This is a genomic window from Prevotella sp. P5-108 (genome assembly GCF_002251385.1).
In the GTDB taxonomy this organism is placed as follows: Bacteria; Bacteroidota; Bacteroidia; order Bacteroidales; family Bacteroidaceae; genus Prevotella.
This window is the reverse complement of sequence record NZ_NPJJ01000025.1, coordinates 1-57,671: the sequence shown is the minus strand read 5'-3', so window position 1 is coordinate 57,671 and position 57,671 is coordinate 1. Positions and strand designations below refer to the sequence as shown.

Sequence of the window (57,671 nt, the reverse complement as noted above, 5' to 3'; positions counted from 1 at the left end):
GATAGAGGTCCTTCTCGTTGCGAATTGCGGACTGGTCGTCGAGAGCTCCGAAGGGCTTCTGGTCCATGCTACATGAAGTAACGAACAATGTCGCAAGCAACATCAGTGAAAAATATATTTTTTTCATATTCTTTTCCATTTATCGTGTTATATTGTTAGAATGTAACTTCGGCACCGAGCACGAACTGGCGGGTGTTAGGATAGTTGAACTTAACCAGGTTGATATCGGGCTCTGGGTCATAACCAGAGAACGAAGTAATGGTGAAGAGGTTACGAGCGATACCAAATACCTTGAAGCCCTTGACATAGCGCAGAGGAGCAAGCCACTTCTTGGGCAGGTCGTACTGGAGGCTCAGGGTCTTCATACGCAGGAATGAAGCGTTGTCGAGCAGATTGTCGTCGAGCATGGTCACGTTGTATCCAGCAGCAGGGATGTCGGTAATCTGACCGGGCTTGGTCCAGATGTTCAGCATCTTGGTCTGCTGGTTCCATGAAGTAGCGTTGGCGGGGTTGGCGGTGAAGACTTCCTCGTTCATCAGCAGGTACTTGCCGTTCTGCCAAGCGAAGTCAGCGATGATGGCAAAGCCCTTCCAGGTGAAGTTGGTACCGAAACCACCAATCCAGGGGGCATAACGGTTCTTGCCAGTCCATACTGTACAGTTCTCCTCGCTGAAGGTCTTGGTGATGTTGCCATCCTTGTCGTACCACATGGGGGCACCGTCGCGTGGGTCAACGCCTGCACGGCGGGGCAGATAGAACTCACCATAGCTGCGGCCTACCTCATAGCGTACACCGGTATTGGCGATGGTATAGTTGTCACGACCGGCAAAGAGCTCGGTGATTTCGTTCTTGTTGTAACCTACGTTGGCCTTGAAGGTCCAGCGCATGTCGCGAGTCTTGATGATGTCTACATCGACGTCGGCTTCAAATCCCTTGTTGACCATCGAACCTACGTTACCCACACCAGCAGAGAAACCAGTGGTGAAAGAGTAAGGAACGTCCATAATCATATCGGTACTCTTGTTCTTGTAGAGGTTGATGTTGACACCCAGACGGTCGAAGACGCGGGCATTGATACCGAAGTTGAGCTTGTCCACCTTCTCCCAAGTCAGCATATAGTTGGCAGCCTGTGCGATACCCAGAGTGGTCTGGCCGTTGTAGAGCGAACCCTGGCCATAGAGACCGAAGTACTCGTAGGCACCAGGACCTGCGTCACTACCGGTAGTACCATAGTTGAGACTCAGTGAGGCATCGTTGAGCCAACTTACGTCCTTGAGGAAGCTCTCCTTCTTGGCATCCCACTTCACACCGAGTGACCAGAAGGTACCCCAGCGGTGGTCGGGAGCAAACTTAGAGCTACCGTCGCGACGGATAGAGCTGTAGAAATAATACTTCTCCTTGAAGTTGTACTCCAGAGTGGCGAAGAGTGAGTTGGCAACAACCTTGGTCTGAGCGTCCTCGAGGTCAGAGAGGGCAACGTTAGTACCGCTGGTGATGTTCATCAGACGGGCATCGGCATGACCTGTTGCGAAGGCACCAAACTGCCAGTCCTTGGTGATGCGGGTTTCCTCACCAACCAGCACGTCGATGTTGTGGTCGCCAAAGCCCTTGCGGTATTCAGCAGTGTGGATGAGGTTGTACTGATAAGAAGAGGTATAACGGTTCTGTACGGCACCGGTATTCATCGAGCCTACAGCGCCATCACCTACAATGTCGCCCATAGGAGTCCGGAAAGTCTCCCAAGGCAGGTTGCGGTTGTCGAGGGTCTGGTTGACCAGCTCGAGCGACTGCTGGGCGGTCAGGGTAAGACCGTCGATAGGAGTAAGCACCTCATTGAGTGAAGTGTTGAGGGTGATACGCTTGCGGAAAGAGCGACGGTATCTGCTGTCCTGTTCCATGGTCTTCATACCAGAGTAGTGCAGATAGTCGGCCTTGGCGCCCTTGATGAGCTTGCCGCTGTCGTCGAAGCTATAATAATAAGGTACGTCGAAGGGCAGAGCCTTACGGGCAAATACCAGAGGGTTGTTAGTATAAATGCTGCTGGCACTCTGCATGGCGCTCCATACGGCGTTCTGCTCGAAGTCCTGTACACCGATGTTGGCGCTGTAGCCCACCTTGAAGAACTTGTTCAGACGAGCGTTGATACGGGCATTGAGGACAGAGCGCTGCATAGCAGACTTCTCTACCAGACCCTGCTGCTTGTGGTGGTTGTAAGACATATAGTAGTTGACTGTCTGGCTACCGCCCTGCATGGTGGCATTGATATCATAAGTAGGAGCCGAACTGCTCAGCACCTCGTCATACCAGTTGGTATTGAGGCCGTAGTTCTTGACCAGATTGCGGATTTCGTCGCTCACGGGCTGACCGATAATATCGCGGAACTGTACGTACTGCTCAGAGTTCATCATCTCTGCACCGTCGGAAGTAGGAGAAGAAACACCCCACTGGGCCTTGACGCTAACCTGGGCGCTCTCGTTGTAACGACCCTGCTTAGAGGTGATAAGGATCACACCGTTGGCAGCACGCGCACCGTAGATAGAAGTAGAAGCAGCATCCTTGAGCACGGTGATATTGGCAATGTCCTCAGGGTTGAGGGTGCTGAAGAATGAAGAGCTGATAGGTGCACCATCCAGAATGAAGAGGGGCTGGTTGCTGGTCTGCAGGAAGTTGACACCACGCAGACGGATTGTAGCTGTGGTCGAAGGGTCACCGGCTGAGCTGAGCACAGACAGACCAGAAACCTGACCGGCAAGAGCGTCGGTGAAGTTAGGGGTAACAATCTTGCCGAGCTTTTCAGAGCCTACAGTACCGATGGCACCTACAACGGCACCCACCTTCTTGGCCTGGCCGTAACCGGTAACCACTACTTGCTCCAATACATGACTGTCGGGGTCGAGCACGACCATCATGTTGGCAGAGGCTTTAAGACGCTTGGTAACCATACCGATGGATGAAAACTCGAGTTCAGCGTTCTTGCTGTTTACCACGAGCGAGAATTTTCCATCAATGTCTGTGGCGACACCAGTCTTGGTGCCTACGACTTTAACAGACGCACCAATTACAGGCTCGTTGTCTTCGCTGCTGACTACGGTACCTGTAACTTTTGTTTGTGCCAGCGCCATTCCTATGCTCAGGAAGAGGCAGGCAAAAAACATCGATAGTCTTTTTTCCATAAAATCTCTCTCTTTTAAATTAAAAACTATATTAACTATTATTATTATTTCATCCTCAATGACAAGTTTTCGGGGTCTTACCACCGTCTCCGGCAGCATTATGCTGACATTTTGGAAACCAAAAGCGCAAAAAACAATCCTTTAAGCACAACCTTAGAGCCGTTTTTAAGTCGTTTTGCAACTATATGTACGTGCAAAATTAATAGTATTAATGATAAATAGCAAAAATTATACAAAATATTATTACGGGGTTAACGTTTATTAACTATTAAAGGAGCTTTCAGATGATTTATATCAAGGATTGCGACTGTAGAAGATAACAAATTATAATTAGAAAGCCACAATATTTAACGGATTGTTATCGATAGGGGTATATTTAATCATTATTTATTCATCCGAGGTAATGTTAAAAACCTCAAACTGCCAAATCAGCGTTTTCGAGTTGGCTTATAGCATAGTAGGAGGGCTACCCCGCGTCCGTTTCCCACCACGTCCACCCCTTTTCCTCCCGCATTTGCAAGCAGCGGGATGATTGTTGTGATGGCGGAGGTTGGCGACACCCACACCGAGACCTATGCAAAAAGTCCCGAGCACAGCCTAATGACGCCCGAGCACATCGAAAACCCGATTTCGTGGTGTGAAATGGTGATTGCAAGCCAGGATATCCATTATGCAAGCTACGAAATGACGATTTCACACCGTGAGCGTCGTTTTACGATGTACATTGACGGGATGGGGCAAGACAATAAAAGATACAAAAAGCCGATGGCGTCTTCTGAAGGCTCCGCCTTAGTGGCGCTGACGGCATCGGCAGGAGGAGAGGCCCCTCCCTTAACCTTCCCCAAGGGGCGGGAGTTCATACTTGGTGTGTTTAAGGCGTTTAGATAAAACTCCTTCCCCTTGGGAAATACTGGGATGGCCCCAAGCGGCATCTCCTACATCCATGGACACGAACAACATATCCCTCATGACGAACACCACGTAAGCAGCGGCAACTCCTACATCCATGCACACGAACATTATACCCACCATGACGAAACCGTCGTAAGCAGCGGCAACTCATACATCCATGCACACGAACATTATACCCTCCATGACAAAACACACATAAGCAGCGGCAACTCTGTAGGAGTTGCGTTTCCCCAGCCCAGGGTTGCGGGCGAAGCACGCTACCCTGGGTAAGCGCCCCCACTAACCTTGCTACTCTGTAAGAGTTGCGATTAGCCGTAGGCGTTATTCTCAATCTTATGGTTTCCGCCTGCCCAGTGCTTGCAGATAGCCTGCTGCGGGTAACGCCTTCGGCTAAACGCAACTCCTACAGAGTTGCTTCATCTTATTATTCATGTACCCAGGGTAGAGGCGCTGCGCACCTCAACCCTGGGCTATGAAATCGCAACTCCTACAGAGTTGCCAAGGGTGCGCACCATCCACAATGGACCACTTATATCATTGTCATCCCCTTGCAGCATCAACGAATGGAGGACGACAACCACAGCGTTACCCCCAACCGCCCCACTCCACCTTATTATATATATAGGGCGCACCTCTCTGCCCACATCTGGGCACTAAAAAAACCCAGACCGGGTGGGGCTGGGGCTCTTGATGAAATATGAGAGACTTAATTCAACAGTCTGAACTTCTGGGCTACATTCCACTTCACGACGAGGGGCTTTGCCTCCTTGCCGTTGACCACGGGGATGACGTGGATGCGGCGGGTGGCGTAGTGGCGACGGAAATAGAGGTAGCTCACGTGTATCGACTTGCGCTCGTGGGGCTGGAGACGCACCATAGAGGGCATCTTGAGCACCGTATTGTTGGGCACACGCTTGAACTGGATGGTCATCGGCTTATCGGTGTCGTTGGCGAGCTTCAGCTCGAAGGTGTGGGTCTGCCCCACGGTCAACTCGGGAAACGGCAGCAGCTGCTGGTTCATGAAGAGGCCGTGTCCGTAGTCGAAGGGATGGTCTTCACGCACGGGGTGGACCATAGGCACGATGTTGGCCTTGACCCAGAGACGCACGTAAGCCGAACCGTCGTTGACGAGCACCACCACCTGCTTGACAAAGTTGCCCTGCTTGTGGTCGGGGTCGAGCGACACGGTGACCCGGGCTGTCTCGCCCGGACGCACGGCACGCTTGGTATAGTCGGCGACCATGCAGCCACACCACGTGTTGACTGCCGAGATGGCCACGGGACTCTTGCCGTTGTTGCGCAGACGGAAGACATGGACCACCTTACCGTCTTTCTCGTAGATGGTACCGAAGTCGTGGGTGCGCTCTACGGGCTTGAACGTCTCAAGAAACTGTGGTTCGCCCTGTGCCTGTGCCGTGAGTGCCGTGAAGAGTGAAAGTATGAGGAATAGCAATGATTTCATCATGTCATTATCCTTGGATTGTTAGGGAAGTATAGGGTGCCCACGCCCCAATCATGAGGAGGGGCACCCCTGTCAACGCTATCGATTGAACTGAATCAATCTTCTATGCATGTTCAGTCTACGAAGGTGAGTCCCCAAGTTGTGGAGACATAGCTTGCGCCCCATCCATAGTTGCCGTAGCTCCAACCCCAGTGGTTGGGATCGAGCGTCTGCTCTACCTTGACATAACGGGCATTGACAGCACCATAGAGTACATACCACTGGCTGCTCCAGCTCTCACGATAGGTGCCCTTGCCATTGACATCGCCCAGGTCTACCCAGTTGGCATTGTCCTCGCTCAGATAGAAGCGGAACGACTTGCCGGGAGAACAAGAGAGCTTGAAGGCACCCACCTTGTGTACGGCTCCGAAGTCTACGACAAACGAGGCATTGTCGATATTGAACTGAGAGAACTTCCATGTCGACAGTTTGAGTTCATCCTTATTGTAGTTGACGGCAGAGATACACTTCCAGGCGCTGATGTCGCTCACGGCTGTACCCAGCAGTGCTGTAGGATTGTCCTGGATGAGGCTCTCCTCGGTGGTCACCACGAGATAAGCCACCTGGCTGTCGAGGGTCACCTTGGTGCCGTTGGCATACTCAGCTACGAGTCGCAGCGGAGCCACATAGCCTGCCTCGGTCAGCGTCTGACCCAGCTCGGTGGGCAGCTCCACATGGAGTTGGGCGCCTTGACTTCCAGCAGCCACCGTGGCAGCTGTCACCTCGAGGGCACCAGCCACATTGGCGGGCAGTGACTTGTAGTTCTTGCCGTTCTCGGTGTTGTAGGCATCCACGAGGCTGTTGTCTACGGTAGCCGACACCTTCACATCACTGTCGAGCGCGAAGTGCAGGCTCACGTTATAGTCGGCCTTGACCTCGCCAAAGACTCCCACGGGAGTGCGCACGATGCTGCTCTTGGCTGAGTTTGAGCCTGCGAGATAGACCATATCGTTGGTGGTATGGATGGCTACATAGTAGACGCCCATCTCCTCGCTTGCCACCACGGGACGGTCGGTATCGAGGGACCCCTCCTTGACGGCGGTGAGTCTGAGGGGCACCACATACTCGGGCTCGGTCAGACGGGCACAAGCCTCGGCGGGGATGGTCACCTTGAGAGGTTCGGAGGCCACGTTGGCTCCGGCGCTGATGCCCGTCTTCTCCAGCTGGATGGCAGCGAGCACATCGGCAGGCACGGTGGTGGCCACGCCGTTATATTCCTTGTTATATTCAGATACCATTGTGGTGTCGGGGGCGGCACTAATGGTGATGCTGTCTGCCGAAGCATACTGCAGACGCGCCTTGACGTTGGCGGTGATGTCGCCGAAAGAGCCTACCGGTGTGTGGTAGACGGTACACTCGGTCACTTTGGCTACCGACTGGTCTACGTAGATGAGGTTGTTGTTGGAACCGTCTACATCGTAGGCCTCGTCGTCGCTACAGCCGCTGAGAGTGGCTGTTCCAAGGAACAGCACTCCACAGGCGATATATAATTTGTTCAGTTTCATTGATTGTAAGTTTTATCGGTTAGACGACACTGTATTAGTAGGGGCACTTATGATTGGGCACCCATGATGGTGAGCCACTCTTGGCCACGGCGTTGTATCCATGACCGGTCTGGTCGAGGATCGAACCGTCTTCCTGCTGGTCTGTACCGCAGAAGCGCCAGTATGCGATGAGTCCCGGTGTGTGGGGGTCTACATAGCAGATGTTGTTGAGCAGGTCGGCAGGAGTGCGGGCAACGTTCCATACGCGGAATTCACTTACGCGGCCGTTGAGATAGCGGCCTCCGGCAGAGTAGCCGATGGCGAAGGGACCGTTGTTGTCGCCGTATGAGGTTCCGTAATCATAGCTCCACACGAGCGAGATGTCGCCAGTAGCCTTGACAGGGTCACCCATAGGTTCGCCGTCGAGATACATGGTAATCTGAGAGCCGTCATAGACACAGGCAAAGTGGCACCATTTCTTGGTGGGGAAGTGGGTGGGGAATGTGGTGGGGTGAGCCGTTCCCTTGTCGGGCTTGTCCCAAGAGGGCGCACCGGTCTTGCCACCGGCGAGCTGCAGCTGGTCGGGGTCGCACGATACGTCGCCGAAGCGCAGCAGGAAGTTCTCCTCGCATCCCATCAGTGAAGAGATGTAGGGATTGGTGTGGCAGAAGTCGTTGACATATACTTTGCACTCCATAGTGAGCTGGGAGAGATGACCCAGGGCCTCGTTGTTGCGGAAGCCGGGAACCAGGAATGGCCTGCCGTTGATGTCGGCCACGTCGGTAGTGATGATGGGCACGAAGACGATGTATGCCACCGAGCCAGCCTCGAGCAGATTGCCATCGCTCTTGACGCGCACGGGCAGACAATAGTTCTTGCCTTCCTCAAACTGTGATGGATCGCCTATCATCAACTTGGCCTGAGATGACACAAAGTTACCCGGGGTGATGGTAACGTTGGCATCCTCGATGCTGTAAGCCGATGTGGGAGGCACGATGTAGCTCGAGTTGTTGGCCTTGTTGTAGGCGTCGAGCAGCTCGGGGGCAGCCTCAAAGGTGGCCGTGACGGGGGCGCTCACCTTGCCGGTGCAGGTGACAGAGAGGTCTACCTGGTCGGCGCCCTCAAAGCCCTTGCGTATGGTATTCTTCTGCATGGTGCCCGTGATGTAAACCACATCGCGGTAGTCGCCATTGCTCTCCTGACAGGCGGCGAAGACCAGGGCTACCATAGCCATCATAAATAATCTTATCTTATTCATAATCGTTGTTCTAAATCTTTATACTGTTACTAATCACGGTTTTAGTGGATAGCAGGGTTCTGGATTTGGATGCCGTGGCGCATATTGGCGTAGTTGCTGCATCCATAGCCAGTGTTGATATAGTCGCGGTGCATGAAGAAGGCACCAAAACCACCCTTGCGGCCAGTGCTGGGCTGATAGCGGGCATAATTGAGCAGCTGTCCGCACTCAGCAGCCTTCCAGTTGTCACCCACGTTCTCGGTATAGACCACCTTCTCGGTAGGACAGCCACTGAAGGGCACGCGACCGGGGCTTCCGCCATAGGTCTGGTTGACATACCAGTTGGTAAACTTATTGGTATTGCCGCTGGGGGCACTTCCGTAGTAGTCAATGCAGAGTAGCATGTTGGGGTTGCCCTTGATGGTAAATCCGTCGGGATAGGTAAAGGTGCTGTCGGGCGATGCCATGGGGCCGACGAACTGGCCTACATACTCCACGAAGTAGTCGAGGTTGCCACCGGAGAGCGGGTCGCCCTCAGGCTCATAGTCCATGTCGATACCGTCGAGTCCATTCTCAAAGATGGGACGCAGCAGGTCCTGGGCGTAGGCACGCATGGCTGCCTGGGGGTCGTTCTGCTTTACCCAGATAGAGTCGTAGAACTCTGGACGGGTGCGGATGCGGATGATGGTAGGTACCACGAGCCGGGTACCCTTGACTTCCTGCACATACTTCATCTCACGATATACCTCGGGCAGATAGTGAGTATCTACGTGGGTAGAGTCGTCAGAGGGGATGCCACCCCAGAGTGAGCAGATATCGAGCGAGTCGGGCAGACCGAGGAAGCGGGTAGCCAGCGAGGTGCTCTGGGTGTAGTCGGCGAACCATCCCCAAGCGATGGAATGGTCACTCTTCTTGTAGTCGCGCAAGTTCTTGTAATACTGCGGGCCGTAGGTGGTGGGGGCAACCACCGTGGCGTTCTCTACATCGGTATCGCATGAAGCAAACATGCAGGCGATGAGCAGCAGCGGCATAATATATTTCATTATTTTCATAGATGCTGTCATTTAGGTGATTAATGTTTAGGGTTCTTGTCCCACCAGAGTTTGGTACCGCCATTGTCGGGACCACCGAGCAGACCTACGGCAGCCTGTACATTAGCATTGTTGTTGGAATACTCAGAAGCGGGGAAGCGCAGACGACGAATCTGCAGATTGGTATTTACTGCGCCGTTGCTGGCGTTATGGTCTACGGTGAAGAGCTTGGGATAACCCGTACGGCGATACTCACTCCAAGCCTCCTGACCATCGGGGAAGATGGCGAGATACTTCTGGGTGATGATGCGCTCGAGCTTCTGCTCGGTCTGGGCGTTGTTGTCCCACTTGGGGGTGATGGTGCTCAGCGCCGAGGCGTCGCGACCGTTGCCGCTGTTGTCGGTGAAGGTGGCGGGCACGTTGTTGCTCTCCAGATAGGCATCGGCACCGCTCACGCCACGCTCCTGGAACGAAGCGCGTACACCAGCCTTATAGAGTTCTTCGACCGAGCTTGCGCCCATATCCCATCTGAGCTTGGCCTCAGCTCTGAGGAAGAAGCTCTCGGCTGCCGACATCCACTGTATGGCTGCATTTGACTCCACATTCGCTACCGATGTCTTGGCTGTATAGTCGCTCTGGTTGCGTATCTGCAGACCGGGATAGACGCCGTGGATGCCACCACCGTTGGCGGCTTCGGCGAAGTAGACCTTGGCACGAGGGTCGGCGTAGCCGTTGAGATAGCTGTCGATAGAGGCACCCATGCGCATATCGCCGAAGCTCTGGGTAACCTCCCAGATGGGGTTCAGGTAAGAGTACTTGGCATTGTTGGCATGAAGTGCAGTCTTCTCAAGGAAGCCCTGGCTGTTATCGATAGACTTCTGAGCCTCCTGCTTGGCGAGGGCCTCGTTGGCATAAGCCACGCGGAGAGCCAGACGCAGACGCAGGGTATTGGCAAACTTGACCCAGCTCTCTACATCGCCGCCGAAGACAAAGTCGAAGTTGGCGAGGAGCTTGGCAGAAGCCGATGCCTCATGATAGGAAGTGAGCACGTCGATGGCGTCGTCGAGCTCGGCAAAGAAGGCTTTGTACACATCCTCCTGGCTGTCGTAAGCCACATTGATGCCGGTACCGAAGCGGGTGTAGGGCAGCGGGCCATACATGTCTGCCAGACGGCTCATGCCGAATACCTTGACCACATTGCCCAGAGCTGTCACGGCAGCCGTACCGTTCTTGTCAGAGTTGGTCTTCAGCGAGAGCCAGGGCTGCATCAGATTGGTATAGGTGTCGTTGAAGGGCAGGTTTACCCACTTGTCGGGCATCAGATAATGGGCATTGTGCAGCGAGCCCACATCGTAAGAAGCCTTGATATTGGAGAAATAGCCAGAGAAGAGGCCGCCGGTGAGCATATCCTCTACCTGGTAATCGGCGCCCTTGTCCAGACCTACGATGAATACGTTGTGCTGCATCTGGGAGAAGAAGGCACCGGTATTCATATTGTCGTGGGTCATATCTTCTTCAGTAGCCGAGTTATGGTCAGTGTTCCACTTGTCAAACTCAGACGTACATGAAGAGAGCACTACGGCAGATGCCATGACGGCGAGACTGCCTGTGATGAATTTATTGAGTTTCATAATCGTTATAGGGTCTTTAGAAGTCAACTTTTACAGAGAAACCAAGATTGCGCAGGCTCGGCATCATGAAGTTGTCGATACCGGTGAAGTAGGTACCCGTACTGGCGGTGAGTTCGGGGTCGAACGGAGCCTTGCAGTAGAACATGAGCAGGTTGCGGCCGGTGAAGGCGAGGCGCAGGTTCTCTATCCAGGGCACCCACTTGCTGATGGGCAGACTGTAGCCCACAGAGAGTTCAGACAGACGCACGTTGGTAGCGCTGTAGATGTAGTATGCACCCACGCTGGGACCTATCTTGCTGTAGTAGTCCTGGGCAGGGATGCGGTAGCCGTTGACGAGTGCGCCACCCAGGTCGCGGGCCTCGGCTGTAGTCTTGCTGGCACCGAAGTAGTCCATGTAGCCCTGGGTAATGGATGATACCCGACCACCCACACGGGCACTGATGAGGAAGCCCAGGTCTATGCCCTTCCAGGAGAAGCTGTTGCGCCAGCCCATGTTGTACTTGGGATTGACGTTGCCGGCATATACATACTTGCCTTCATCCACACCGGCGATGTTGCGCGAGGTGTAGTCGACGATGAGGTAGCCGTGCTCGTCCATCTTGGGGATGGTGACATAGAGGTCGCCCATAGAGCCGCCCTCGGTGAGGCGCACCTTGACAGAACCCAGATTGAGCATGTCCATGCCGTCGAGCGACACGTTTACCTTGTTGCCGTTGGCAAGGGTGAGCTCGGTAGGAGCGAGGAGTTGCTTGATTTTGTTCTTGTTGAGGGTGTAGGTGAAGGTGCTTGACCACTTCACGGGACCCAGAGGTTGGTTCAGCGTGAGCGAAGCCTCAATACCCTTGTTGTCGATACGACCACCGTTGATAGGCAGCTTGCTGTAACCCGACGAGGCAGACAGTTCGGGAAGGAAGAACTGGTCGGTGGTGCGGGTAGAGTAAAGGCTGACGTTAAGGTTTACCTTGTCCTGCCACAGGTTGGCCTGCAGACCCAGCTCCCATGCCTTGGTGCGCTCGGGCTTCAGGTTGTTGTTGGGATAGTAAGAGGTAGTAGAGGGCGCGGCGTTGGAGTAAGTGTAGCGGGTGAGCGCATAGAACTTCTCGGGTGTGTTACCCACCTCACTGTAGCTGCCACGGAGCTTGAGGAAGGAGAGCACCTTGCTCTTCAGACCAGGTATCATCTCGGTCAGGATGGCGCTCACACCGGCAGAGGGATAGAAGAATCCCTTGTTGCGATACTGGGTGTTGCCGAGGAAAGAGTCCCAGTCGTTGCGGGCGGTGAGGTCGAGATAGACCATACTCTTATAGCCCACCTGGGCGGTGGCAAAGACACTCTGTACCTGGTGGTGGTAGTTGAGTGCGGGGTCGGCGTCCATGTGTGAGTTGGCGCGGTTTACGGCATTGAGGGTGAAGTTGTTGGCGACATTGAGGAAACCGCCGACATAGGTGTAGCTGGTCTCCACATCCTTGATAGAGGTACCGAGGTTGGCGGTGAGCGAGAAGTCACCGAAATACTTGTCGATATTCAGGATGGCGTCGCCGTAGATTTGACGGGTGTTGTCGTTGGTGCGGTAATAGGCACCATACTCACCGGCGAAGAGGGGGTCGGTAGAGGCGGCATAGCGCTTCTCATAGATGCCAGAGGTCTTGTCCATCTTGGCACGGCCAGAGAGGGTGATGCCCTTGGCGATATCGAAGGTCAGACCAGCACTGAGGATAAAGCGGTCCTTGTGGTTTTCGGCGATGTCGCGGTTGATTTCCCAGTAGGGGTTCATCATGGAGAGTCCCTGGTTGCCGAAAGGCCAGTACTGGGTCTTGAAGTTGCGTTCGGGGTCGTACTGCTCAAAGGGAGTGTACTTGCGGATATCGTCGCCGGCGGGGAAGAGGTAGACGGGGACGATGGGGTTGAAGTAGAAACCCTGGGATATCATGTTCTGTTCCTTCACACTCATGTACATGGCGCTGAGGTCAAGGTGCAGACGGTCTTTGAGGAAGTCAGTGGTGTTGCGGATGGTGAAGTTGTAGCGCGACATCTCGTTGTTCTCCACGATGCCCTCGGCATTGGTGGTAGAGGCAGAGACAAAGGTCTGGCTGTGCTCCGAACCTACAGAGAAGGTCACAGAGTTGCCCACGTTGTAACCTGTCTGGAAGAAGTCGAGCGGGTCGTAGCTTGATGGAGTAGCCAGCTTGGAGCCCCAACTTGAGAAGGTGCCGGTACCGGTCTGTCCGTAAGTGTTCTGGAACTCGGGAGTCACAAAGGGTGAGAAGAAGGAGGTGTTGTTGCTGTAGCTCACGCGCACCTTGCCCACAGTACCCTTCTTGGTGGTAATCATGACCACACCGTTGGCAGCGTCGCTACCATAGAGGGCAGAGGCGGCAGCACCGCTCAGCACCGAGATGCTCTCGATATCATCGGGGTTCACCATAGAGGCGGCGTCGCCGGTCTGGGCGTCACCGTGGTAGGCGTCGGTAGGTTGGTTGGCCTGGAGCGAAGGCATGGGAATACCGTCAATCACGTAGAGGGCGTTGTTGTTGCCGTTGATAGACTTGTTACCACGCATCACCACCTTGACGCCGCCACCGATACCGGCAGCACTGGCGTTGATTTCGACACCTGCCACCTTGCCGGCGAGGGCGTTCATGAAGTTGGCGTCCTTGACACCGGTGATATCCGAGTTCTTGAGTTGCTGCACATTATAGGTCAGCGCCTTCGACTCTTTCTTGATACCCAGGGCGGTAACGACCACCTCGTTCAGGGTCTTCTCGTCCTGAGAGATATTCACGGTCAGGTTGTTGCCTTTGGCGGTAACTGACTTGGGCTGGTAGCCGAGATACGACACCTCTATCTTGCTGCCTTCTTCGGCAGAGATGGTGAAGTTGCCGTCCAGGTCGGTCACCACGGCAGCGCCAGTGGCCTTACTGCGTACGGTAGCGCCTATCACGGGCTCACCGTTCTCGTCGAGCACCTGGCCCTTGACGGTCTTCTTGGGAGCCTGGGAGTCCTTGGCAGCGGGTTTGGCTTCACGCTTGAAGATGGTAATCATCTTGTGGTCTATCTTGAAGCCAAGATGAGAGCCCAAGACCTTAGTCAACACGTCGCGGACGGGTGTGGCATGGAAGGTGGCTGTCACCTTCTGGCTGGCGTTCACTTCGTCCACTTTGTAGATTACAGACATCTTGGTTTGGCGTTCCACTTCTTTCAATACGTTGCGGAGGCTCTCGTTACTGAACGTCTTGGTAACGGTCTGAGCACTCATGCTGAGCGCACTGAACATCAGTGTGACCAACAGGCAGATGCCGAGCAATTTGCTTTGCTTACTGTTCATAGCAGTTGGTTGTTTTTAGTTAGACAATTTAATATATAGGTTTTATTTTCAGTAGAGGTAGTAGGGGTGTTATGGTATTGGCGGGGCGGGGGGCAGTCACCGATGGGAATCTCCTTACCATCGCGACATACCTGCATGCTTGTGATGCTCTGGAGAGCGTCGAGCACATCGTCTATGGTCTCCTTGTTGCGCAGCGAGATGGCAAACTCCATCTTGCGCAGACGCTCAGAGGTGATAGTGATGTTTACAGCGTAGCGGCGGGAGAGCAGCTTGGCGAGGTCTTCGAGGCTAATCTCAGAGAATTCGGTCATGCCCTGTACCCACGCATGGTGGTCGGTGGTATAGCGGCTCTTGGAGAATTTACCGGTAATCACATTGAGGCTTACCATATCGCCGGGCTCCATCGTGAGGCGGTCGGCGCCGCGGTCTATCACCACCTTACCCTGCAAGAGGGTCGTGGTGATGTTTTTGTCATCATTGTAGGCAGAGATGTCAAAGCGGGTACCCTTAACCACCACGTCGTAGCCGCGGGTGTTTACCACAAACTCGGCGCCATCGCGCTTGGCGACCTCGAAATAGCCTTGTCCTTCGAGGACTACACGGCGGTTATTGTCACCGAAGCGGTTGGAATAGCGCAGCGAAGAGCCTGCGTTGAGCCATACCAGCGAGCCGTCGGGCAGGGAGAGGCGGGTCTTGCTGCCCATAGGTGCGGTGAGGGTGTAGTAGTGTTCGGGCTGAAGGCTGGTGGCATACCACCCGACAAAAGCCGAGCACAACATAAGCAGCACCACGGCAGCCGCTGCTGCCACACGCCACATTGGCCGGCGCTGCCGACGAGCCTCGGCACCACACATCCAGTCACAGAAGCGTGTCCATGCGCTTTCGGTGACCATATCGAAGTGTGGGCGCGACGCCCATTCGGCTTCCCAGCTGCGGAAAGTGGCAAGGGCCTCACTGTCCTGTGCGAGGTAATCGAACAGAGCTTTCTCATCTTCGGGGGAAATCTTTCCCTCGAAATACTTGTTGGCCAATGCCTTCATTTCACTTCCCATCAACATTTCTTAATATAACGTTAGTATTGGTTTCACTATTAGGATGGCGCCGGCGGTCTTTCCGAAGACGCCCGAGCACGTCATTACTGACATACTGTCACTATTAAAACAACCCGTAGACACTTTACCCGCCCTCGGAGATAACTTTTTTTCAAAAATATTTGCACTTTTCTGCTTAAATTCATACTTTTGCACCGTCAATCGTGATGCAAGCGGTCGCCGGAGCCATCTATATAATATATAATAAGGTGTAACACGCCCGTGGTGACCGAATAAAAAAAGTGTAAAAACCATGCGTTTCTATAAGGAACAAAGCGAACTCTTTGAGGGAATACAGAACGGCGACGCCGATGCTTTCGAGTATGTCTTCAAGACGTACTACCCTCGTCTGCGCAATTATGCCAACCGCTTTGTGAGCGATAGCGACGACTTGGAAGACATCCTGCAGAACTGTTTCATCCACCTGTGGGAACGCCGAGACAGCATCACGTTCATCTCCATTTCATCTCTGCTCTTCACCATGGTGCGCAACGGCTGTCTGAACTACCTCAAGCACCAGACGATGGTCAACGGCTACGAGGCAGGCTCGCTCAGCAAGATACCCGGGGCAGAAGAGCTCTACAGCACCGACATGAAGGGCACCACCGACAGCGACACGCTCTACAACGAACTGACCCGACAGATAGAGCAGGTCATGGAAGAGCTGTCGCCGCGCTGCCGCGAGATTTTCACCATGAGCCGCTTTGAAGGACTCAAGAACCGCGAGATAGCCGACCAGCTGGGCATCTCGGTCAAGGTGGTCGAGAAGCACATCACCAAGGCGCTTGCCGTTTTCCGCACCCATTTCAAGACGGGCAGAGCCTCCGCGCTGCTCCTGCTATGGCTCATCGCCATGGCATAATCGCCTACCCCTCTCTTATTCCATCTCTGCCACGCGCCCCTCGACCTCGGGCGCAGCACTGCGCGTATTCAACTCGCTGCCAATGGCTTCGGCAAGCGCAGAGACCGTCATCACGACTGCCGTGACCACCACTGGCGGCTCGTAACATAAGGTACGGACGCTCGTGACATAAGGCACGAAGCCGCGTAACATAAGGCACGAGCCCACGTGACTTATGTTACGAGCCCGCCATGATAGCCACCACGCCGGCGGCGGCACGCTCCACGACTGGCAACCCGCTTTCTGCCGGAGCCAACCGCCCCTCCACGACCGCCTACCGCCCCTCCACGACCGCCAGGCAAGCCCTCCACGGGAGCCGACAGAACGGGCTGGTTGGGGGCAATGACCAAAAAAAATGCAATTTAGTTTTGTATTTCACTCGCTTTGCACTACCTTTGGAGTGGAAAAAGTAAACAAGACTGAAATGAAGATATCCAAAATCATGTCTTTCATGGCCGTGGGCGTGGCTGTGCTCGCGCTGTCGGCCTGTGGCAACAAGAAGTTTGAGGTCAATGGCAACATCAAGGACGCCAAGGACTCCACGCTCTATTTTGAGAACCTCAGCCTCAACGGACCTGTAGTCCTCGACTCTGTCAAGTTAGGCGAAGACGGTGCCTTCGACTTCAAGGCCGACGCCACCGACGCCCCCGAGTTCTACCGTCTGCGTATAGCCGGCCAGATTATCAATGTCGCCATCGACTCTACCGAGACCGTCAAGTTCAACGCCTCCTACCCCACCATGTCGGCCGAATACGAGGTCGAAGGTTCGGAGAACTGCGTGAAGATACGTGAACTTGCCCAGAAGCAGCTGCAGCTGCAGCGCACCATCAATGCCCTCGTCGCCAACCCCGCCTTGGGCGTAGACAGCGTGGAAGTGGCTGTGGCCAGAGTGCTCGCCGCTTACAAGGAAGATGTGAAGCTCAACTATATCTACAAGGAGCCGATGAAGAGCTATGCCTACTTCGCGCTCTTCCAGACCTATGTGTTGGGCAACCGTCAGGCGCTCATCTTCAACCCTCGTCTCTACAGCGACGACATCAAGGTCTATGCTGCCGTAGCCACCAGCTGGGACACCTTCCACCCCAATGCTGAGCGCGGCACCAACCTCCACAATATTGCCATCGAGAGTATGAAGGACCAGCGCATCGTGCGCAACGAGCAGGTTGCCAGCCAGATTGACGCCAGCAAGGTGCAGGTGGCCGGACTCATAGACCTCGCCCTCACCGACAACAAGGGTGTGACCCGCCGTCTCACCGACCTCAAGGGCAAGGTGGTGCTGCTCGACTTCCATGTCTTCGCCAGCGAGCAGAGCACCAAGCGCATCATGATGATGCGTGACCTCTACAACAAGTATCATGGCCAGGGTCTGGAAATCTACCAGATTTCGCTCGACCCCAATGAGCACTTCTGGAAGACACAGACTGCAGCGCTGCCCTGGATAAGCGTGCGCGACGAAGCCGGCACCTCTGCCCGCACCTACAACATCATGGGCATTCCGTCGTTCTTCCTGATAGACCGCAACAACAATCTCTACAAGCGTGGAGAGCAGGTAAGCGACATCGACGCCGAAATCAAGAAACTGTTATAAGACCACGGGCTGCCGGGACATAACCTCCAGCCTGCGCTCTATGATATAACGAGAACTTTAAGCATTCATAAAAACATCATCAACCGATGAGCGACCTCTGGTGTGAACCACGGGTCGCTTTTTTTTGATTTACAACTATGTTTTATGATAAAAGAGCGGCGTCATCGGCGTTTTTTTCGTAATATTGCATATTAACTTGTCAACTGCGATGGATATACTTACACGATTCAAGCATTGCCCCGTGTGTGGAGGCAGTCTCCAACCCGACTCAGCGAAGAGTATGCGCTGCTACGACTGTGGCTTCGAATACTTTGTCAATGCCAGCGCAGCCTATGTGGCGCTCATCTACGACGAGCGTGGCAGGCTGCTCGTGGTGCGCCGCCGCTGCGAGCCCGCCAAAGGCACGCTCGACCTGCCGGGAGGCTTTGCCGACATGGGCGAGACGGTAGAAACTGGCGTGGCGCGCGAGGTAAAGGAGGAAACGGGGCTCACCGTGACCGCTATGGACTACCTCTTCAGCCAGCCCAACCGCTATCTCTACAGCGGCATCGACATCCCCACGCTCGACCTCTTCTTCCGCTGTCGCGTAGACGACATCTCTACGCTCGCTGCCGGCGACGACGCCGCCGAGACCCTGTGGCTCGCCCCCGACGAGATACACCCCGACGACTTCGGGCTCACCTCCATCCGCGAGGGAGTGAAACGCATAATCAACAACAATCAGATATAAACATGAAAAATATCAGAACCATCTTACTCGCCATGGCCCTGACCACAGCTACAGGCAGCATGGCACAGAGCGACCTGCAACAGCAGTTTGCCAACCCGCCCCAAGAGGCGAGACCTCGTGTGTGGTGGCACTGGATGAACGGCAATATCTCCAAGTATGGCATCAAGAAAGACCTGGAGTGGATGCACCGCGCCGGAATAGCCGGTATCCATGTCTTCGATGCCGGTCTGAACACGCCGCAGATAGTGCCCCACCGCATCACGTACATGACGCCCGAGTGGAAAGACTGCTTCCGCTACGCCGTGCACATCGCCGACTCGCTGGGCATGACGATGGCCATCCCCAGCTCGCCAGGCTGGAGCAACACGGGCGGTCCCTGGGTCACTCCCCACGATGCCATGAAGAAAATCACGTGGCGCGCGGTAAGGGTAAAGGGTGGCAAGAAACTCACCGTCAATCTCCCCGGTATCTACACCACCACCGGACACTTCCAGAACGTAGAAAACACCAACAGCCCTGAAACCTTCAGTCAGCAGATAGGCATCGTGGCAGTGCGTATGCCCGATACCGACATCGAGATAGCCTCTCTCAACCCCACCATCACGGTGAGCAAGGGTGAGCCCACGGTGGCACAACTCACCGACGGCGACTACAGCAAGGGTACCCGCGTGGAACCCGACGCCGAGGGCAACATCTGGGCACAGTACACCTTTGAGAAGCCCGTAACCATCAAGGCGCTGTCGCTCTCGGACGGCAACAACCGCAGTACCTGGAACAGCTGGTCGGCACCGCTGTACTACCGCTTGGAGACGAGCAACGACGGCAAGACATTCACCAAGGTATGCGACATCCCGCAGAGCGGTACGTTCCAGCAGACCATCGACCTGCCTCCCACCACGGCACGCTGCTTCCGCGTGGTATGCCAGCTGCCGCAGAAAGACAAGCAGGGCGAGTATGTCAACCTGATGGAGTATAACCTCTACACCACCAGCCGCATCAACTTTGCCGAGGAGAAGGCTGGATTTACCTCCTTCGGCGACCTCGACCAGTACCCCTCACGCCTCGACAGCGACGTGTCGGCTGCAGGCGATGTGGTGGTGCTCACCGACAAGGTCGACGCCGACGGACGCCTCACCTGGAACGCCCCACGTGGCAACTGGGTCATCTACCGCTTCGGTACGTCGCTCTTCGGTTCGCGCAACGGCCCTGCCTCGCCCGAAGCCACGGGCCTGGAGGTCGACAAGATGGACCGCGAGGCTGTGCACAAGTATATCGAGCACTATATAGACCTCTATCGCGACGCCTCTGGCGGCAACATCGGCAAGCGCGGCATCCAGTATCTGCTCATCGACAGCTACGAGCCCGGCAAAGCCACATGGACCCTGCAGATGCCAGCACAGTTTGAGCGTCGGCGCGGCTATAGCATCTATCCCTGGCTGCCCGTGCTTACCGGCGTCATCGTGGGAAGCGTGGAGCAGAGCGAGCAGTTCCTCTACGACTATCGCCAGACCATCGGCGAGCTCATGGACGAGTCGCTCTACGCCGAGGTGGCTGATGCCGCCCACCGTCATGGCATGAAAATCTATATCGAGTCGCACGAGAACGGACGCCAGATGCTCGCCGACGGTATCAGCGTCAAGTCGAAAGGCGACATCCCTATGGGCGCCATGTGGGCAGAGAAGCGCGCCGACCTGAGCATGTATGAGTGCGACCTGCGCGAGACCTCCTCTACCGCCCACATCTATGGCAAGAAGTATGTGGCTGGCGAGTCGTTCACCGCCGACGGCCGCCACGAGATGTGCTATACCTTCTATCCCGGCAACCTCAAGCCCATCGCCGACTACATGATGTCGTGCGGTCTGAACCGCTTCATCATCCACGAGAGCGCCCATCAGCCCGTCGACGACCGCAAGCCCGGACTCGCTTTAGCCATCTACGGCCAGTGGTTCAACCGCCACGAGACCTGGGCAGAGCAAGCCCGCCCATGGACCGACTATCTCGGCCGCTCCAGCTACATGATGCAGCAGGGCAAATACGTGGCAGACATCGCCTACTACTATGGCGGCGACAACAGCGTCACCGGCCGCTTCGCCCACAACCATCCCGCCATTCCCCGTGGCTATAACTTCGACTACGTGAACCCCGGCGCGCTCATGGACGTGTTCGGCTACGATGGACAGAAGCTCACTACCAAGGCAGGAATGAGCTATCGACTGCTGGTAATAGACCGACAGGTGACACGGATGACCGTCGACGAGCTCAAGGCGATAGCCCGCCTCGCCAAGGCTGGCGCCCCCATCTGCGGCAAGCGCCCAACCATACAGCCCAACCTCAAGGGCAACGACGCCGAGTGGCACCGCCTGGTGGCAGAGATATGGGACGGCAACCGCGCCAACGTGATGGAAAACCTGTCGATGGAAGAGGCACTCGCCAAGACGGGCGTGGCTCCAGACTTCAGCTTCGTGGCAGCCGACAAGGACAAGGCTACGCCCGACAGCATACGCTGGATGCACCGCCGCACGGCTGACTCGGAAATCTACTGGGTGGCCAACGCGATAGACCAGCCCAAGCGTATCACAGCCTCATTCAACGTGACCGGCAAGAAGCCCATGCTCTGGAACGCAGAGAACGCCTCCATCAAGCCCGTGGGCTATACTATGGCTGACGGCCGTACCAGCATCGACCTCGGCCTCGACCCCTACGGTGCGCTGTTCATCGTCTTCACCGAACCTACCGACGAGAAGCATCTGGCCATCTCCCACGCCGAGGAACAGGAAGTGATGACGCTCGACAACGACTGGCACGTCTACTTCGGTGGTGTGCAGGACACTCCCGAGAGCATCGAGATGCCCACCCTGCGCTCGCTCACCGAGAGCGATGATGCCCAGATACGCTACTTCTCAGGCACGGCTGTCTATACCCGTGACTTTGACGTCAAGGGATATAACAAGCGCGCCACCTACCGCCTCGACCTGGGCGGAGTGGGCTGCATGGCAGAGGTTTACCTCAACGACCAGATGCTGGGAACACTCTGGAAGGCGCCCTACGCCATCGACATCACGCCCGCACTCAAGAAGAAGGGCAACAAGCTCGAGGTGCGCGTCACCAACCTGTGGGCCAACCGCGTCATAGGCGACAAGCAGCCCGACAAGAAGAAACGCTACGCATGGGCATCCTACAACAATGCCTTCAGAGCTTCGTCGAAGCCTCTCCCCGCAGGTCTGCTGGGCGGCGTACGCCTGCTCTGCACCCCTGCCGGCAAGTAGCACCCCCACCCTCCGGCCCACCGCCGGAGGGCAACACATAGACACGATGCCGCCGAAGCGCCGCACCCGACCAGACATGGCACAGAGCCACGCAGCATGGTCGGCGGCGGGCTTCGGCGGCATTGTCGTATGGATGCAGACCCGCCCCACGCGAAAAATCTTTTGCCCGCAGCCAACAATTCTCATGAATTTATAAGCAGAGTCTGAAGAAAATGGCGTATATTTGCACTTGATGCCCGCCACAATCTACGGCAAGGGCACATCATCGACCTCAAACCTAAAAACAGAGAACCCAATCATCATGGCGACAGCTATCATACTCCTACAGTTTGCCATCGTACTGGCACTGATATTCAAGGGCGCCCGCACGGGCGGCATAGGACTCGGCATCTATGGCATGGTAGGTGTGTTCATCCTCGTCTTCATCTTCGGACTCAAGCCCGGCCATCTGCCCATCGACGTGATGCTCATCATCGTGTCGGTAATCACGGCGGCAGCCACCCTGCAAGCCGCCGGAGGTCTGGACTATCTCGTAGGACTCGCCGCCAGGTTTCTGCGCCGCCACCCCACCCACATCACCTACCTCGGCCCACTCACCACGTGGCTCTTCTGCCTCGTGGCAGGCACCGCCCACACCTGCTACTCCCTCCTGCCCATCATCTCTGAGATTGCCACCAACTCCAAGATACGCCCCGAGCGGCCGCTGAGCGTCGCCACCATAGCCGCCTCGCTCGGCATCACCGGCAGCCCCGTCTCGGCAGCCACCGCAGCCGTCATCAGCACCGACCTGTTGGGCGGCGCGGGCATCGAGTTGAAGCACATCCTCATGGTCTGCATCCCCGCCTCGCTGGTGGCCATCATCGTGGCTGCCTGGGTACAGAACCGCATAGGCAAAGAGCTGCACGAAGACGAAATCTACTGCGAGCGCGTGCGCCAGGGGCTGATACGGCCCGAGCAGGACCTCCGTCTGATAGACGAGATGAACAAGAACCCCGACCCCAAGGCCAAGTATGCCGTGCTGGCGTTTCTCACGGGCGTAGTGCTGGTGGTGCTCTTTGGCAGCATCCCCACCATGCGGCCCGCGTTCATGATAGATGGCGAGCTGCACCGCGTCACCATGCCCGAGACCATCGAGATCGTGATGATGTCGACCGCCGCGCTCATCCTCACCGTGAGCAGAGCCAGCGTGCAGACCGCCGTCAAGGGCAATGTCTTCGACGCGGGCATGTGTGCCCTGGTCGCCATCTTCGGCATAGCCTGGATGGGTGACACCTTCTTCAACGGCAACCTCGCCTTCTTCAAAGACCACATTGCCGACATCGTCACCCACTATCCCTTCCTCTTCGCCATAGCCCTCTTCATCATGTCCATCATGCTCTTCTCCCAGGCTGCCACCGTGCGCACCCTCTACCCCTTGGGCATAGGACTCGGCATCCCGCCACTGGCGCTCATCGCGATGTTTCCGGCGGTCAACGGCTACTTCTTCCTGCCCAACTACCCCACCACCGTCGCTGCCATCAACTTCGACCGTACCGGCTCGACGCGTATAGGGCGATTTGTGATTAACCACTCTTTCCAGCTGCCCGGCATCATCACCACCGTGGTCTCCATCGGCGTGGGCTATCTCATCATCCAGTTCATGTAGCACCGTGGCGGGCACTGCCAAACTGCCTGAAACCAAAGAAAAACCGGCAAGGGATAGGTTTTTACAAATAAAGGTTCGTTTTTTATAAAAGGAATATGAACAAATAGGCGTAACTTTGCCCCTGTAAATACCAAGATGATGGTTATACCCATCACAGACACGAATACAAACAATATAACCATTTATATTATGACAGACGAAAAGAAATTCAGAGTAGAGGCCGACCTCTTGGGCGAACTCAACGTTCCCGCCGACGCCCTCTATGGCGTGCAGACACAGCGCGGTATCAACAATTACCACATCTCGCGCAAGACTATGTGTGACTATCCAGACTTTATCATCGCCATCGCGTACGTCAAGCTGGCTGCCGCACAGACCAACCACTCGCTCGGAGTCATCAACGACGAAATCTCGGGCGCCATGGCCGAAGCCTGCCGTGAGATTATCGACGGCAAGTGGCATGAGAACTTCCCCATCGACATGGTGCAAGGCGGTGCCGGTACATCGGTCAACATGAATGCCAACGAGGTGATAGCCAACCGTGCACTCGAAATTCTTGGCCGTCAGAAAGGCGACTACCAGTATGTATCTCCCAACGACCACTGCAACTGTGGCCAGAGTACCAATGACGTCTACCCCACCAGTATACGCCTTGCGCTTATCCGCATGAACCTCCATCTGGTCAAGGCATTGACCGGACTCATCAGCGCCTTCCGCTACAAGGGCGAAGAGTACACCGACACCATCAAGATGGGTCGCACACAGCTGCAGGACGCCGTGCCTATGACTGTGGGTCAGGAGTTCAAGGCCTACGCCAACAACCTGGAAGAGGAAATCCTCAACCTGGAGCGCAACGTGAAGCTGCTGCACGAAATCAACATGGGCGGTACTGCCATCGGTACCGGTCTCAACGCCGTGCCTGGCTTTGCCAAGCTCTGCGCAGCCAATCTGAGCAAGCTCACCGGTGAGAATTTCATCTCGGCCAGTGACCTCGTAGAGGCTACGCCCGATACCGGCGCCTATGTGAGCTATTCGTCAGCGCTGAAGCGTCTTGCCATCAAGCTCTCTAAAATCTGCAACGACCTGCGACTCATGGCTTCAGGTCCCCGCTGCGGTCTCAACGAAATCAACCTGCCTCCCAAGGCTCCCGGTTCATCCATCATGCCCGGCAAGGTGAACCCCGTCATCCCCGAGGTAACCAACCAGGTTTGCTTCAAGGTCATCGGCAACGACACCACCGTGAGCTTCGCCGCCGAAGCCGGCCAGCTGGAGCTCAACGTGATGGAGCCTATCATCACAGAGAGCCTCTTCGAGAGCCTCACTTGGCTGAGGAATGTCATCGAGACCCTTACCGAAGAGTGCATCCTCGGTATCACCGTCAACAAGGAACACTGCTACGAGATGGTCAAGAACAGCATTGGCATCGTGACCGCCCTGAACCCCATCATCGGCTACAAGAAGAGCTCGATGGTAGCCAAGGAAGCCCACGATACCGGCCGCTCGGTCTATGACATCGTTATCGAGAAGGGACTTATGACCAAGGAAGAGCTGGACAAAGCCCTCGACCCCAAGGAGATGCTCCAGTCGCACAAGTTTACGCTGAAGTAATGTAATCCCAATATATATGTATGTAAAGAGCCTGTAGGCCGACACCCCTCATTCTCTCGGGGGTTAGGCTTGCAGGCTTGTTTTGTTTCAGAATGGCTGCGGCGGGCACAGCGATGACTCGCAGGGAGCCATCGAGGGTCTATCGGTTGCGATAGGCTATGGGCGTCATGCCCGAGCGCTGCTTGAAGAAGTTGGTGAGGGCACTCTGGTCGCTGAAGTTCAAGTGGTCGGCTATCTCGCCCATAGTCATGTCGGTCTGGGTAAGCATATTGCAGATTTCCTTGTAGAGCAGCGAGGTGACATGGTCATTGATGGTAGAGCCGCTTATCTCCTTGACCAGCCGGGAGAGATAAGGGGCAGACAGATTGAGCTTGTCGGCATAGAAACGTATCTGGCGTTCCTTGCGGAAGTTGCGATAAAGATGGTGGAGGAACACTTCGTAGACCGCCTTCTTATGACCCAAGTCGTGGGAGATAGAGCGCTGCGTGTAGGGCAGCTCGTCGATGATGAGGCGCAGCACGTTGACCATGCTCTGTATCATCTCTATCTTGTTGATGTGCTGGTGGCGCACGATATCGCGCATGAAGTGGAAGATATCCTGCATGCTCTTGTATTTCTCGTCGGTGAGGCGGTAGTGTGAGGCATGCAGCGCAAACGACTCGTCGACCAGCACGCACTCGGCCTCGAAGTCGGGCGACACATCGTGCAGCTGCGCCGTGTCGCGGACCGACACCACCAGGAGCGAAGCCCGAGAGAGTACCGCATCGGGGCCCTCGCCGTCGGCGTCGACGAGCCGGCAGCTGCCCCGCTCCACCAGCAGCAGCTTGGTAAAGAGCGTGCGCTCGGCCATCATGTCGACGAGCGTCGCGCCCTCCCCGGCTGTGACAGCCAAGTGGGCGGCATAGGCACCAAATATATCGCTGAGATGATATTGGGTGGCAAAATCCTCCAGGTTGTATATCTTCTGGTTCATGCCATTAGAGTCTTCATGGTCAGAGGCGCTTGCTGCATGGCTGCACGGCAATGCCGCAACGGAGAGCGGGCCTGCGCCCCCGACATTTGGGGCAAAAGTAACAATAAAATCGCAGAAACAGGCGGCTTTGGCGCCTATTTTTACGTTATCCCCCTCAATTCTTACTTCCGAAGTCATGGCGGCTGTCGCCGAGGGCATCTCGGCGACCCTCGTGACCATCCCGACGACCGCCGAGATGCCCTCGGCGGCAGCACCGACAATCATAAAGACGGCAAAAGCGAACACGAAGCTAACAAAAATCACCGAAAATCATGACAAATGTCAGAAAAACAGGCAGTAAAGTGATATTTCTGGAGTAAATACATGGTTATTTTGTAATATTTTGTTACCTGTGCGCCACCAAAAATGATAATTCCTGCCATCTTCGGCATCACCACAGTGAAAAGAGACTGCCCGGAGAGGGCAAACTTACGGATAATGAGGAAAGAAACAAATCTAAAACAGAACGATATGACAAAAAAACTACTCATGATGGCAATGCTCCTTTCAGCATTTGCCTTTGCAGTTCCGGCATCGGGCCAGGACGACAATGTGACCGTGGTAATCGACGAGAACTTCGACTCCTTCACCGAGGGTAGCGAAGACGCTCCCGCCACTACCGACATCGGCGGCTACAGCGGCAAACTCAAGAAACTGGGCTGGAGCAGCAGCTGCACCAAGGTCTATGATGCCGGCGGCAAACTCAAGGTTGCCGGTTCGGGAGCTCTCGAGACTGGCAATCTGAAGAAAGCAGTATCTACCCAGGTGCTTAAGATTACAGCCCATGTGCGTGCCGCAGCCGACTACGGAGAAGCCATTACCTTCGCTTTGGGCTACTCTATCAAAAAGCAGGTGGTCTTCAACGACAACAAGTGGCATAACGTGACATTATATGTAGGCTCTGTGTCATCCAGCTCGAGATTAAAGATTACCCCGCTGTTTGAAGGCTTCTTCATCGATGAAATCAAGGCTGTCACCAGCCCCACTATCGTGGCTGTACCCGTGCCCGAGCTGCCCTCACAGGCCGACGGCGTGTCCTTCACCGCCAAGTGGGCCCACGACCGTACCAATAAAGACTATCTGCTCGATGTCTACTCCAAGGCCGACAATGGTTCCAAGAAGTATGTGCTCAAGGACGAGGTGGTAAAGGTAGTGTCTGCTTACGCCAGCACCGTAGAGAAGAAGGTGGAAGGACTGGACGCCAGCAAGACCTACTACTACACCGTGCGCGGCCGCAACAAGAATGGCAACGTATCGGACTACTCTGACGAAATCGAGGTCATCCGCGTGCTCAAGAGCATCGACGCCCCCAAAGCCATCGCTGCCACAGGCGTGACAGCCACCTCCTTCAGAGCCAACTGGGAGGCTGTGGCTGAGGCGAAGAGATATGCCGTGAACCTGACCAAGACCAAGACGCTGCAGGCAGCCACCACGGTCAAGGTGCTGGACGATGACTTTGCCAAGGTGACCATGGGCTCGCTGGAGAAAGTGGAGTTCGGACTGCTGAGCGAGTTTGACAGCTATACCAAGACCCCCGGATGGAGTGCAGTAGACTTTGCTCTGGCTTCGGGATACATGGTACTGTCGCCCTATAGCAAGACCAGTTCGCTGACCACACCCAAACTGGACCTCACAGCCGACAACGGCGCTTGCACCGTGAACTTCAACATGGCAGAGGGCGCCTATGGCCAATACACCTCAGGCAGCAAGGTCACCGTGAGCCTCTATGACACCGACCCCAACGTCGACGGATTTGAGGGCACACCTCTGGAGAGCAAGACCGTGACCACCCACAAGGGATTTGCCGACTACAAGGTAGAGTTTACCAAGGGCGCAGCCACATCGTACATCATGTTCTCGTACGAGAACGGTGGCACCACCAACAAGATATTCTTCGACGCCATCAACGTGGAGCAGAAGATGCCTGCCGGCGCTAAGGTGACCACTGCGATAAGCGTCAACGAGACCGAAGATACCTACTACGACTTCACCATCGACTCGCCCGAGGACAACACCGTATACAACTATACCGTGAACGCCATCGGTCTGACCGTAGTAGACGGCGAGCTGGCCGACCTGTACTCTGACGAGTCCAACAAGATAGAGGTGAGTCTGAGTGGTTCGGTAGGCATCGACAACGTGGACAACCAGGGCGACGTAGTGGTCAAGGCCGACAACGGCACCATCAGCGTAAGCCTCGCCACAGCCGGCCGCATAGCCGTGTACGACCTCACCGGCCGTCTGATTGCCCAGACCTATGGCAAGGCTGGCGCCAACACTCTGAGCGTGGCCCAGCGCCAGGTGGTAGTGGTTCGCGCCGCCAACAAGTCATTCAAACTGGCACTTTAATCACCCCCTATAAATAATAAAGGTAGTCCGCACGCCCATAGAGGCACGGACTGCCTTTTTCAAATTTAATCCCAATGATACGCAGATTATCCATTCTTTTCCTGCTCATAGCAGTGACCGTGGGCCACATGATGGCCAATCCCGTCACCCAAGCCCAGGCAGAGCAGATGGCACGCAGCTTCATCACACAGCGCCCCAACGCCTCTGCCAAGACTGTGCTGCGCCACATGGCTGTGGCAAAGTCGGGTGCCAAGGAGATACAACCCTACTACGTGTTCAATGCCGGCGATGACGAGGGCTTTGTCATCGTCTCGGGCGAGGACCGCTTTGCCAATGTCATAGCCTATGCCGACCGCGGCCGCTTCACCCTCGACGGCGCACCTGCAAGCCTGCGCTCGTGGATGGAACTCTACGCCCGCTACGTGGAAGCCTACTGGCACAACGACTCGCTGGCTGCCGATACCCCGGCACGCGCCGGCGCCAAAGTGGTGGTGGCTCCGCTACTCGACAACATACGCTGGGGTCAGGACGCACCCTTCAACGACATGTGTCCCACCTATAGCGACGGAGGCAAGACCGTGCACTACTACACAGGCTGTGTGGCTACGGCAGCTACGCAGATTATGCGCTACTACAAATATCCCACCCGCGGAACAGGCGAGAAGACCTGCACCGTTAAGGGTATAGAACTCTCTGCCAACTTCGGCGAGACCACCTATGACTGGGACAACATGCTGGCTTACTACAAGCGCAACGGCATATTCTCCATCGCCCAGCGCGACGCTGTGGCTAAGCTGGCAGCCCACTTCGGCGTGGCTGTAGAGATGGAATACGAGAAGGCTGGCAGCGGCGCCTCGCCCATGATGGTGCCCGGCGCGCTGAAGAACTATTTCGGCTACGACAAGCACGTCACCCTGCGCAAGCGCAGCTACTACGGCACTACCGAGTGGATGAATATCATCAAGGCTGAGCTGGACGCCGGACGCCCCGTCTACTACGGCGGTGCGAGCGATGCCGGACAGGGTGGCCACGCCTTTGTCTGCGACGGATATGATGACAACGGCTATGTGCACATCAACTGGGGATGGTATGGCGACAGCAACGGATACTTCCTCGTAAACCGTCTGAACCCCTCGGACTTGGGTGAAGGCGGCGGAAGCGGTGGCTACAACCGCGACCAGGAGATGGTGACGGGCATACGGCCTGCCACCGAGAGCGAAGGCGATGTGGAACTGCCTCTCTATGGCAGCGTGAGACTCTCTATCACTCCCTATGGCGGCAACTCGTTCAGCCTGATGACCATCCTCGAAAACCTCGATACCGACGACTTCGACGGTGCTCTGGCAGCTGTCATCACCCAGAACGGCGTCATCAAGAAGGTGCTCAAGGAGGAAAGCCTCAACGTGAAAGGCTATGCTGGCAGCAAGTCGGGAACAGCCTATGTGACCATGCGCGACATCACCGCTACAGCCGACGGACTGGCTGACGGCGCATACGAAATCCGCTTTGCCTACAAGGCCAAAGGCGCCAAGACATGGCAGGTGGTGCGCCACTATACGGGATTCCCCAGATATGTAGACATGACCGTAGAGGGCGGCAAGGTGGTGCTGGGAGAAGTTCACGCCGTGACACCACGCGTAAAACTGCTCGCCCCAATCACATGCAACAACGAGATACACGCCGGCGGAGCTGCGCTCTTCAGAGTGAAGCTGCACAACGGCGGCGATGATATGCAACTGAAATCGGTGGTGGTGGCGATGACCTCGAAAGCCAACCCCGAGGAGGTAATCACCGGCAAGATTTCGGCAAGCGTATACGAGGAGAGCGACTATAACGCCTCGGTGCTCGTGGCTCTGCCAGAGACTGCCACACCGGGCAGCTACACCGTCACAGCCTATGCCGAGGGCTACGAGGCATATCCCTTTGACGACAGCGCCGTAGGCCGCACCGAGGTAGAGGTGCTCGACAAGACCTCAGAGCCCATCCTGGGCGTCACCCAGCGCATGGAATGGACCACAAACGACGCTGCCCAAACCCTGAAGCAGGGCGATATGCTCATGCTGGGCTTTGCGGTGCGCAACTTCGGCGCTGCGGGCAAGGCTGGCGTGGTAACCCGTCTGCAGGATGTCAATGACCCCGAGCATAGCTACGTGCTGCGTCAGACCGACTATACCTTCAAACAGGGCGAAGAGAAGACCTTCACACTGGGACGCTATCTCAACATCGACGCCGGCACCTATACACTCGCTGTGACAGCCGTCGGCGAGAACGGCAAGGCGCTCACCATCGCCCAGCCCGAAGTGAAGACCACTGTCACCATCGCCCCCAACAGCGAACTGGCGATTAAGGTGAAGAGCATGAAGCTCGACAACGTGCTCTCGCCCGGCAAGAAATCTGCCGGCCAACTGGTGGTACACCTTAATAAAGACTATTCCAACTATGTCTATCTGCGTCTGCGCCAGTTTACCAATACCGGCGGCGAACTCGTATTGATGAAGCGCATCAGCAACGGAAAAGCCGGTGATGACGTGACCTTCAACTTCAACTACACCCCCACCGTGGCTGTAGGCACCTATATGCCTATGGTGGAGTATAAGTCGGAGAGCGGCTCGTATGTGGGTGCCGACGGACTGGCCAACTACTACCGCGAAATAAGCGTGGTGGATGCCACAGGAGTGGATGAAATCACAACGGAGGCATCGGCTGCGGGAGCAACCATAAGCTGCCGCGAGGGCGTGGTAAGCGTAAGCACCGCCGAGGGCGTCAGCGTGGTAAGGCTGAGCGTAGCCTCGACCACCGGAGCCACCGTATGGAGCGGAAAGGCAAACCAGGCCGACCTGAACAGCCTGCCCCATGGAATATATGTCGTGAGCGTTTATACCAACAGAGGTACCGTAACCCGCAAGGTGTGTCTGTAAAGGCCCACCCTGCGAGTAACCCAAATAAACAAGGGATGCCACTCAGTGAGCGGCATCCCTTTTCTACGTTAGTATGTTATGAAAAATTTGAGAGAAAATAGAAACTTCACAGTTTCATTCTTTTGTTTTACTAAACATGATTTTATAGAGAAAGCATAGAAATTATCTTTTCATAATCGGCGTTGTACAGACCTCGGAAGGCTGCACGTTGGACTGCGGCATAGTGTCGAGCACAGCCGAGTCGGCTCTTGCCACCGAGTGCATCTGCTGGATGCGGTTGTAGTTGGTGGCTCCGCTGCCGATAACAGGACCATTGTTGTCAAACGACATCTGGAAGGCGTTGCTCAACGTGAGGATGATGGCCACCACGGCAGCTGCCTTGAAGAGAGGTCTCAACCGCTGGGTCATGGTAATGACGCGGGCCTTGACCTGCTTGGGCTCTTCGGTCATGGCGAGCATACGGGCGTCGAAGTCGTCGCCCAGCACGTCGGTCTTGGGCTCGGTGGCCTCGTAGACGAAGAGTGCCTGGTACTTGGCCAGCTCGGCAGGTACAGACTTCTGACTGAAGAAAGCCTTGAGAATGCTTTCTTCTTCGACCGTAGTCTCACACGCCCAGTAGCGCTCCAGCAATTGTTTGATATAGTTATAGTCCATAATTGTCAAAATCATTAAATTTCTGCTTGATGGTCTGGCGGGCTCGGAAGATATTCACCTTGACCTGTTCCTCGCTTATCTCCATCATGCGAGCAATTTCCTTGTACGTTTTCCCTTCAAAATCGCGCAGCTGCATACACATACGCTGCTTGTCGGGAAGAGCATTGACCAAGCGATGAACCAGCTCGACTCTGTCGCTTTGCGCCGCTCTCTCATCGGGAGTCGACGCGCTGTCGGCCTTGTCTTCCGGCAAATCGGGGGTGGAATCGCTGAGGTGGGAGCTCTTTCGTATGTAATCCAACGCAAGGTTCTTGCAGATGGTAGTACAGAAAGCCTCTATAGACTCTATCTCGCTCCACGTGTCGCGTCTGTTCCACACCTTAATCATCGTTTCCTGCACGATATCCTCCGCTTCGGCCTTGTCAAGCGTAATGCGGAGCGCCACTCTGAAAAGCATATTCTTCAGGGGGAGTATATCGTCGCGAAAACTGATAATCTTCATCGTTGCTCTATTAATAAGACGTTTGTTGGAAACTAAAGTTACAGTTATGGGGATATTTTTTCGATTTTAACACTTAACGGATAATTGTTCCCTGTTGGCCGTCGATGGCATCGGCTTGGGTGATGACCACCCTGGCGACGCCCTCGTCGATGGCTGCGAGCGCATTCTCTACCTTGGGAATCATGCCGCCGGCTATCACGCCATCGGCCACGTATCTATCGAAGTCGGCGCGGGTGATGGTGGGTATCACGCTATTGTCGTCGGCGGGGTTGCTCAGCACGCCGCGCTTCTCGAAGGCGTAGACGAGCGTGACCTCGTAGTCGCGGGCCACCGCGCAAGCCACCGTCTTGGCGATGGTGTCGGCATTGGTATTGAGGATATGGCCTTGTCCGTCATGGGTGAGTGGCGCCACCACTGGGGTGACTCCCGACTCGACCAGCCGGGCTATCATCTGACCGTCGGCAGCATCGACATCGCCTACGAAGCCATAGTCGACGCCGTCCTTGACCGGACGCTTATGGGCACGGATGATATTGGCATCGGCGCCGGTGAGGCCACTGGCATTGACGCCTACGGCTTGCAGTCCAGCCACGATATTCTTGTTGACCAGTCCGCCATAGACCATCGTGACCACTTCGAGCATGGCTGCGTCGGTGATGCGTCGGCCGCCCACCATAGTCGTCTTGATGCCCAGCGCCTCGGCTACCTTGGTAGCGCGACGCCCGCCGCCATGCACCAGAATCTTGCGGCCCGGGATGGCGGCAAAGTCGGTGAGCAGACGGCTGAGCGCCGTGGCGTCTTCGACCACGGCACCGCCGACCTTGACCACCGTTATTGCTGTTTTGTTGTCTTTCATCATTTATTCCAGATAGGTATATCCATAAAGTCCAGAGCGATAGTTGGACAGGAACTCCTTGCCCTCCTCGAGCGAGATTTTACCGTTCTTGACGCTCTTGGTCACCCAAATCTCGAGCTGGCGCACCAGCTTCTTCGGGTTGTACTGCACGTAGTCGAGCACCTCCTCGACGGTCTCGCCATCGATAATCTGGTCGATGTGGTAGTGACCGTCCTTGACGCTGACGTGCACGGCGTTGGTGTCGCCAAAGAGGTTGTGCATGTCGCCGAGTATCTCCTGATAGGCACCCACAAGGAAGACGCCGAGGTAGTAAGGCTCGTTGCGGCGCAAGGCATGGAGGGGCAGCACATGAGAGAGGTGCCCCTCCTTGACGAAGTTGGCTATCTTGCCATCCGAGTCGCAGGTGATATCCTGCAGGGTTGCGTTGCGCGTAGGCCGTTCGGTAAGACGCTGAATGGGCATTATGGGGAACAGCTGGTCGATGGCCCACGAGTCGGGGAGGCTCTGGAACAGCGAGAAGTTGCAGAAATACTTGTCGGCGAGCAGCTTGTCGATATTGCGCAGCTCTTCGGGCACGTGCTTCATCTGCTTGGAGAGCGTATTGATTTCATGGCATACGCTCCAGTACATGCTCTCAATCTCGGCACGGGTCTTGAGGTCTACGATGCCATGAGAGAAGAGCTCGAGGGCCTCGTCGCGTATCTGCTCGGCATCGTGCCAGTCTTCGAGCATATTCTTGGAGTTGAGGTTGTCCCATATCTCGTAGAGGTCCTTGACCAACTGGTGGTCGGAGTCCTTGGCCTCAAACTCCTCGGGCATCTCGGGCAGGCTGGCGGTCTCGAGCACGTCGATAACCAGTACCGAGTGGTGTGCCGTCAGCGACCGGCCGCTCTCGGTGATGATGTTGGGATGGGCTATGTCGTTCTTGTTGGCTGCGTCGACGAAGGTATAGACACAGTCGTTGACATACTCCTGGATAGAGTAGTTGACCGAGCTCTCGCTGTTGGCCGAGCGGGTGCCGTCGTAGTCCACTCCCAGTCCGCCGCCACAGTCGACGAAGTCCACGTTGTACCCCATCTTGTGTAGGTTGATGTAGAACTGAGCCGCCTCACGCAGCGCGGTCTGTATACGTCGTATCTTGGTAATCTGGCTGCCAATGTGGAAGTGGATAAGACGAAGGCTGTCGTGCAGCCCCTTCTCATCAAGGATGCGCAGGGCGTCGAGGAGCTCCGAACTGGTAAGTCCGAACTTCGACGCATCGCCTCCGCTCTCGGCCCATTTGCCCGAACCGCTCGATGCGAGCTTGATGCGTATGCCCAGGTTAGGCTTCACGTTGAGCTTCTTGGCTGCGCGGGCGATGATGTCAAGCTCGTTGAGCTTCTCGACAACGATAAAGATGCGCTTTCCCATCTTCTGGGCCAGCAGAGCCAACTCGATATAGCTCTGGTCCTTGTATCCGTTGCAGATGATGAGCGAGTCGCTCTGGCACTGCACGGCTATCACGGCGTGGAGCTCGGGCTTGGAACCCGCCTCAAGTCCCAGATTGAACTTGCGGCCGTGCGAGATGATTTCCTCGACCACCGGCTGCATCTGGTTGACCTTGATGGGATAGATAATAAAGTTCTGTGCCTTGTACTCATACTCCTCAGCCGCCCGCTTGAAGCAGTTGGCGGTCTTCTCGATACGGTTGTCGAGGATATCGGGGAATCTGAGCAGCAGCGGGGGCGTCACGTCGCGCAGCGACAGCTCATCTACAATCTCGCGCAAGTCTATCTGGGCTTCATCCTTACAGGGAGAGACGCTGACGTTGCCTTCCTCGTTGATGTCAAAGTAAGAAGCTCCCCAGCCTTTGATGTTATACATCTCGCGAGAGTCTTCGATGCTCCATTTCTTCATATTCCAAGTTCGTTTTTTAGTTGTTGGGTGGTAAAATGTATCTTCTTAAAATCGTCCATGACGCTTACGTCGATGGTATAGTGGGCTTTGGTGTAGTAGGGTTCGCGCTCGGCGAGCTGGCGGGTTATGTACTGGCGCACCTCTTCGGGCGTTTTGTTGAGCAGCAATGGTCTCACGGTGTGTCCCATGCTCAGATGCTTGTACAGCACGTCTGGCGACGCCTTGAGATAGACCGTTGCGCCCTGGCGGTTGAGGTAGTCCATGTTGTCGAAGAAGCAGGGAGTGCCGCCACCACAACTGATGATGACGTCCTCAAACTCTGCCACCTCGTGGAGCATATTGTGCTCGATGCGGCGGAACCCTTCCTCGCCGCGCTCGTCAAAGATTTCCTTGACGGTGTGGTGCATACGGCTCTCGATATACCAGTCGAGGTCGTAGAACCTCATCCCCATGTCGCGGGCAAGCGCATTGCCAAGCGTGGTCTTGCCCGCGCCCATATATCCTATAAGAATAATACGCGTGGGGGTCATTTCTTGCGGCGTGCTTTGGGTTCGGGGGCTTTGTCTACGATTTCCTTGCACTCGGCGTAGGTAAGTTGGGCGGCGCGCTCATGCAGGCTCTTCGGCAGACGATAGTTCTTGCCGTCGCAGGTGATGTAGGGACCGAAGCGGCCGTTGAGCACCTGCATCGTGGAGTCCTCTTCAAACGACTTGATGTGGCGCTGGCGCTCCTGCTCGCGCTTCTCGGCGATGAGCTTGATGGCATCGGCGAGCGTTACTGTCATCGGATCCATCTCTTTAGGCAGTGATACATACTTGCCGCCATGCTGAACATAGGGACCGAAACGACCTGAGCCGATGGTGACGATGTCTCCTTCGTACTCGCCGATATTGCGGGGCAGACGGAACAGCTCGAGAGCCTCGTCGAGGGTGATGGTCTCGATGCTCTTGCCCGACGGCAGCTGCGCAAAGCGTGGCTTCACCTCGTCGTCGGCGCTGCCTATCTGCACTACAGGGCCAAAGCGTCCTATCTTGACGAATACCGGACGATGGGAAAGTGGGTCTACACCCAGTTCGCGCTCGCCTGCCTTATGCTCCGAGCGGGCGTTCATCACCTTGCGCACGGTAGGCTCGAAGTGGTGGTCGAAGTTGTGCATCATGCTGGTCCACTCTTCGTGGCCTTCGGCTATCTGGTCAAACTGGCTCTCCACCCTGGCGGTGAAGTTGTAGTCCATAATCTCGGGGAAGTGCTCCATCAGGAAGTCGTTGACCACGGTACCGATGTCGGTGGGCAGCAGCTTGCCCTTCTCCTTGCCTGCCACCTCGGTGCGGGTCTTCGATACGATGCGGCTGGCGCTCAGCGTGTCGGTCACGTACTGCCGCTCTTCGCCCGCCTTGTCTCCCTTGACCACATACTCGCGCTGCTGGATGGTAGAGATGGTCGGCGCGTAGGTAGAGGGTCGTCCTATGCCCAGTTCTTCGAGCTTCTTGACCAGGCTGGCCTCGGTATATCTCACGGGGCCTTGTGAATATTTCTCTGTCGATGTGATGGTCTTGCGTTCCAGAAGGTCTCCGGCAGAGAGGGCAGGCAGAGTGTTGCCGCCTTCATTGTCCTGGTTCTCGTCGTCGGTAGACTCGTGATAGACCTTGAGGAATCCGTCGAAGGTAACCACCTCGCCGTCGGCGATGAACTTCTCCTCCTGTCCGTCGATGTCTATCGTCACTACCGTCTTCTCTATCTCCGACTCTGCCATCTGCGATGCCACGGTGCGCTTCCATATCAGGTCGTAGAGGCGGCGCTCCTGCACGGTGCCCTCGATGGTCTGCTCCGATATATAGGTAGGACGTATGGCCTCGTGGGCTTCCTGCGCGCCCTTGCTGTGGGTGTGGAAGTTGCGGGTGTGGCTGTACTCGGCTCCCCAGAGCTGGGTGATGGCGTCGCGGCTGGCTGCCAGAGCGAGCTTGGACAGGTTTACGCTGTCGGTACGCATGTAGGTGATTCGTCCGTTCTCGTAGAGATGCTGCGCCACCATCATGGTCTGGGTCACGGTATATCCCAGCTTGCGGGCGGCCTCCTGCTGCAGCGTAGAGGTGGTGAAGGGAGGTGCAGGCATACGCTTGAGCGGCTTCTTGCTTACCGAACCGACGGTAAACTGGGCCTTGCGGCAGCGCTCCAGGAATGCTACAGCCTCTTCGCGGGTGGCAAAGCGCTTGTCGAGCTCGGCTTTGACCTCGGCGATGTGGCCTTCGGCCTGGGGCACGGTGAAGACGGCGCTCACGCGATAGTAGGGCTCGCTCACGAAGGCCTGTATCTCGCGCTCGCGCTCAACGATGAGTCTTACAGCCACGCTCTGCACGCGTCCGGCAGACAATGCGGGCTTCACCTTGCGCCACAATACAGGCGAGAGCTTGAATCCCACGAGTCGGTCGAGCACTCGTCGTGCCTGCTGGGCATTGACGAGGTTCATGTCGAGATGACGGGGATGCTCGATGGCATCAAGGATGGCGGTGGGGGTAATCTCGTGGAATACGATGCGGTTGGTATTGTCCTTGTCCAGGCCCAACACCTCACACAGATGCCAACTGATGGCCTCTCCCTCGCGGTCTTCATCGGATGCCAACCACACGCGCTGTGCCTCCTTGACCTGCTTCTTGAGCTCGCTCACCAACTTGCGTTTCTCCTCGGGTATCTCGTAATCGGGCTCCATCGTCTTCTCGTTGATGGAGAGCGTCTTCTTTTTCAGGTCACGTATGTGGCCGAAACTTGACATGACCTTGTAGTCCTTGCCAAGAAACTTCTCTATGGTTTTAGCCTTTGCGGGGCTCTCTACAATCACCAAATTCTCGTGCATAGTAAATCATATTTGTTATTTGAAGCGCAAAAGTAGACAAAAAAATCGCTTATACCTTATTATATAGGTGTTTTTTTGATTTTTTTAAGGATTGCGGCGCTTCTCGCCATGACAAAGCCCACTTGGGCGACTATCAGCACAGGCAACGAGGGCATGACGGCGGTGCGCGAGATGACCTCCTCCTACCCCGTCGGCATGGCAAAAATTGCGGCGATGAACCTCATGCTGATTTCAGGGGCTGAAACGGTCGTTACAAACCATGATTTCAGCGTTGCACGACCCAATTTCCGTATTGCACATCACGATTTCTGCATTGCACGCCACGAACTCGGTTTCACTTTGACCTACAGATGTTTTGACAATACTCTCCGGCGCGCCGCGGTGGCAAAAATCGTGGCAGAAAATGACCTCCTTCGCGACGGAAAAATCTACGGCGTCAGCGAGGGTCATCACGGCTCTCGCAGAGGTACCCTCCACGCTCACCGGGACGCCCTCCACGCTCGCCAAGGTACCCTCCACGCTCGCCAAGATACCCTCCACAGGTGCCGAGGTCATCAGCTTCTGGAGGAAGGTGGATAGGGAGTGGCGATAGATGGGTAGAGGATGCGGGAAGGTGGCAAGAGACTATGGGGAGGTGGGCGGAAGGTGAGGGAAGATGGATAGAGGATGCGGGAAGGTGACAAGAGACTGTGGGAAGGTGGGCGGAGGCGGCGGGAAGTGGATGGGGACACCCTTGGCGACCGGCATCTACGACGCGAGAATGGTGGGGGGTTGGGCGGTCTTTGGCTGCCTTGTCCGTCGTAGACGGAGGGGGAAGAGGCAGAAATCGCTGTTTTTTAGCGTAAAATAACAATAAAAGGCGCAGATTGTTCGTTTGTTATCATTTTATTGGCTATCTTTGCACGGAAATTTAAAAATGGCTCATTTCGACCACATCACGAGTAGGAAGAAAGGGATTTTTAGATGCAAAAATTAAAACAATAACATTTTTTAGATGAACGTAATTACGAAAACAGTTCAATTGCCTGATGGAAGAACCATCACAATTGAGACCGGAAAGGTTGCAAAACAGGCTGACGGTGCCGCAGTACTCCGTATGGGCAACACCGTGCTTTTGGCAACTGTTTGTGCAGCTAAGGACGCAGTTCCGGGTACAGATTTTATGCCTTTGCAAGTAGATTATCGCGAGCAGTACAGTGCCGCAGGCCGTTTCCCCGGCGGTTTCACCAAGCGTGAAGGCAAGGCAAGTGACAACGAGATTCTTACCTCTCGTCTGGTCGACCGTGCCCTCCGTCCCCTCTTCCCCTCCAACTACCATGCCGAAGTGTATGTACAGGTTATGCTGCTCTCTGCCGACGGTGTAGACCAGCCCGACGCTCTTGCCGGTTTTGCCGCATCAGCCGCTATGGCCTGCTCCGACATTCCCTTCGAGCACACTATCTCTGAGGTTCGCGTAGCCCGCATCAACGGCGAGTTTGTCATCAACCCCACCTTCCAGCAGATGGAAGAGGCCGATATGGACTTGATGGTAGGTGCCACCAAGGACAACATCATGATGGTGGAAGGCGAGATGAAGGAAGTATCTGAGCAAGACCTCATCGGCGCCCTCAAGGCTGCTGCCGAGGCCATCAAGCCTATGTGCGAGCTGCAGGACGAGCTGTCCAAGGAACTGGGCAAGGACGTGAAGCGCGAGTACTGCCACGAGGTCAACGACGAAGAGCTGCGCGAGCAGATCAAGAGCGAGCTCTACGCCCCCGTATACGATGTCAACAAGCAGGCGCTGGAGAAGCACGCCCGTATGGACGCCTTCGACAAGATTATCGCCGACTTTATGGAGAAATATGACGCCGCCCATGCCGACCTCTCTGCCGACGAGCTCGAGGAAAAGCATGCCGAGGCCACACGCTACTACGACGACGTGATGCGCGATGCCATGCGCCGCTGCATCCTCGACGAGGGTAAGCGTCTCGACGGTCGCAAGACTACCGACATCCGCCCCATCTGGTGTGAAGTGTCTCCGCTGCCCATGCCCCACGGTAGCGCCATCTTCCAGCGCGGTGAGACCATGTCGCTCTCTACCTGTACTCTGGGTACCAAGCTCGACGAGAAGCTGGTAGACGACGTGCTGCAGAGAGGCTATCAGCGCTTCCTGCTCCACTACAACTTCCCTCCCTTCTCTACCGGTGAGGCCAAGGCTCAGCGCGGTGTAGGCCGTCGCGAGATTGGTCACGGCCATCTGGCATGGCGCGGTCTGAAGGACATGATTCCCGCCGACTTCCCCTACACCGTACGTCTGGTAAGTCAGATTCTGGAGTCTAACGGCTCGTCGTCTATGGCTACCGTATGTGCCGGTACGCTGGCTCTGATGGATGCCGGTGTGCCTATGAAGAAGCCCGTTTCGGGTATCGCTATGGGTCTTATCAAGAACCCCGGTGAGGACAAGTACGCCATCCTGAGCGATATCCTCGGCGATGAGGACCACCTGGGCGACATGGACTTCAAGACCACTGGTACCAGGGACGGTCTTACTGCCACTCAGATGGACATCAAGTGCGACGGTCTGAGCTTCGAGATTCTCGAACAGGCTCTGATGCAGGCTAAGGCCGGCCGCGAGCACATCCTCAACTGCATGATGGAGACCATCTCCGAGCCTCGTGCCGAGATGAAGCCTCAGGTTCCACGCATCGTTGCCTTCGAGATACCCAAGGAGTTTATCGGTGCTGTGATTGGCCCTGGTGGCAAGATTATCCAGCAGATGCAGGAAGATACCAATACCACCATCACCATCGACGAGGTTGACGGCGTAGGCAAGGTACAGGTATCTGCTCCCAACAAGGACGCTATCGACGCCGCTCTCGCCAAGATCAAGGCCATCGTGGCCATTCCCGAGGTGGGCGAGGTCTACGAGGGTACCGTACGCTCTATCATGCCCTATGGCTGCTTCGTAGAGATACTGCCCGGCAAGGACGGTCTGCTGCACATCAGCGAGATTGACTGGAAGCGCCTGGAGACTGTAGAGGAAGCCGGCATCAAGGAAGGCGACAAGATCAAGGTCAAGTTGCTCGAAATAGACCCCAAGACCGGCAAGTACAAGCTGTCACGCCGTGTGCTGCTCGAGAAGCCCGAAGGCTATGTAGAGCGCGAGCGTCGTCCTCGTCGCGATGGCGAGCGCCGCGGTCACGGCCAGCGTCAGCCCCGTCACAACGACAATCAGGAGTAATCCCTGAAAGAGGATTTTCATTGACATATGAGCCACTGCTTTGCCTATAGCGCAAGCAGTGGCTCTTTTAGTTGGCCGACACGGATAAAATATAAGCCAAATGATTTGGCATTGAGGGTGAAAAGATGTACTTTTGCAATAAAATATAACCTAAATGAAAAAATTATTCGTATTGATTTTCATGGCGGCGCTCACAATGGCCGCCACGGCGCAGCAGGAACCGCAGTATATCTCCTCTTTCAAGTATGACAAGCGTGTCCACGACTTCGGTACCATCAAGGAGAAAGACGGCAAGGTGAGCCATACCTTCACATTTACCAACACCAGCATACTGCCGGTGGTCATCAGCGACGTCAACTCGTGGTGTGGATGTACCACCGCCGAATATACCAAGACCCCCATCCTGCCCGGCAAGACCGCCAAGGTGACGGTGACGTTCAACCCGCTGTCGCGCCCAGGCAAATTCAGCAAGGAGGTGGTGTTAAACCTCGACGGCAACAAGGGTTTCACCCGCGTATGGATCAAGGGCAACGTCATCCCCTACCGCCACCCCGTGGGCGAGGACTATCCCTACGCCTTCGGCGAAGGGCTGCACATGGGCTTCAAGGTCTACCTCTTCCCGCCGCTCGCCGAGGGCAGCACCTACAGGCTGGAGCAGCGCGTGTCTAACGAGACCGACAAGGAGATGACCGTAGAGTTTGAGCGATGGCCCAACAACACGGTGCTGAAGATGCCCTCGAAGATAACGCTCAAGCCCAAGGAGCGCACCACGTTCAAGGTGAGCTACACCGCCCCTGTGAGCCACTATGCCGACCGCCACATCTATGTGCGCGTGAAGGTGAACGGCAAGCAGGTGAAGCCCATCCTGGTGAAATGGTTGGGCTCGGAACAGAGATTTACCAAATAAGCAATGATAACTATGAGTATTAAGCAGACTGTAATGTCACTGTTAGGCTGCGTGATGGCCGTCCAGGCCGCCGCCCAGACAGCTCCGGCGCCCATCGCGCCGCTGCCCTCCAAACACCAGGTGGCTTGGCAGCAGATGGAGACCTATGCCTTCATCCACTTTGGTCCCAACACCTTTGGCAACCGCGAGTGGGGATATGGCGACGCCCCGTTGGAGAGTTTCAACCCTACCCGCCTCGACTGCGAGCAGTGGGCCAAGACGCTCCACGACGCCGGCATGAAGGGCATCATCATCACCGCCAAGCACCACGACGGCTTCTGCCTCTGGCCCACCAAGTACACCGACTACAGTGTGCGCAATACCCCCTACAAGAACGGCAAGGGCGACATCGTGGGCGAACTGTCGGCAGCCTGCAAGAAATACGGCCTCAAGTTTGGTGTCTATCTCTCGCCCTGGGACCGTCACCAGGCTTTCTACGGCACTCCCCTGTATGTAGAGTACTTCTACGCACAGCTCGAAGAACTGCTCACCCAGTATGGCGACATCTTCGAGATATGGTTTGACGGTGCCAACGGCGGCGACGGCTATTACGGCGGCGCACGCGAAGAGCGCACGATAGACCGCCGCACCTATTATAATTTCCCGCGCGCGTGGGAGATGGTCGAGCGTCTGCAGCCCCAGGCCATCATCTTCTCCGACGGCGGCCCCGGCTGTCGCTGGGTGGGCAACGAGAAAGGCTATGCCCACGCCACCAACTGGTCTTTCCTGCGTGGCAACGAGGTCTATCCCGGCTACAGCCGATACTGGGAGCTGCAGCAGGGCCACGCCGACGGCGACACATGGACTCCTGCCGAGTGTGACGTGTCGATACGCCCGGGATGGTTCTACCACGAGAGCGAGGACAGTAAGGTGAAGACGGTAGACTATCTCACCGACCTCTACTATCGCAGCGTGGGCCACAACGCCACCTTCCTGCTCAACATGCCCGTGGACAAGGAAGGACGCATCCACCCCATCGACTCAGCCCGTGTCGTGGACTTCCACAAGCGCATCTGCGCCGAGTTTAAGACCGACCTGCTGGCCAAAGCCAAAATCAAGGCCTCCAATGTGCGTGGCAAGCAGTGGGGCACCGCCAATCTTACCGACGGCAACTATGAGACCTACTGGAGCATCAGCGACGGCACCGACAAGGCCCAACTCACCATCACCCTGCCCCGCAATACGCGCCTCAACCGACTGATGCTGCAGGAGTACATCCCCCTGGGGCAGCGCGTACAGCGCTTCAGCGTGTCTTACCTCAAGGGCAAGGAGTGGGCTCCGCTCTCCGTGGGCGAAGAGACTACCACCGTGGGCTACAAGCGTCTGCTGCGCTTTGCCACGATTGAGACGCGCCAGATCCGCATCAGCTTCGACGCCATGCGCGGCCCCATCTGTCTGAGCACCGTGGCTGCCTATCTCGCCCCCGAGACCAAGGGCGCGGAGGAAAAGAAGGAAGAGGTGAAGGGCGTAGACTTCACCGCCACCGCCGAGGGCAACAACGTGGTCACCTTTGACCTGGGCGGCGAGCAGGAGATAGGCTCTTTGCGCTATCTGCCCCAGCAGGGCGACGACCGCAAGGGACTCGTGGCCAACTATGAGATATATGCCGGTATGGAGAAAGACGCCATGCAGCGCGTGGCTGAAGGCGAGTTCTCCAACATACGCAACAACCCCGTGATGCAGGAAGTTTTCTTCACTCCCACCCACTGCCGCTACGTGCAGCTGCATGCCACCCGCATGGTGAATGCCGGTGAGAAGATAGCTTACCAGCAAGTGATTATCAGATAACATCTAATAAATATTGACCTATATGAAAAGAATGATTATGACCGCAGCCATCGTCTGCATGGCCGGCATCCAGATGATGGCGCAGCCGAAGTTGCCCTACCGCAACGCCTCGCTGCCCATCGAAGAGCGCGTGAGCGACCTGCTGTCGCGCATGACGCTCGAGGAAAAGGTGGGACAGCTGCGCTGCACCCTGGCTTGGAACTACTACGACATCAAGGGCAACAAGGTGGTGCCCTCGTCCACATTCATGAAGGACATCGCCGAGGGCAACATCGGCATGCTGTGGGCCACCTACCGCGCCTGTCCCTGGACACGCAAGTCGCTCGCCACCGGACTCACGCCCACGCTGGCAGCCAAGGCGGGCAACGCACTGCAGCGCTACGTGATAGAGCACACCCGTCTGGGCATCCCACTCTTCCTCGCCGAAGAGGCACCCCACGGCCACATGGCGATAGGTACCACCGTATTCCCCACCGGACTGGGTATGGCTGCCACATGGTCGACAGCCACAGCCGAGGCTGCCGCCCGCGTCACCGCCAAGGAGGTGCGTCTGCAGGGCGCACACATCAGCTACGGCCCCGTGCTCGACATCTCGCGCGACCCACGCTGGTCACGCGTCGAGGAGAGCTATGGCGAAGACCCCGTGCTGACGGGCGAGATGGGTGCAGCCATCGTGCGCGGACTGGGAGGCGGCAAACTGTCGGCCCCCTACGCCACCCTCGCCACGCTGAAGCACTTCATCGCCTATGGCACCACCGAGGGTGGCCAGAACGGCAACCCCTCTATCGTGGGCGAGCGTGACCTGCTGCAGACCTTCTTCCCCCCGTTCAAGAAGGCTGTCGACGCCGGCGCCCTCTCGGTCATGACATCCTACAACTCTCTCGACGGCATCCCCTCGACAGCCAGCGGCGAGCTCTACAATGACATCCTGCGCCGCCAATGGGGCTTCCGTGGATTTGTCGTTTCCGACCTCTACAGCATCGACGGCATCTGGGAGACCCACCATGTGGCGCGCGACCTGCAGGAGGCTGGCGTGATGGCGCTGCGTGCCGGAGTGGACGAAGACCTGGGTGGCAAGGCTTACGCACAGCTCATCGCCGCCGTCAAGGATGGCAAACTGAGCGAGAAGGAGATAGACCAGGCTTGTGGCCGCATCCTGAGGCTCAAGTTTGAGATGGGCCTCTTCGAGCATCCTTATGTCGACGTCAAGGCAGCGGCCGAAGTGGGCTGTGCCGACAATGCCGCCGTGGCTCTCGACGCCGCCCGCAAACTGGTGACGCTGCTCAAGAACAAGGACAATACGCTGCCGCTGCGCCGCGATATGCGCGTGGCTGTGGTAGGCCCCAACGCCGACAACGTATATAATATGTTGGGCGACTATACCTCGCCTCAACCCGACGGAAAGGTGAAGACCGTGCTGGCGGGCATCAAGGCCAAGATAGGCGAGGGTCAGGTGGAATATGTCAAGGGCTGTGCCGTGCGCGACACCAACAACTGCAACATCGAGGCTGCCGTAGAAGCTGCCCGCCGCGCTGATGTGGTGGTGGCTGTAGTGGGTGGCTCGAGTGCCCGCGACTTCAAGACGAGCTACAAGGCTACCGGTGCTGCCGAGGCCGATGTCAAGTCGGTGAGCGACATGGACTGCGGCGAAGGCTACGACCGCGCCACGCTCTCGCTGCTGGGTCGCCAGATGGAGCTGCTCCAATCGCTGCGCAAGACAGGCAAACCCATGGTGGTCATCTATATCGAGGGTCGTCCTATGGACAAGTCGTGGGCTGCCGCCAATGCCGACGCGCTGCTCACCGCCTACTATCCCGGTCAGGAGGGTGGTACCGCCGTGGCCGACGTGCTCTTCGGCGACTACAATCCCGCCGGCCGTCTGCCCATTTCGGTAGCTGCCAACGTGGGTCAGCTTCCTGTATATTACAACAAGCGCGCTCCCAAGCCCCACAACTACGTGGAAATGTCGGCAGCGCCACTCTATGCCTTCGGCTATGGCCTGAGCTATACGCAGTTTGCCTACAGCAACCTCGCCATCGCCAAGAAGGGCGATGCCTACAGCGTCACCTTCGATGTCAAGAACGTAGGTGAGCGCGATGGCGAGGAAGTGGCTCAGCTCTACATCCACGACCAGGTGGCGTCGGTGTCGCAGCCGCTGTTGCAACTCAAGAAGTTTGACCGTCTGTCTATAGCCAAGGGTGAGACCCGCAAGGTGGAATTCATCCTCACCGCCGAAGACCTCGCCATCATAGACCGCAATATGAAGAGTGTGGTAGAACCCGGCGACTTCGACATCATGGTCGGCGGTTCGTCAGACCATCTCCCCCTGCGCGGAGTGCTCACTGTAGAGTAGGCCGCCAAAGGCCATCAAGCCATCGATAATCTGCCCAAGCACGGCAGACTCCCATACACCAGCAGGGCTGGGTTCCGAATGAGGAACCCAGCCCTGCTTGATGTATATCAGCATAATATATCAGTTACGGAAAAGATATAAATCTGCCAACAAGACAGCGGTTTCGCTCTCTTCCTTTGGCGCATCCTTAGGTTTCCACGCCACTATGAAGCGGACAGACGCGCCCTTGACATTATAACCCTTTTCATTCCATTCGGCCAATTTGGCCATCATAGCTACCGATAGCTTTGCCATACACCTGTGGGACAGGTCAAACAACATCCCATCCCGATACTCCAAGTCCATACCGCTGAGCAAGGAGAGTATTTCTGCCTTTTTACTTTTGAAGAAACCTAAATTTACGTCCTTGTGTGACAGTTGCAATACCACTTCTTCAGGCATAGGATAATCCTCCTGATTAAACTCTATACGGCTGGCACCGATGCCGGTAAACATATTGGTAGTAGTGTGGATAAAGAGCTTCTTCTTGGCTCTTGTCATCGCTACATAATAACGCCGCATAAGGTCATCATTAACCTTATGGGTACCATTTATAAGCATATAGACATCATCAAACTCCCTGCCCTTAGCCTTATGTATCGTAGAAACAACAACCTTAGAGTGGGAGATATCACAAAAATCCTCTACGGAAGACTCAAAGACGAACTCTCTAAAGTCTGTCAAGTATTTGCTTTTATTGGTTTGCTCAAAGAGGCTGATGCATTGCCGCACATATACAAGGCTTTGACTCTTGGCATATTTGTCAAACGTTTTTCGCTTGGCCATTTCCCAAATGTCATCACTCACCATCGGCGTATGTGAATTGTTGCTTATCTGCCTCAAGAAATACCTCATCTCTGCCAAATTCCACATGCGAAATCCTTCCAACGACTGTATCAGTTCGCAGGAGACGCCTCGTTTACGCAATAAGGCAACCATGATTACAGCCTCCTCATTGGTTTGTGTAAGGACGCACGTGGAGCCATTTCCCAAATGGGATATCAAATCATCAGCCAAGGGCTGATAAATATACTTGGAACAGTAATGCACTACTCCTACCCACCCCTCATTCTCTTGCATGGATATAATAGGAGTCTGCTTCATACGACAATTGATATTGCGGACAAACCTGTTGGCAACATTGACTATCTGGCGCGCACTGCGGTAATTCTCAGTCATTTCGACCATACGGCCACCAGGCAACATAGACAATTGACGCATATACTCAGAATTAGCCCCTCTGAACTCAAAGATATTCTGGTCATCATCACCGACAGCAATGACTCTCATATCCTCGAAGTTTTCGACAAGAGCCTTGACCAAGGCAAAATCGTCGGGGCCCATATCCTGCGCCTCATCAATGACCAAGACCGTCTTGCCTATCTTGGATGGCTCCACATCACCACTCGTTATCATCTCTGCAGCAGTAGCCACCACATTATTGGCCTCATCCAGATTGCCTACTCGTCCGAGCAAGTCAAAACAATACGAGTGGAAGGTCTTAATTTCAACAAAATGGGCGGCGTTGCCTATGAGGGCCAGCAGGCGTTGCTTGAATTCGGTAGCAGCAGCACGAGAGAAAGTGAGCATAAGAAGCTGTTCGTGCTTGACATCTTCAAGTAACAGGAGGGAAGCCAATTTATGAACCAACACACGAGTTTTCCCACTGCCGGGACCAGCAGCAACCACGATACACCGCGATTCCTTGTCCGTTATAATCTCTCTCTGCTTGGCAGACAATTGTCCAAATAGCTGGTGATACTTTTCTGGTGTAAGATTGCGCTGAATTTCATCCTGTCGCTCACCCTTAAAGTATTTGGATATGAACAGGCGATAGTCCATCTGAAAATAATCCTGTACATAGCGCAGCGCCGCATCATAATCTTTAACCATAAGATTGGCATACTCGCCCACGATATGCACTTGCTGGATTTTCTGCTTATAGAAGGCATCGAGCATACGGTAGTCTTCCATCTTGTATCTCAACTTGGCATCCTTGACACGACGTATGTCCATGGCGTTATACAATACCAGGAACCCTCCTTCCAGTTTGAGGGCTCCTATCTTTGACAGATACAGCAAAGCCTCTTCCACCTCTTCTATTTGCAGGTCCTTAAAGTCATTGAAAAGAGACTGTTCGCCAGACATCATCGACTTAACCAACTCCACAACAGAAAAAGACACCGCACACTTGTCGTCAGAATCCTTAGACTGCTCTTTAGCCAATCTATACAGCCAATCTATAGCATAGCGACAAATGGCAAGACGCTTGTCTATACGTGTTAGGGTTTCCTCTATATTGGCCAAACGCTCCAACATGAGGTTGTGGGCCCCGTCTTCCTTTTTGTGCGTATAACCTTTAACCGACAGGAAATAAAGCAGAGTACGGATATCTTTCTCCTTGGAGGTAGTTATACCGTCATTTATGGCATTGTCGTTAAGCTGCTTGCAGGAGATCTGCAGACTATTGTCAGGTATACTATTAATAATGTATCTTTCCAGCCGCGCAAATCTCTCCAACAGCATGTGCGACTTTCTATCTGTCTCGCCAACATCTTGCAGATAAGCTGCGATATCTCTGTTGTCAGCCAATATTCCCTCTTGACGCATGCGCTCTACAGCGGAAATGACCTCACGCTTGCTCAACCCCAACATATCTGCCAGATAGTCAATACGAGACTCGGCCTCCTGGTCTTGGCTTCGCGTAATGTATTTTTGGGTAATGAGCGATTTGATGATACGCACAACGCTGTCCACCTCGTCGCTTGAGAAGAGATGGGAATTGGTAATGCGTTGCCGGGCCTCGTCCATATTCTTAACCGTGATTCCAGTCGCATAAACATGAGGAACATTGTTGCCTCGCTCTATATATCCACTTTGCTCCAAGGCTGAAAGGGCAGTCCTTACACGCGTCTCTATATCTGACACCGAATCATCCCATCCTGCCTGGCGGGCTATCTCCAAGGCAGAGCAACATGTACGCATGCGTTGTTTGGTAAGATACTTGACCGCTCGCCATACCTGTTGAATCTCACTGATACTAAGTTTGGTCTGATTGAGCAGCACAAAGTGCTTGTCCAAATCTCCATCGCTATACAACACGTAGCAGCGAGCATACAAATGCGGGTCACGCCCAGCTCTTCCCGCCTCCTGTACATAGTTTTCAAGCGAATCAGAGATATCATAGTGAATTACCAAGCCAACATCTTTCTTGTCGACTCCCATACCAAACGCAGAAGTAGCCACAATCACGCGCACACGGTCACTCATAAATGCTTCCTGATTGGCAATTTTCTCATCTGAGTTCATTTTGCCATTAAAAGGCAGAGCCCTAAATCCATCACGGGTCAGTTTGTCTGCCAAATCTTTAGTGCGCTTGGTTCGCGAGACATATACAATTGCGGGGCAGTCAGACTCTGCTATCAATGCCCTCAATTTATTATATTTATCTTCATCAGTATCTGCATGAACAACAGAATAACGGAGATTCGTACGCGATGCAGAGGAGGCAAACAGTTCGAGGTCGATATCCAGTTCATTCTTAAAATAATCACAGATATCTTGTATCACTTTCTGTTTGGCAGTGGCCGTAAAGCAAGAGACAGGTATGGGATACTTACACTGTTTGCTTTTCTGATAATTGCGTATAAACTTGCCTATATACAGATAGTCTACTCTAAAGTCCTGGCCCCAGGAAGAGAAGCAATGAGCCTCATCTATAACAAACCGTTCTATATGACGTGCCGTCAGTATTCGCTCAATGGTCTTCGAACGAAGCATCTCTGGTGCGATATACAATAAAGAGGCTTCGCCGTTCTGTACACGCTGTATAGCCAATGAGCGTGATATTGGGTCCAACAACCCATTTATGGTAACAGCATCAGCTATACCTCTATCTGCCAAGTTGTCGACCTGGTCTTTCATCAAAGACTGTAAAGGAGAAATCACTACGGTCAGCGAGTGGATTGTACGCCCCGCCATCAGGGCTGGCAGCTGGAATGTGAGCGACTTGCCACCGCCTGTAGGAAAAATGGCAAGCAGCGATTTACCATGCACAGCAGCCCGGGCAGCTTTCTCTTGCAATGGTTCGTTGGCATAGGTACGGAATTGGTCATACCCAAAGTAGTCTTTCAAATTGCGATGAAGGTCCAATCGTCCATGGCAATAGTCACAACCTTCTTCACATGGGGTATTGCAGAGTACCTTCAATATATACTCCACTTCAGGGAAATTGACAACAACCCACCTCGGTGTTATCGAGTTGGGATGTGTCGTATCTATAAGGGCAAGGGCATAAGCCAGTCCACAGGGATATTGACGGATGAAATTATCAAGTTCTGCATGCTGACATATCTTGCCTTTATATGCCTTTCTAATAAGATTATCGATTTGTCCGCTTTCGACAGGAATGGCCCCGACCATACTGAGAAATCCTCTATATTCGGCGATACCATAGAGTAGAGAAGCATAAACCGTCTTCTTGTCGTCAGAAAAAGAATGCCAACGCTCAATCTCATCCATCAACAGACTGCGGGCTTTTTTGCAGTCATTTATAGGATTGTTGAGCTGTTCTGTTATCAGTTTGTCGTCTTTGACCAACTTATGATAGGGATATTCAGGAAACAGCAGAGGCGACATGTACAGCGTGTCGACCAACAGCCACTGGTGCTTTTGGTTACCAAAAAGGTGTTTGGCATCATGATTGACTATGTTATGTCCACATAAATAATCGATGCCATTCAAAAACTCCAGCAGCTTGTCTTTGGAAGTCTCATGAAACATCGCATCGTCATACTTCAATGCGCCTATATCATGTATCTTCTTGTCACGCAAACTGTACTCTATATCCACAAAAGCCAGAAGTGAGGCTTTGCGGTCATGAGCAACATCCTGCTGGTAGGCCGACACGGACCTGTCAACATCTCTATTTCCTAATATTCTATCCCATATAGACATACTTGATAACTACTAATGAGACTTACGATATTCTTTAGATGCTCTCTAATAACGCCCAAATAGCAATCGACAATGATTGCTGGCGCCGCCATCAATCAGAACTTCACGCTGACCTTCTTGCCTTGTGGCAGCTGAACGGTCTGCTGACGGTCGCCGAAGACGATGTCGAAGGTGCCGCCAGTAGGAGAAGAGAGGGTGGCAGCGAGGCTGTTGGCGCTGAGAGTCCAGTCGATATCGACGGTCACGTTGCCACGGGCGCGGAGTCCCTTGACGCTACCCTTGTCCCAGGCCTGCGGACAGGCGGGGAGCAGGGTGATGGTGCGACCCTCGCTCTGCAGCAGCATCTCGTTCATACCCGAGAGGCCACCCAGGTTGCCGTCAATCTGATAAGGCGGGTGCGTATCCCAAAGGTTGTAGAGCGTGCCCGTACGCAGCAGGTTCTGCAAGAGGGCATAGGAGCGGTTGCCGTCACGCAGGTGCGCCCAGAGGTTGAGCTTCCAACCCATACTCCAGCCGGTGGAGAAGTCGCCGCGATGGTCGAGCACCACACGGGCAGCCTCAGCCAGTTCGGGGGTAGCCTTGACAGAGATGTCGTGACCGGGGAAGAGGCCGAAGAGGTGGTTGGTGTGGCGGTGGTCGTCCTTGGGATTGTCGATGTCACGCGACCACTCCATCAGCTGACCATATCTGCCGATGCGGTAAGGCTCTATCTTGTCTCTCACCTGCAGCCACTCCTGACGGTCGGTGCTGTCTACGCCCAATACGCGTGAGGCGCTGATGGCGTCGGTGAGCAACTGGCGCGCTACGGCATTGGCAAAGGTAGCACCCTTGTCCACAGGGCCATGTTCGGGCGAGGTCGACGGGGCTGCGGTGTAGAGTCCGCTGGGCTGGAGCCAGAGATAGTCGCACACAAACTGCGCGCTCGACTTGAGCAACGGATAAGCCGTCTGCTTCAGATAATCGCGGTCGAGGGTATATTCGTAGTAGTCCCACACATGCGTAGCGAGCCAGGGGCCATTGATGGCGGCAAGATTCCAGTTCACGCTCTCGCTCTTGGAGGGAGCGGTGAAACCGAAGATATTGGTAGAGATGTTGGCAGTCCATCCACGGGCGTCGTACATGGCCTTTGCCGTGCGCTGTCCGGGCTCATAGATAGAGCGGAGATAGACATTGAGAGGCTCGAAGCACTCAGCCAGGTTGGCAGAGCATACGGGCCAGTAGTTCATCTGAATGTTGATATTGTTGTGGTAGTCACAGTTCCACGGACCCTTGACGCCACGGTTCCACATACCCTGAAGGTTCATGGGCATGGTCTCACCTCGCGACGACTGGATGATGAGGTAGCGGGCAAACTGATAGTAGAGCATCTCGAGCCAGGCATCGGCCTTGCCTTCGCGATAGCGGTCTATGCGCTCGTCGGTGGGGATGTCGATGCCGCCCTTCTTGTCGGCCGTCTGGCGCAGGTCGATGCTCACGCGGTCGAAGAGCTGGGTATAGTCGTCGACATGGCGGCGCAGCAGCTGACCCCACTTCTTGTCGGCGGCGCCCTTCATGCTGAGCAACGCCCAGGCTCCGGCGTCCTTGCCATAATAGGTGTAGGGGTCGGTGATCACGGGCGAGTAGTTGGGCTTGTAGCCGGTGGCGGCGGTGATGATGAAGTCTACCTCCGAGGCGTCGCGCACGGCGATGTGTCCGTCCTCATACTTCACGCTACCGTCCTTGACGCGGGCCTGGATGCGGATGACGTAGGGCAGCTTGTTGTTGTTCAGATGTGCGGTATAGACGAGTCCATACTCATCGGTAGCCCAACTGCCGGTGGCGTGGGGATTGGGCTTGTACACCCAGTCGAGGTTCTGGCGCTTGCCACGGTTGGCGCCGTAGTGCATCACCATGAGTTGGTCGGGATAGGAGACAAAGTAGGTGCGGCGGTAGGTGGCACCCTGATACTTGAACGAGGTATGGCTCACAGCCTTGTCGAGCAGCAGACTGCGACGGAAGTCGCTGCAGTCTTCATTGGCAATACCGGTAGAGACATACATCTCGCCCATGGTCGTGAAGGTACCGAAGCGCAGCGTGTCGGCAGTGCCATTGTCGGCGATGGCTCCCGAGAAGGCGCGGCGGGTGAGCGAGTCGGCACGCAGGCTGTCGCCGTCGAGGAACGCCTGACGGATATCGGGCAGGAAACGCGCTGAGTGGGGGTCGGCACGCCAGTAGTTGGCTGGTCCGCTACCCGAGGCGGGGCCTCCCTTCCAGAGGCTTTTCTCGTTGAGCAGTATGGCGTCGACAGCCGGCGACTGGAGCACCATGGCGCCCAGGCTGCTGTTGCCCATAGGGAAGGCATAGTTTTCCCACACCGAGCCCTGCAGTTCGCGGGCTTTCTCGCCCTTGCGCACATACTGTCGCAGATTGTCTTTAGACTGACTGTCCTTGGCGGCACCCTTGGCACCCGAATAGTTAATCTTCGCCGGCACAGTGCTGACGCCCTGGGGCACGGAGATTTCTACGGGGCGGTCATACCACACGGAGAGATGGTCGTCTGCCTTGGTCAGTTCTGACCCTCCCAGACAGAGGGAGATTAATGTAGCTAATACTAACATGTCTGTTATGATTTGAGTAATTGTTATTTTAAGGTAGAAGTGCCCTGTCTGTCCCGACGAGCACTGATTCATTTGGTAAAATTACACTTTTATTGACAAACGGAGTTACATTTTTTGCTTTTTTCGTTACCGACGGCCATTTTTTTAGTACATTTGCATCGGGCGCGTATGTTTGCGCTGTCCGTCCTATACCTATTATTATATATAATGACAACTATGATACAACGACTCTTACACTTTCTGGACGCATCGCCCGTCAACTTTCTTGCGGTGCGCAACATCACCCATGAGTTGGAAACCCACGGTTTCCGCCGCATCGACGCCGCCAGCCCTCTGGGCCACGTGAGCGCCGGCGACCGCTTCTTCGTCACCAAGAACGACTCTTCCATCTACGCCTTCCGCATAGGTCGCAAGCCTCTTGCCGACCAGGGTTTCCACATGATATGCGCCCATAGCGACTCGCCCACCTTCCGCATCAAGCCCAACGCCGAGATGACGGGCGAGGGCGGCATCGTAAGGCTCAACACCGAGGTCTACGGAGGCCCCATCCTCTCTACATGGATGGACCGTCCGCTCACCATCGCCGGAAGAGTAATTACGCGCGACGAAGACGCCCTCTCGCCCGTCACTCATCTGATACACATCCGCCGCCCGCTGATGCAGATCAGCAACCTCGCCATCCACTTCAACCGCCAGGTCAACGACGGCGTCAAGCTCAACCGGCAGAAAGACATGCTGCCCATCCTTGGCTTCGTCAACGACGAGCTGGAGCGCGGCAATATGCTCATCAACCTCGTCGTCGAAGAGCTCAACCGCACCGCCACGGTGACCCGCGACGACATCATCGACTTCGATCTCTATCTCGCCGACACCACGCCGGCATGCACCTTCGGTGCCCACGACGAGCTGATATCCTCGGGGCGTCTCGACGACCTGTCGATGTGCTACGCTGGTCTTGAAGCGCTCACTGCTGCCCACGACAGCGACACCACGCAGGTGCTCGCCATCTTTGACAACGAGGAGACGGGGTCGCAGACCAAGCAGGGCGCCGGCAGTCCGTTTCTGTCCTATCTGCTACAGCGTATAGCGCTGGCACAGAGCGGCACCGCAGAGGCTTACTACCAGGCGGTAGAGCGGGCGTTCATGATTTCGGCCGACAATGCCCACGCCTTCCACCCCAACTATGCCGAGAAGTACGACCCCACCAACCACCCCATGCTGGGCGGTGGTCCGGTCATCAAGTTCAACGCCGCCCAGAAGTATGCCAGCGACGCCGTCACAGCGGCAGTCTTTGCCGAGCTGTGCCGCAAGGCGGGTGTGCCCTGCCAGCGCTTTGTCAACCACAGCGAGGTGGCAGGCGGAAGCACACTGGGCAACATTCTGGCCTCGTCGATACCCTTGCGAGGGGTTGACATGGGCAACGCCATCCTGGCCATGCACAGCTGCCGCGAGACGGGAAGCGTGGCCGACCATGAGTATTGCGTCAAGGTATTTACCACTTTCTACAACGAATAAGTCATCATCATGCACGACAATATCACTCTCCCTCCCCAACTCAGCGCACGTGTAGAGCAGGCGGTAGACAACTTCATGCAGGGCTACGGATGCTGCCAGTCGGTGGTGGCTGCCTTTGCCGACCTCTACGGACTCGACGACACGATGGCCAAGCGCATAGCCGCCGGTTTTGGCGGTGGCGTGGGCCGCATGCGCATGATGTGTGGCGCCGTGTCGGCTCTGGTCATCCTCGTGGGACTCGACTGCGGACAGACCGAGGGCAGCGACCGCGAGGGCAAGTCGGCATGCTACCGCGTGGTACAGCAGCTGCTCGAGCGTTCGCGCCAGCAGAACGGTTCTATCATCTGTGCCGAGCTGCTGGGGCTCAATGGCTACGAGCGTGCCCACTCGTCCTATGTAGCCTCTGAGCGCACCGCCGAGTACTACAAGAAGCGTCCTTGCGCCGCCAAGGTAGAGAGCGCCGCGCGCCTCTTTGCCCAGTATCTTGCCGACAAGGAGGGCGACCACAACCATTAACCCCCACCCCATCCCACAGCCCGTCATGATCATCGTCCACTACATACCCGACATCGACCAGCGCTCGGGTGGCACCGCCACCTACATGCAGCTCATGGCCAAGGCGCTGGGCACGAAGGCTCAGCTGCACATCCTCACCCACCGCACGTCCAACCCTCTGGCGATAGACCACTGCACGCTGCACTATCTGCCGCCCTACAGGCCGTGGCACTGGGCGTGGACCCGACAGGTCAGGACGCTGCTCGAAGCGATAGCGCCCCAGGTGGTGCATGTCAACTGTTGCTGGATGCCTGCCTGTGCTGCCGTAGTGGGTGTGGCGCGGTCGCTGCATCTGCCCGTGGCGCTCACCACCCACGGCATGCTCGAGCCGTGGATTATGAACCGGCATTACTGGACACGCAAGTGGCCCGCGCTGCATCTCTATCAGGCACGGGCACTGCGCAGCGCCGATGTGCTGGTGGCCACAGCCGACCGCGAGGCGCGCCATCTGCGGCAGTTGGGCTTCAACGACCATATCGCCGTGGTGCCCTCGGGAATAGACATCACTCGGGTGACGATGAAGACCAGCTGGGAGAAGTCGCACACGATGCTGTTTCTGGGTCGCATACATCAGGTCAAGGGCATCTGGCATCTGCTCGAAGCGGTGGCGAGTGTGCAGAGTCAGCTCAACGGCTACAGGGTGATCATCGCCGGCGAGGGTGCTCCCGACGACATACAGCGGCTCCGGCAGACGATTGTCGACAGACATCTGGCCAGCTGCGTTAGCTATATCGGCGGGGCGTATGGCGACCGCAAGTGGCAGTTGCTGCGCGAGGCCGACTTCGTGGTACAGCCGTCGTTTACTGAGAATTTCGGGCTGACCATAGCCGAGGCGCTGGCATCGGGCACCCCGGTCATCACCACCAACACCACGCCTTGGGAGCAGCTCGACGCTACCGCCAGCGGCACCTGCATCGAGGTGGGAGCCAGTCCGTTGGTCAACGCCATCACCCGCTTCGTAGCCCTCTCGTCAGCCGAACTGGAGACGATGGGGCGCAATGCCCGCCACCTCATAGAGACCCGGTTCTCGGTCGAGGTCATGGGCACCGCGATGATGGAGGTGTACAGGGAGATTATTGTATAGGTTGTAACCATAAGCACGAAAGCCCCTCTCCAGCTCTCCAAAAGCCCCTCTCCAGCTCTCCCCAAGGGGAGAGAGCGCAAACCAATTATATACCAATGACTTTACTCTTCTCCCCACCCCCTTGATGAGGGCCGAAATAGGGTTCATTGGCGTGTTTATATCCTACGGCAACGCTGAACCGAAGGTCACTGGCGTTATGCTATACGTCGCGGAAAGGTAAAGAGTGGAGATTGGCGAGGCATAATCATCAAGAGAGAACAAATGTCCATTCATAAACGAATCCATTGACATTGTGTTCCTTCCCCTTGGGAGGGCACTGAAAAACTACCATTATTTCCATTTTATCGGCGTGGTCAGGCGTCATTATCGGGCGTTTACGAGGCGTTCTGGCTACGATGTGTGGTGAGAGTAAAAAGCAAAAATCGTCCCCGAGAAGGGCTTGGAACGCTTCCAAACG

General features: G+C 55.6%; 37 protein-coding genes (1 of these 37 running past the window's edge). 18 read left to right on the top strand and 19 right to left on the bottom strand.

Annotated elements, in window-relative coordinates:
* Both CIK95_RS04250 and CIK95_RS04245 read right to left on the bottom strand, forming a co-directional pair.
* A protein-coding gene (locus CIK95_RS04250) for a RagB/SusD family nutrient uptake outer membrane protein (protein WP_022310336.1) crosses the window boundary here: on the bottom strand, nucleotides 1–127 show its 5' portion. Its footprint begins 1,412 nt before the window's first position; 127 of the gene's 1,539 nt are visible here — the first part of the coding sequence; the start codon lies at nucleotides 125–127; the stop codon falls past the left edge of the window.
* A 28-nt stretch (nucleotides 128–155) separates the two neighbouring features.
* The gene (locus CIK95_RS04245; RefSeq protein ID WP_094387937.1) at nucleotides 156–3,173 is read right to left on the bottom strand and encodes a SusC/RagA family TonB-linked outer membrane protein; all 3,018 of its coding nucleotides are present in this window, start codon (nucleotides 3,171–3,173) and stop codon (nucleotides 156–158) included.
* Between the two features lie 528 nt (nucleotides 3,174–3,701).
* On the opposite strand from CIK95_RS04245, the gene CIK95_RS04240 reads away from it, so the two are divergent.
* A complete protein-coding gene (locus CIK95_RS04240) occupies nucleotides 3,702–4,061 on the top strand; it encodes a hypothetical protein (RefSeq protein WP_094387938.1) in 360 nt (119 codons plus the stop codon).
* A 730-nt stretch (nucleotides 4,062–4,791) separates the two neighbouring features.
* Here CIK95_RS04240 and CIK95_RS04235 read toward each other — a convergent pair.
* The 7 genes from CIK95_RS04235 to CIK95_RS04205 form a co-directional block, all read right to left on the bottom strand.
* On the bottom strand, nucleotides 4,792–5,550 hold the full coding sequence (locus CIK95_RS04235) for a DUF1573 domain-containing protein (protein ID WP_094466350.1): 759 nt from the start codon (nucleotides 5,548–5,550) through the stop codon (nucleotides 4,792–4,794).
* A gap of 110 nt (nucleotides 5,551–5,660) precedes the next feature.
* Nucleotides 5,661–7,091: a BT_3987 domain-containing protein gene (locus tag CIK95_RS04230; protein WP_094387940.1), complete on the bottom strand. Its 1,431-nt coding sequence runs from the start codon at nucleotides 7,089–7,091 to the stop codon at nucleotides 5,661–5,663.
* A 34-nt stretch (nucleotides 7,092–7,125) separates the two neighbouring features.
* Nucleotides 7,126–8,328 (bottom strand): DUF1735 and LamG domain-containing protein, encoded by a 1,203-nt coding sequence (locus CIK95_RS04225; protein WP_094387043.1) that lies wholly within the window; start codon nucleotides 8,326–8,328, stop codon nucleotides 7,126–7,128.
* Between the two features lie 41 nt (nucleotides 8,329–8,369).
* Nucleotides 8,370–9,350 (bottom strand): glycoside hydrolase family 18, encoded by a 981-nt coding sequence (locus CIK95_RS04220; protein ID WP_158214704.1) that lies wholly within the window; start codon nucleotides 9,348–9,350, stop codon nucleotides 8,370–8,372.
* A 29-nt stretch (nucleotides 9,351–9,379) separates the two neighbouring features.
* On the bottom strand, nucleotides 9,380–10,969 hold the full coding sequence (locus tag CIK95_RS04215) for a RagB/SusD family nutrient uptake outer membrane protein (RefSeq protein WP_094466349.1): 1,590 nt from the start codon (nucleotides 10,967–10,969) through the stop codon (nucleotides 9,380–9,382).
* A gap of 16 nt (nucleotides 10,970–10,985) precedes the next feature.
* Nucleotides 10,986–14,294, bottom strand: a complete 3,309-nt coding sequence (locus CIK95_RS04210; protein WP_094466348.1) for a SusC/RagA family TonB-linked outer membrane protein — start codon at nucleotides 14,292–14,294, stop codon at nucleotides 10,986–10,988.
* The gene (locus CIK95_RS04205; RefSeq protein WP_094466347.1) at nucleotides 14,291–15,352 is read right to left on the bottom strand and encodes a FecR family protein; all 1,062 of its coding nucleotides are present in this window, start codon (nucleotides 15,350–15,352) and stop codon (nucleotides 14,291–14,293) included. The genes CIK95_RS04210 and CIK95_RS04205 overlap by 4 nt, the downstream gene beginning before the upstream one ends.
* Before the next feature lie 286 nt (nucleotides 15,353–15,638).
* Here CIK95_RS04205 and CIK95_RS04200 point away from each other — a divergent pair, with 286 nt between their 5' ends.
* From CIK95_RS04200 to CIK95_RS04175, 6 genes are all read left to right on the top strand, one after another.
* Entirely contained in the window at nucleotides 15,639–16,247 is a 609-nt protein-coding gene (locus CIK95_RS04200; protein WP_094387023.1) for an RNA polymerase sigma-70 factor, read from the top strand.
* Between the two features lie 463 nt (nucleotides 16,248–16,710).
* Nucleotides 16,711–17,874, top strand: a complete 1,164-nt coding sequence (locus CIK95_RS04195; RefSeq protein ID WP_094466367.1) for a TlpA disulfide reductase family protein — start codon at nucleotides 16,711–16,713, stop codon at nucleotides 17,872–17,874.
* A gap of 208 nt (nucleotides 17,875–18,082) precedes the next feature.
* Nucleotides 18,083–18,604 (top strand): NUDIX domain-containing protein, encoded by a 522-nt coding sequence (locus CIK95_RS04190; RefSeq protein ID WP_094466346.1) that lies wholly within the window; start codon nucleotides 18,083–18,085, stop codon nucleotides 18,602–18,604.
* A 2-nt stretch (nucleotides 18,605–18,606) separates the two neighbouring features.
* Nucleotides 18,607–21,870 (top strand): glycosyl hydrolase, encoded by a 3,264-nt coding sequence (locus tag CIK95_RS04185; RefSeq protein ID WP_254046416.1) that lies wholly within the window; start codon nucleotides 18,607–18,609, stop codon nucleotides 21,868–21,870.
* A gap of 301 nt (nucleotides 21,871–22,171) precedes the next feature.
* The gene (locus tag CIK95_RS04180) at nucleotides 22,172–23,515 is read left to right on the top strand and encodes an anaerobic C4-dicarboxylate transporter family protein (RefSeq protein ID WP_094466365.1); all 1,344 of its coding nucleotides are present in this window, start codon (nucleotides 22,172–22,174) and stop codon (nucleotides 23,513–23,515) included.
* Nucleotides 23,516–23,704: 189 nt separating this feature from the next.
* Complete coding sequence (locus CIK95_RS04175; protein WP_094387037.1) at nucleotides 23,705–25,123, top strand: aspartate ammonia-lyase; 1,419 nt, start codon at nucleotides 23,705–23,707, stop codon at nucleotides 25,121–25,123.
* 139 nt (nucleotides 25,124–25,262) lie between these two features.
* Here the strand turns inward: CIK95_RS04175 and CIK95_RS04170 are convergent, their stop codons facing one another.
* Complete coding sequence (locus CIK95_RS04170) at nucleotides 25,263–26,096, bottom strand: AraC family transcriptional regulator (RefSeq protein WP_158215084.1); 834 nt, start codon at nucleotides 26,094–26,096, stop codon at nucleotides 25,263–25,265.
* On the opposite strand from CIK95_RS04170, the gene CIK95_RS13110 reads away from it, so the two are divergent.
* The 3 genes from CIK95_RS13110 to CIK95_RS04155 all read left to right on the top strand — a co-directional run bounded on the left by CIK95_RS13110 (nucleotide 26,095) and on the right by CIK95_RS04155 (nucleotide 31,402).
* Nucleotides 26,095–26,436, top strand: a complete 342-nt coding sequence (locus tag CIK95_RS13110) for a hypothetical protein (protein WP_158215083.1) — start codon at nucleotides 26,095–26,097, stop codon at nucleotides 26,434–26,436. The genes CIK95_RS04170 and CIK95_RS13110 overlap by 2 nt on opposite strands.
* Nucleotides 26,437–26,606: 170 nt before the next feature.
* On the top strand, nucleotides 26,607–28,484 hold the full coding sequence (locus CIK95_RS04160; RefSeq protein ID WP_144007721.1) for a hypothetical protein: 1,878 nt from the start codon (nucleotides 26,607–26,609) through the stop codon (nucleotides 28,482–28,484).
* A 74-nt stretch (nucleotides 28,485–28,558) separates the two neighbouring features.
* Nucleotides 28,559–31,402, top strand: coding sequence for a C10 family peptidase (locus CIK95_RS04155; RefSeq protein WP_094466342.1), 2,844 nt, complete (start codon nucleotides 28,559–28,561; stop codon nucleotides 31,400–31,402).
* Nucleotides 31,403–31,564: 162 nt separating this feature from the next.
* Here CIK95_RS04155 and CIK95_RS04150 read toward each other — a convergent pair whose 3' ends face one another.
* The 6 genes from CIK95_RS04150 to topA all read right to left on the bottom strand — a co-directional run bounded on the left by CIK95_RS04150 (nucleotide 31,565) and on the right by topA (nucleotide 38,161).
* A complete protein-coding gene (locus CIK95_RS04150) occupies nucleotides 31,565–32,056 on the bottom strand; it encodes a pyruvate ferredoxin oxidoreductase (protein WP_094387948.1) in 492 nt (163 codons plus the stop codon).
* On the bottom strand, nucleotides 32,046–32,558 hold the full coding sequence (locus CIK95_RS04145; RefSeq protein ID WP_094387029.1) for an RNA polymerase sigma factor: 513 nt from the start codon (nucleotides 32,556–32,558) through the stop codon (nucleotides 32,046–32,048). The genes CIK95_RS04150 and CIK95_RS04145 overlap by 11 nt, the downstream gene beginning before the upstream one ends.
* A 73-nt stretch (nucleotides 32,559–32,631) precedes the next feature.
* Nucleotides 32,632–33,414, bottom strand: coding sequence for an acetylglutamate kinase (gene argB, locus CIK95_RS04140; RefSeq protein ID WP_094466364.1), 783 nt, complete (start codon nucleotides 33,412–33,414; stop codon nucleotides 32,632–32,634).
* Between the two features lie 3 nt (nucleotides 33,415–33,417).
* The gene (gene speA, locus CIK95_RS04135) at nucleotides 33,418–35,310 is read right to left on the bottom strand and encodes a biosynthetic arginine decarboxylase (RefSeq protein ID WP_094387030.1); all 1,893 of its coding nucleotides are present in this window, start codon (nucleotides 35,308–35,310) and stop codon (nucleotides 33,418–33,420) included.
* The gene (locus tag CIK95_RS04130; protein ID WP_094387949.1) at nucleotides 35,307–35,840 is read right to left on the bottom strand and encodes a shikimate kinase; all 534 of its coding nucleotides are present in this window, start codon (nucleotides 35,838–35,840) and stop codon (nucleotides 35,307–35,309) included. Before CIK95_RS04130 ends, speA begins: the two co-directional genes overlap by 4 nt.
* Nucleotides 35,837–38,161 (bottom strand): type I DNA topoisomerase, encoded by a 2,325-nt coding sequence (gene topA, locus CIK95_RS04125; protein WP_094466341.1) that lies wholly within the window; start codon nucleotides 38,159–38,161, stop codon nucleotides 35,837–35,839. The genes CIK95_RS04130 and topA overlap by 4 nt, the downstream gene beginning before the upstream one ends.
* A 75-nt stretch (nucleotides 38,162–38,236) precedes the next feature.
* Between topA and CIK95_RS04120 the strand changes: the two genes are divergently transcribed.
* The 5 genes from CIK95_RS04120 (at nucleotide 38,237) to CIK95_RS04100 (ending at nucleotide 46,468) form a co-directional block, all read left to right on the top strand.
* Nucleotides 38,237–38,740 carry a hypothetical protein gene (locus CIK95_RS04120; protein ID WP_144007720.1) on the top strand — a complete coding sequence of 168 codons (504 nt, stop codon included), beginning with the start codon at nucleotides 38,237–38,239 and terminating at the stop codon, nucleotides 38,738–38,740.
* A 415-nt stretch (nucleotides 38,741–39,155) separates the two neighbouring features.
* A complete protein-coding gene (gene pnp, locus CIK95_RS04115; RefSeq protein ID WP_094466339.1) occupies nucleotides 39,156–41,381 on the top strand; it encodes a polyribonucleotide nucleotidyltransferase in 2,226 nt (741 codons plus the stop codon).
* A gap of 154 nt (nucleotides 41,382–41,535) precedes the next feature.
* Complete coding sequence (locus CIK95_RS04110) at nucleotides 41,536–42,288, top strand: DUF1573 domain-containing protein (protein WP_094388807.1); 753 nt, start codon at nucleotides 41,536–41,538, stop codon at nucleotides 42,286–42,288.
* Between the two features lie 33 nt (nucleotides 42,289–42,321).
* Nucleotides 42,322–44,115 (top strand): alpha-L-fucosidase, encoded by a 1,794-nt coding sequence (locus tag CIK95_RS04105; protein WP_254046419.1) that lies wholly within the window; start codon nucleotides 42,322–42,324, stop codon nucleotides 44,113–44,115.
* Between the two features lie 31 nt (nucleotides 44,116–44,146).
* A complete protein-coding gene (locus tag CIK95_RS04100) occupies nucleotides 44,147–46,468 on the top strand; it encodes a glycoside hydrolase family 3 N-terminal domain-containing protein (RefSeq protein ID WP_371591371.1) in 2,322 nt (773 codons plus the stop codon).
* Nucleotides 46,469–46,588: 120 nt separating this feature from the next.
* On the opposite strand, the gene CIK95_RS04095 is transcribed toward CIK95_RS04100, so the two are convergent.
* Complete coding sequence (locus CIK95_RS04095) at nucleotides 46,589–51,463, bottom strand: RecQ family ATP-dependent DNA helicase (RefSeq protein WP_094466336.1); 4,875 nt, start codon at nucleotides 51,461–51,463, stop codon at nucleotides 46,589–46,591.
* A 95-nt stretch (nucleotides 51,464–51,558) separates the two neighbouring features.
* Nucleotides 51,559–54,060, bottom strand: coding sequence for a glycoside hydrolase N-terminal domain-containing protein (locus CIK95_RS04090; protein ID WP_158214768.1), 2,502 nt, complete (start codon nucleotides 54,058–54,060; stop codon nucleotides 51,559–51,561).
* A 216-nt stretch (nucleotides 54,061–54,276) separates the two neighbouring features.
* Between CIK95_RS04090 and CIK95_RS04085 the strand changes: the two genes are divergently transcribed.
* Genes CIK95_RS04085 through CIK95_RS04075 form a run of 3 tightly spaced genes read left to right on the top strand, consistent with a single transcriptional unit; the run spans nucleotide 54,277 to nucleotide 57,214 of the window.
* Complete coding sequence (locus tag CIK95_RS04085; RefSeq protein ID WP_094466335.1) at nucleotides 54,277–55,575, top strand: M18 family aminopeptidase; 1,299 nt, start codon at nucleotides 54,277–54,279, stop codon at nucleotides 55,573–55,575.
* Nucleotides 55,576–55,584: 9 nt separating this feature from the next.
* Nucleotides 55,585–56,091, top strand: coding sequence for a C-GCAxxG-C-C family protein (locus CIK95_RS04080; RefSeq protein WP_094387342.1), 507 nt, complete (start codon nucleotides 55,585–55,587; stop codon nucleotides 56,089–56,091).
* The gene (locus tag CIK95_RS04075; RefSeq protein ID WP_158215082.1) at nucleotides 56,060–57,214 is read left to right on the top strand and encodes a glycosyltransferase; all 1,155 of its coding nucleotides are present in this window, start codon (nucleotides 56,060–56,062) and stop codon (nucleotides 57,212–57,214) included. The genes CIK95_RS04080 and CIK95_RS04075 overlap by 32 nt, the downstream gene beginning before the upstream one ends.
* 247 nt (nucleotides 57,215–57,461) lie before the next feature.
* Here the strand turns inward: CIK95_RS04075 and CIK95_RS13340 are convergent.
* Nucleotides 57,462–57,671 (bottom strand): hypothetical protein (locus CIK95_RS13340; RefSeq protein ID WP_216820574.1); only part of this gene is annotated, 210 nt, incomplete at its 5' end.

Bases quoted from the DNA above. Each gene is read 5' to 3' on its own strand.
- CIK95_RS04245 (WP_094387937.1), bottom strand. From the start codon at position 3,173: ATGGAAAAAAGACTATCGATGTTTTTTGCCTGCCTCTTCCTGAGCATA.
- CIK95_RS04240 (WP_094387938.1), top strand. From the start codon at position 3,702: ATGATTGTTGTGATGGCGGAGGTTGGCGACACCCACACCGAGACCTAT.
- CIK95_RS04235 (WP_094466350.1), bottom strand. From the start codon at position 5,550: ATGATGAAATCATTGCTATTCCTCATACTTTCACTCTTCACGGCACTC.
- CIK95_RS04230 (WP_094387940.1), bottom strand. From the start codon at position 7,091: ATGAAACTGAACAAATTATATATCGCCTGTGGAGTGCTGTTCCTTGGA.
- CIK95_RS04225 (WP_094387043.1), bottom strand. From the start codon at position 8,328: ATGAATAAGATAAGATTATTTATGATGGCTATGGTAGCCCTGGTCTTC.
- CIK95_RS04220 (WP_158214704.1), bottom strand. From the start codon at position 9,350: ATGAAATATATTATGCCGCTGCTGCTCATCGCCTGCATGTTTGCTTCA.
- CIK95_RS04215 (WP_094466349.1), bottom strand. From the start codon at position 10,969: ATGAAACTCAATAAATTCATCACAGGCAGTCTCGCCGTCATGGCATCT.
- CIK95_RS04210 (WP_094466348.1), bottom strand. From the start codon at position 14,294: ATGAACAGTAAGCAAAGCAAATTGCTCGGCATCTGCCTGTTGGTCACA.
- CIK95_RS04205 (WP_094466347.1), bottom strand. From the start codon at position 15,352: ATGTTGATGGGAAGTGAAATGAAGGCATTGGCCAACAAGTATTTCGAG.
- CIK95_RS04200 (WP_094387023.1), top strand. From the start codon at position 15,639: ATGCGTTTCTATAAGGAACAAAGCGAACTCTTTGAGGGAATACAGAAC.
- CIK95_RS04195 (WP_094466367.1), top strand. From the start codon at position 16,711: ATGAAGATATCCAAAATCATGTCTTTCATGGCCGTGGGCGTGGCTGTG.
- CIK95_RS04190 (WP_094466346.1), top strand. From the start codon at position 18,083: ATGGATATACTTACACGATTCAAGCATTGCCCCGTGTGTGGAGGCAGT.
- CIK95_RS04185 (WP_254046416.1), top strand. From the start codon at position 18,607: ATGAAAAATATCAGAACCATCTTACTCGCCATGGCCCTGACCACAGCT.
- CIK95_RS04180 (WP_094466365.1), top strand. From the start codon at position 22,172: ATGGCGACAGCTATCATACTCCTACAGTTTGCCATCGTACTGGCACTG.
- CIK95_RS04175 (WP_094387037.1), top strand. From the start codon at position 23,705: ATGACAGACGAAAAGAAATTCAGAGTAGAGGCCGACCTCTTGGGCGAA.
- CIK95_RS13110 (WP_158215083.1), top strand. From the start codon at position 26,095: ATGCCATTAGAGTCTTCATGGTCAGAGGCGCTTGCTGCATGGCTGCAC.
- CIK95_RS04170 (WP_158215084.1), bottom strand. From the start codon at position 26,096: ATGAACCAGAAGATATACAACCTGGAGGATTTTGCCACCCAATATCAT.
- CIK95_RS04160 (WP_144007721.1), top strand. From the start codon at position 26,607: ATGACAAAAAAACTACTCATGATGGCAATGCTCCTTTCAGCATTTGCC.
- CIK95_RS04155 (WP_094466342.1), top strand. From the start codon at position 28,559: ATGATACGCAGATTATCCATTCTTTTCCTGCTCATAGCAGTGACCGTG.
- CIK95_RS04150 (WP_094387948.1), bottom strand. From the start codon at position 32,056: ATGGACTATAACTATATCAAACAATTGCTGGAGCGCTACTGGGCGTGT.
- CIK95_RS04145 (WP_094387029.1), bottom strand. From the start codon at position 32,558: ATGAAGATTATCAGTTTTCGCGACGATATACTCCCCCTGAAGAATATG.
- argB (WP_094466364.1), bottom strand. From the start codon at position 33,414: ATGAAAGACAACAAAACAGCAATAACGGTGGTCAAGGTCGGCGGTGCC.
- speA (WP_094387030.1), bottom strand. From the start codon at position 35,310: ATGAAGAAATGGAGCATCGAAGACTCTCGCGAGATGTATAACATCAAA.
- CIK95_RS04130 (WP_094387949.1), bottom strand. From the start codon at position 35,840: ATGACCCCCACGCGTATTATTCTTATAGGATATATGGGCGCGGGCAAG.
- topA (WP_094466341.1), bottom strand. From the start codon at position 38,161: ATGCACGAGAATTTGGTGATTGTAGAGAGCCCCGCAAAGGCTAAAACC.
- pnp (WP_094466339.1), top strand. From the start codon at position 39,156: ATGAACGTAATTACGAAAACAGTTCAATTGCCTGATGGAAGAACCATC.
- CIK95_RS04110 (WP_094388807.1), top strand. From the start codon at position 41,536: ATGAAAAAATTATTCGTATTGATTTTCATGGCGGCGCTCACAATGGCC.
- CIK95_RS04105 (WP_254046419.1), top strand. From the start codon at position 42,322: ATGTCACTGTTAGGCTGCGTGATGGCCGTCCAGGCCGCCGCCCAGACA.
- CIK95_RS04100 (WP_371591371.1), top strand. From the start codon at position 44,147: ATGATTATGACCGCAGCCATCGTCTGCATGGCCGGCATCCAGATGATG.
- CIK95_RS04095 (WP_094466336.1), bottom strand. From the start codon at position 51,463: ATGTCTATATGGGATAGAATATTAGGAAATAGAGATGTTGACAGGTCC.
- CIK95_RS04090 (WP_158214768.1), bottom strand. From the start codon at position 54,060: ATGTTAGTATTAGCTACATTAATCTCCCTCTGTCTGGGAGGGTCAGAA.
- CIK95_RS04085 (WP_094466335.1), top strand. From the start codon at position 54,277: ATGATACAACGACTCTTACACTTTCTGGACGCATCGCCCGTCAACTTT.
- CIK95_RS04080 (WP_094387342.1), top strand. From the start codon at position 55,585: ATGCACGACAATATCACTCTCCCTCCCCAACTCAGCGCACGTGTAGAG.